General features: G+C 61.4%; 58 protein-coding genes and 1 pseudogene (1 of these 59 cut by a window edge). 42 read left to right on the top strand and 17 right to left on the bottom strand.

What is annotated here, in order from left to right; genetic code table 11:
- The 8 genes in view from fliL to flhB are tightly spaced (at most 56 nt apart) and all read left to right on the top strand, a layout consistent with a single transcriptional unit that may run on beyond the window.
- Positions 1–503, top strand: the 3' portion of a protein-coding gene (fliL, locus tag DXT77_RS19500; RefSeq protein ID WP_085733741.1) for a flagellar basal body-associated protein FliL. The gene continues 1 nt to the left of window position 1, outside the view; only the last 503 of its 504 coding nucleotides appear in the window; the start codon is cut by the window's left edge — 2 of its three bases fall inside, at positions 1–2; the stop codon is at positions 501–503.
- A gap of 9 nt (positions 504–512) precedes the next feature.
- On the top strand, positions 513–1,481 hold the full coding sequence (fliM, locus tag DXT77_RS19495; protein ID WP_003222890.1) for a flagellar motor switch protein FliM: 969 nt from the start codon (positions 513–515) through the stop codon (positions 1,479–1,481).
- Between the two features lie 56 nt (positions 1,482–1,537).
- Positions 1,538–1,996, top strand: coding sequence for a flagellar motor switch protein FliN (fliN, locus tag DXT77_RS19490; RefSeq protein ID WP_085710472.1), 459 nt, complete (start codon positions 1,538–1,540; stop codon positions 1,994–1,996).
- Positions 1,997–2,476: a flagellar biosynthetic protein FliO gene (gene fliO / locus DXT77_RS19485; RefSeq protein WP_225739953.1), complete on the top strand. Its 480-nt coding sequence runs from the start codon at positions 1,997–1,999 to the stop codon at positions 2,474–2,476. It begins immediately after the preceding gene.
- Entirely contained in the window at positions 2,476–3,234 is a 759-nt protein-coding gene (gene fliP, locus DXT77_RS19480; RefSeq protein WP_085710474.1) for a flagellar type III secretion system pore protein FliP, read from the top strand. The genes fliO and fliP overlap by 1 nt, the downstream gene beginning before the upstream one ends.
- Positions 3,231–3,500 carry a flagellar biosynthesis protein FliQ gene (gene fliQ, locus DXT77_RS19475; RefSeq protein ID WP_085710476.1) on the top strand — a complete coding sequence of 90 codons (270 nt, stop codon included), beginning with the start codon at positions 3,231–3,233 and terminating at the stop codon, positions 3,498–3,500. The genes fliP and fliQ overlap by 4 nt, the downstream gene beginning before the upstream one ends.
- 3 nt (positions 3,501–3,503) lie before the next feature.
- The gene (fliR, locus tag DXT77_RS19470; RefSeq protein ID WP_085733738.1) at positions 3,504–4,289 is read left to right on the top strand and encodes a flagellar biosynthetic protein FliR; all 786 of its coding nucleotides are present in this window, start codon (positions 3,504–3,506) and stop codon (positions 4,287–4,289) included.
- A 3-nt stretch (positions 4,290–4,292) separates the two neighbouring features.
- Complete coding sequence (gene flhB, locus DXT77_RS19465; protein ID WP_119428814.1) at positions 4,293–5,432, top strand: flagellar biosynthesis protein FlhB; 1,140 nt, start codon at positions 4,293–4,295, stop codon at positions 5,430–5,432.
- A 184-nt stretch (positions 5,433–5,616) separates the two neighbouring features.
- Here the strand turns inward: flhB and DXT77_RS19460 are convergent, their stop codons facing one another.
- On the bottom strand, positions 5,617–5,991 hold the full coding sequence (locus DXT77_RS19460; RefSeq protein ID WP_119428813.1) for a DUF6124 family protein: 375 nt from the start codon (positions 5,989–5,991) through the stop codon (positions 5,617–5,619).
- Between the two features lie 607 nt (positions 5,992–6,598).
- Between DXT77_RS19460 and flhA the strand changes: the two genes are divergently transcribed.
- The 14 genes from flhA (at position 6,599) to DXT77_RS19390 (ending at position 21,019) form a co-directional block, all read left to right on the top strand.
- On the top strand, positions 6,599–8,728 hold the full coding sequence (gene flhA / locus DXT77_RS19455; RefSeq protein WP_119428812.1) for a flagellar biosynthesis protein FlhA: 2,130 nt from the start codon (positions 6,599–6,601) through the stop codon (positions 8,726–8,728).
- 11 nt (positions 8,729–8,739) lie between these two features.
- Complete coding sequence (gene flhF / locus DXT77_RS19450) at positions 8,740–10,080, top strand: flagellar biosynthesis protein FlhF (RefSeq protein WP_119428811.1); 1,341 nt, start codon at positions 8,740–8,742, stop codon at positions 10,078–10,080.
- Positions 10,081–10,193: 113 nt separating this feature from the next.
- The gene (gene fleN, locus DXT77_RS19445) at positions 10,194–11,024 is read left to right on the top strand and encodes a flagellar synthesis regulator FleN (protein WP_003222917.1); all 831 of its coding nucleotides are present in this window, start codon (positions 10,194–10,196) and stop codon (positions 11,022–11,024) included.
- Positions 11,021–11,761, top strand: coding sequence for an RNA polymerase sigma factor FliA (gene fliA, locus DXT77_RS19440; protein ID WP_007951959.1), 741 nt, complete (start codon positions 11,021–11,023; stop codon positions 11,759–11,761). Before fleN ends, fliA begins: the two co-directional genes overlap by 4 nt.
- Before the next feature lie 167 nt (positions 11,762–11,928).
- On the top strand, positions 11,929–12,300 hold the full coding sequence (locus DXT77_RS19435) for a chemotaxis response regulator CheY (protein ID WP_003183998.1): 372 nt from the start codon (positions 11,929–11,931) through the stop codon (positions 12,298–12,300).
- Between the two features lie 17 nt (positions 12,301–12,317).
- The gene (locus tag DXT77_RS19430; RefSeq protein WP_007951961.1) at positions 12,318–13,106 is read left to right on the top strand and encodes a protein phosphatase CheZ; all 789 of its coding nucleotides are present in this window, start codon (positions 12,318–12,320) and stop codon (positions 13,104–13,106) included.
- A gap of 37 nt (positions 13,107–13,143) precedes the next feature.
- A complete protein-coding gene (locus DXT77_RS19425; protein WP_119428810.1) occupies positions 13,144–15,429 on the top strand; it encodes a chemotaxis protein CheA in 2,286 nt (761 codons plus the stop codon).
- A 49-nt stretch (positions 15,430–15,478) separates the two neighbouring features.
- On the top strand, positions 15,479–16,615 hold the full coding sequence (locus tag DXT77_RS19420) for a chemotaxis response regulator protein-glutamate methylesterase (protein ID WP_114881910.1): 1,137 nt from the start codon (positions 15,479–15,481) through the stop codon (positions 16,613–16,615).
- Positions 16,615–17,355, top strand: a complete 741-nt coding sequence (locus DXT77_RS19415; protein WP_085710490.1) for a flagellar motor protein — start codon at positions 16,615–16,617, stop codon at positions 17,353–17,355. The genes DXT77_RS19420 and DXT77_RS19415 overlap by 1 nt, the downstream gene beginning before the upstream one ends.
- Positions 17,356–17,367: 12 nt before the next feature.
- On the top strand, positions 17,368–18,258 hold the full coding sequence (gene motD / locus DXT77_RS19410) for a flagellar motor protein MotD (RefSeq protein ID WP_085710492.1): 891 nt from the start codon (positions 17,368–17,370) through the stop codon (positions 18,256–18,258).
- Between the two features lie 43 nt (positions 18,259–18,301).
- On the top strand, positions 18,302–19,090 hold the full coding sequence (locus tag DXT77_RS19405; RefSeq protein WP_007959220.1) for a ParA family protein: 789 nt from the start codon (positions 18,302–18,304) through the stop codon (positions 19,088–19,090).
- A 2-nt stretch (positions 19,091–19,092) separates the two neighbouring features.
- A complete protein-coding gene (locus DXT77_RS19400) occupies positions 19,093–20,055 on the top strand; it encodes a CheW domain-containing protein (protein WP_119428809.1) in 963 nt (320 codons plus the stop codon).
- Positions 20,056–20,140: 85 nt separating this feature from the next.
- Positions 20,141–20,626 carry a chemotaxis protein CheW gene (locus tag DXT77_RS19395; RefSeq protein WP_007959223.1) on the top strand — a complete coding sequence of 162 codons (486 nt, stop codon included), beginning with the start codon at positions 20,141–20,143 and terminating at the stop codon, positions 20,624–20,626.
- Positions 20,627–21,019 (top strand): DUF2802 domain-containing protein, encoded by a 393-nt coding sequence (locus tag DXT77_RS19390; RefSeq protein ID WP_085703350.1) that lies wholly within the window; start codon positions 20,627–20,629, stop codon positions 21,017–21,019.
- Between the two features lie 121 nt (positions 21,020–21,140).
- On the opposite strand, the gene DXT77_RS19385 is transcribed toward DXT77_RS19390, so the two are convergent.
- Positions 21,141–21,470: an EscU/YscU/HrcU family type III secretion system export apparatus switch protein gene (locus DXT77_RS19385; RefSeq protein ID WP_119428808.1), complete on the bottom strand. Its 330-nt coding sequence runs from the start codon at positions 21,468–21,470 to the stop codon at positions 21,141–21,143.
- Positions 21,467–23,041 (bottom strand): flagellar hook-length control protein FliK, encoded by a 1,575-nt coding sequence (locus tag DXT77_RS19380; RefSeq protein ID WP_119428807.1) that lies wholly within the window; start codon positions 23,039–23,041, stop codon positions 21,467–21,469. Before DXT77_RS19380 ends, DXT77_RS19385 begins: the two co-directional genes overlap by 4 nt.
- Positions 23,042–23,239: 198 nt before the next feature.
- On the opposite strand from DXT77_RS19380, the gene ccmA reads away from it, so the two are divergent.
- The 10 genes from ccmA to DXT77_RS19330 all read left to right on the top strand — a co-directional run bounded on the left by ccmA (position 23,240) and on the right by DXT77_RS19330 (position 30,620).
- On the top strand, positions 23,240–23,875 hold the full coding sequence (ccmA, locus tag DXT77_RS19375; protein ID WP_119428806.1) for a cytochrome c biogenesis heme-transporting ATPase CcmA: 636 nt from the start codon (positions 23,240–23,242) through the stop codon (positions 23,873–23,875).
- A complete protein-coding gene (ccmB, locus tag DXT77_RS19370; protein WP_085710502.1) occupies positions 23,872–24,540 on the top strand; it encodes a heme exporter protein CcmB in 669 nt (222 codons plus the stop codon). The genes ccmA and ccmB overlap by 4 nt, the downstream gene beginning before the upstream one ends.
- Positions 24,541–24,618: 78 nt before the next feature.
- Positions 24,619–25,374, top strand: a complete 756-nt coding sequence (locus DXT77_RS19365) for a heme ABC transporter permease (protein ID WP_085699421.1) — start codon at positions 24,619–24,621, stop codon at positions 25,372–25,374.
- Positions 25,371–25,547 carry a heme exporter protein CcmD gene (gene ccmD, locus DXT77_RS19360; RefSeq protein ID WP_119428805.1) on the top strand — a complete coding sequence of 59 codons (177 nt, stop codon included), beginning with the start codon at positions 25,371–25,373 and terminating at the stop codon, positions 25,545–25,547. The genes DXT77_RS19365 and ccmD overlap by 4 nt, the downstream gene beginning before the upstream one ends.
- On the top strand, positions 25,544–25,999 hold the full coding sequence (gene ccmE / locus DXT77_RS19355) for a cytochrome c maturation protein CcmE (RefSeq protein WP_065261104.1): 456 nt from the start codon (positions 25,544–25,546) through the stop codon (positions 25,997–25,999). The genes ccmD and ccmE overlap by 4 nt, the downstream gene beginning before the upstream one ends.
- 3 nt (positions 26,000–26,002) lie before the next feature.
- The gene (locus DXT77_RS19350) at positions 26,003–27,991 is read left to right on the top strand and encodes a heme lyase CcmF/NrfE family subunit (RefSeq protein ID WP_119428804.1); all 1,989 of its coding nucleotides are present in this window, start codon (positions 26,003–26,005) and stop codon (positions 27,989–27,991) included.
- Complete coding sequence (locus tag DXT77_RS19345) at positions 27,988–28,524, top strand: DsbE family thiol:disulfide interchange protein (RefSeq protein WP_011333088.1); 537 nt, start codon at positions 27,988–27,990, stop codon at positions 28,522–28,524. The genes DXT77_RS19350 and DXT77_RS19345 overlap by 4 nt, the downstream gene beginning before the upstream one ends.
- A complete protein-coding gene (locus tag DXT77_RS19340; RefSeq protein ID WP_119428803.1) occupies positions 28,521–28,991 on the top strand; it encodes a cytochrome c-type biogenesis protein in 471 nt (156 codons plus the stop codon). Before DXT77_RS19345 ends, DXT77_RS19340 begins: the two co-directional genes overlap by 4 nt.
- A complete protein-coding gene (gene ccmI / locus DXT77_RS19335) occupies positions 28,988–30,187 on the top strand; it encodes a c-type cytochrome biogenesis protein CcmI (RefSeq protein ID WP_119428802.1) in 1,200 nt (399 codons plus the stop codon). The genes DXT77_RS19340 and ccmI overlap by 4 nt, the downstream gene beginning before the upstream one ends.
- Positions 30,188–30,212: 25 nt before the next feature.
- On the top strand, positions 30,213–30,620 hold the full coding sequence (locus DXT77_RS19330) for a hypothetical protein (protein WP_085710507.1): 408 nt from the start codon (positions 30,213–30,215) through the stop codon (positions 30,618–30,620).
- A 44-nt stretch (positions 30,621–30,664) separates the two neighbouring features.
- Here DXT77_RS19330 and DXT77_RS19325 read toward each other — a convergent pair whose 3' ends face one another.
- A complete protein-coding gene (locus tag DXT77_RS19325) occupies positions 30,665–31,552 on the bottom strand; it encodes a LysR family transcriptional regulator (RefSeq protein WP_119428801.1) in 888 nt (295 codons plus the stop codon).
- Positions 31,553–31,722: 170 nt separating this feature from the next.
- On the opposite strand from DXT77_RS19325, the gene DXT77_RS19320 reads away from it, so the two are divergent.
- Entirely contained in the window at positions 31,723–31,932 is a 210-nt protein-coding gene (locus DXT77_RS19320; protein ID WP_119428800.1) for a type II toxin-antitoxin system HicA family toxin, read from the top strand.
- The gene (locus DXT77_RS19315; RefSeq protein WP_114881918.1) at positions 31,932–32,336 is read left to right on the top strand and encodes a type II toxin-antitoxin system HicB family antitoxin; all 405 of its coding nucleotides are present in this window, start codon (positions 31,932–31,934) and stop codon (positions 32,334–32,336) included. The genes DXT77_RS19320 and DXT77_RS19315 overlap by 1 nt, the downstream gene beginning before the upstream one ends.
- A gap of 37 nt (positions 32,337–32,373) precedes the next feature.
- Here the strand turns inward: DXT77_RS19315 and DXT77_RS19310 are convergent, their stop codons facing one another.
- Positions 32,374–33,561 (bottom strand): MFS transporter, encoded by a 1,188-nt coding sequence (locus tag DXT77_RS19310; protein WP_085710513.1) that lies wholly within the window; start codon positions 33,559–33,561, stop codon positions 32,374–32,376.
- Positions 33,562–33,804: 243 nt separating this feature from the next.
- Here DXT77_RS19310 and DXT77_RS19305 point away from each other — a divergent pair, with 243 nt between their 5' ends.
- Complete coding sequence (locus DXT77_RS19305; protein ID WP_119428799.1) at positions 33,805–34,425, top strand: DUF5666 domain-containing protein; 621 nt, start codon at positions 33,805–33,807, stop codon at positions 34,423–34,425.
- Positions 34,426–34,513: 88 nt separating this feature from the next.
- Here DXT77_RS19305 and DXT77_RS19300 read toward each other — a convergent pair whose 3' ends face one another.
- The 8 genes from DXT77_RS19300 to gcl form a co-directional block, all read right to left on the bottom strand.
- A complete protein-coding gene (locus tag DXT77_RS19300; RefSeq protein ID WP_119428798.1) occupies positions 34,514–35,512 on the bottom strand; it encodes a sulfate ABC transporter substrate-binding protein in 999 nt (332 codons plus the stop codon).
- A gap of 104 nt (positions 35,513–35,616) precedes the next feature.
- Positions 35,617–36,441 (bottom strand): ion transporter, encoded by an 825-nt coding sequence (locus DXT77_RS19295; RefSeq protein WP_119428797.1) that lies wholly within the window; start codon positions 36,439–36,441, stop codon positions 35,617–35,619.
- A gap of 21 nt (positions 36,442–36,462) precedes the next feature.
- Positions 36,463–37,377, bottom strand: a complete 915-nt coding sequence (locus DXT77_RS19290; RefSeq protein ID WP_119428796.1) for an urea transporter — start codon at positions 37,375–37,377, stop codon at positions 36,463–36,465.
- Positions 37,378–37,522: 145 nt separating this feature from the next.
- On the bottom strand, positions 37,523–38,938 hold the full coding sequence (gene pyk, locus DXT77_RS19285; RefSeq protein ID WP_119428795.1) for a pyruvate kinase: 1,416 nt from the start codon (positions 38,936–38,938) through the stop codon (positions 37,523–37,525).
- Positions 38,935–40,209 carry a glycerate kinase gene (locus tag DXT77_RS19280; protein WP_119428794.1) on the bottom strand — a complete coding sequence of 425 codons (1,275 nt, stop codon included), beginning with the start codon at positions 40,207–40,209 and terminating at the stop codon, positions 38,935–38,937. The genes pyk and DXT77_RS19280 overlap by 4 nt, the downstream gene beginning before the upstream one ends.
- A 159-nt stretch (positions 40,210–40,368) precedes the next feature.
- Positions 40,369–41,262, bottom strand: coding sequence for a 2-hydroxy-3-oxopropionate reductase (locus DXT77_RS19275; RefSeq protein WP_047292610.1), 894 nt, complete (start codon positions 41,260–41,262; stop codon positions 40,369–40,371).
- Positions 41,263–41,413: 151 nt separating this feature from the next.
- Complete coding sequence (gene hyi / locus DXT77_RS19270) at positions 41,414–42,196, bottom strand: hydroxypyruvate isomerase (RefSeq protein WP_096822135.1); 783 nt, start codon at positions 42,194–42,196, stop codon at positions 41,414–41,416.
- 137 nt (positions 42,197–42,333) lie between these two features.
- A complete protein-coding gene (gene gcl, locus DXT77_RS19265; RefSeq protein ID WP_119428793.1) occupies positions 42,334–44,109 on the bottom strand; it encodes a glyoxylate carboligase in 1,776 nt (591 codons plus the stop codon).
- Positions 44,110–44,377: 268 nt separating this feature from the next.
- Between gcl and DXT77_RS19260 the strand changes: the two genes are divergently transcribed.
- Positions 44,378–44,818 carry a heme-binding protein gene (locus DXT77_RS19260; RefSeq protein ID WP_085710524.1) on the top strand — a complete coding sequence of 147 codons (441 nt, stop codon included), beginning with the start codon at positions 44,378–44,380 and terminating at the stop codon, positions 44,816–44,818.
- A gap of 208 nt (positions 44,819–45,026) precedes the next feature.
- A pseudogene (locus DXT77_RS19255) lies at positions 45,027–45,523 on the top strand (transposase).
- Positions 45,524–45,593: 70 nt separating this feature from the next.
- Here the strand turns inward: DXT77_RS19255 and DXT77_RS19250 are convergent.
- Entirely contained in the window at positions 45,594–46,199 is a 606-nt protein-coding gene (locus DXT77_RS19250) for a TetR/AcrR family transcriptional regulator (RefSeq protein WP_085710525.1), read from the bottom strand.
- A gap of 134 nt (positions 46,200–46,333) precedes the next feature.
- Between DXT77_RS19250 and DXT77_RS19245 the strand changes: the two genes are divergently transcribed.
- Positions 46,334–47,248, top strand: coding sequence for a DUF808 domain-containing protein (locus tag DXT77_RS19245; protein ID WP_119428792.1), 915 nt, complete (start codon positions 46,334–46,336; stop codon positions 47,246–47,248).
- A 65-nt stretch (positions 47,249–47,313) separates the two neighbouring features.
- Here DXT77_RS19245 and DXT77_RS19240 read toward each other — a convergent pair whose 3' ends face one another.
- Both DXT77_RS19240 and DXT77_RS19235 read right to left on the bottom strand, forming a co-directional pair.
- Positions 47,314–48,102 (bottom strand): VacJ family lipoprotein, encoded by a 789-nt coding sequence (locus tag DXT77_RS19240; protein WP_085710534.1) that lies wholly within the window; start codon positions 48,100–48,102, stop codon positions 47,314–47,316.
- Entirely contained in the window at positions 48,095–49,393 is a 1,299-nt protein-coding gene (locus tag DXT77_RS19235) for a serine/threonine protein kinase (protein ID WP_085710535.1), read from the bottom strand. Before DXT77_RS19235 ends, DXT77_RS19240 begins: the two co-directional genes overlap by 8 nt.
- A 223-nt stretch (positions 49,394–49,616) precedes the next feature.
- On the opposite strand from DXT77_RS19235, the gene DXT77_RS19230 reads away from it, so the two are divergent.
- On the top strand, positions 49,617–49,991 hold the full coding sequence (locus tag DXT77_RS19230) for a hypothetical protein (RefSeq protein ID WP_085710537.1): 375 nt from the start codon (positions 49,617–49,619) through the stop codon (positions 49,989–49,991).
- 44 nt (positions 49,992–50,035) lie between these two features.
- On the opposite strand, the gene DXT77_RS19225 is transcribed toward DXT77_RS19230, so the two are convergent.
- Complete coding sequence (locus tag DXT77_RS19225; protein WP_119428791.1) at positions 50,036–51,631, bottom strand: beta (1-6) glucans synthase; 1,596 nt, start codon at positions 51,629–51,631, stop codon at positions 50,036–50,038.
- A gap of 287 nt (positions 51,632–51,918) precedes the next feature.
- Here DXT77_RS19225 and DXT77_RS19215 point away from each other — a divergent pair, with 287 nt between their 5' ends.
- From DXT77_RS19215 to DXT77_RS19205, 3 genes are all read left to right on the top strand, one after another.
- Positions 51,919–52,770 (top strand): glycine betaine ABC transporter substrate-binding protein, encoded by an 852-nt coding sequence (locus tag DXT77_RS19215; protein WP_119428790.1) that lies wholly within the window; start codon positions 51,919–51,921, stop codon positions 52,768–52,770.
- 241 nt (positions 52,771–53,011) lie between these two features.
- The gene (locus DXT77_RS19210) at positions 53,012–53,323 is read left to right on the top strand and encodes a DUF485 domain-containing protein (protein ID WP_085710541.1); all 312 of its coding nucleotides are present in this window, start codon (positions 53,012–53,014) and stop codon (positions 53,321–53,323) included.
- A complete protein-coding gene (locus tag DXT77_RS19205; RefSeq protein ID WP_119428789.1) occupies positions 53,320–54,978 on the top strand; it encodes a cation acetate symporter in 1,659 nt (552 codons plus the stop codon). Before DXT77_RS19210 ends, DXT77_RS19205 begins: the two co-directional genes overlap by 4 nt.
- The last annotated feature ends 301 nt before the right edge of the window (positions 54,979–55,279 follow it).

Below are 55,279 nucleotides of genomic sequence, written 5' to 3'. Positions count from 1 at the left end.
TGGCGAAGAGCGAAGCAGCAGCAGTAAAAGACCCCGCAACCAAAGGCAAACTCAAGATGATCATCGCGATCGTGCTCGGGTTGCTGCTGGCCATCGGCGCGTCTGTGGGGGCGACGTGGTTCTTCATGCACAGCGCCCAGAGCAAACCTGCGGCTGCCGTGGAAACCGCTCCGGTCGGCAAGCAGCCGGCGATTTTCGAGCCGATGGCGCCGGCCTTCGTGGCCAACTACAACCAGAACGGCCGTCAGCGCTACATGCAGGTGAGCATCACCATGCTGGCGCGCAACCAGGCCGATCTGGAAGCGCTCAAAGTGCACATGCCGGTGATCCGCAACAACCTGGTGATGCTCTTCTCCGGTCAGGATTTCGCCACTTTGGCGACCCCGGTCGGCCAGGAGATGTTGCGCCAGAAGGCCACGGCCAGCGTCCAGGAAGTGGCGCAGAAAGAGCTGGGCAAAGTGGTGATCGAACAGTTGCTTTTCACTAATTTCGTACTGCAGTAGGAACACGACATGGCCGTGCAGGATCTGCTGTCCCAGGATGAAATCGACGCGCTGTTGCATGGCGTCGACGATGGTCTGGTACAGACCGATAACGCTGCCGAACCCGGCAGTGTCAAAAGCTACGACCTGACCAGCCAGGATCGCATCGTCCGTGGACGCATGCCGACTCTGGAAATGATCAACGAGCGTTTTGCCCGCTACACCCGCATCAGCATGTTCAACATGCTGCGCCGCTCGGCGGACGTTGCCGTCGGTGGCGTGCAGGTGATGAAGTTCGGCGAATACGTGCACTCGCTGTACGTACCGACCAGTCTCAACCTGGTCAAGATCAAACCCCTGCGCGGCACCGCGCTGTTTATCCTCGACGCCAAACTGGTGTTCAAGCTGGTGGACAACTTCTTCGGCGGCGACGGCCGTCACGCGAAGATCGAAGGGCGTGAATTCACCCCGACCGAACTGCGTGTGGTGCGGATGGTGCTGGAACAGGCGTTCGTCGACCTGAAAGAAGCCTGGCAGGCGATCATGGAAGTCAACTTCGAGTACATCAACTCGGAAGTGAACCCGGCCATGGCCAACATCGTCGGCCCGAGCGAAGCGATCGTGGTCTCCACGTTCCACATCGAACTCGACGGCGGTGGCGGCGACCTGCACGTGACCATGCCGTACTCGATGATCGAGCCGGTGCGCGAAATGCTCGACGCCGGTTTCCAGTCGGACCTCGACGACCAGGACGAGCGCTGGGTCAACGCCCTGCGCCAGGACGTGCTCGATGTCGACGTGCCGATCGGTGCCACCGTGGCTCGCCGCCAGTTGAAACTGCGCGACATCCTGCACATGCAGCCGGGTGACGTGATCCCGGTCGAGATGCCGGAAGACATGATCATGCGCGCCAACGGCGTGCCGGCCTTCAAGGTCAAGATGGGCTCGCATAAAGGCAACCTCGCGTTGCAGGTGATCGAGCCGATCGAGCGCCGCTGAAGCGGCGCAACACCCCTTACGCCTTTAACTGAATTGTTGCCCGCCGAGGACAAATGATGAACGACGAAATGAACGCCCAGGACGATCAGGCACTGGCCGACGAATGGGCTGCCGCCCTGGAAGAAACCGGTGAAGCCGGGCAGGCCGACATCGACGCGCTGCTGGCCGCCGACGCTGGCGTTTCGAGCTCCAACCGTCTGCCGATGGAAGAGTTCGGCAGCGTGCCGAAAAGCAACGAGCCGGTCAGCCTGGACGGTCCGAACCTGGACGTGATCCTCGACATCCCGGTGTCGATCTCGATGGAAGTGGGCAGCACCGACATCAACATCCGCAACCTGCTGCAACTCAACCAGGGTTCGGTGATCGAGCTTGATCGTCTGGCCGGTGAGCCGCTGGACGTGCTGGTCAACGGCACCCTCATCGCTCACGGCGAAGTGGTCGTGGTCAACGAAAAGTTCGGCATCCGCCTGACCGACGTGATCAGCCCAAGCGAACGCATCAAGAAGCTGCGCTGAGTGAAAAAGGTTCTGGGTTCCTTGCTGGCCGCGGTGCTGGCGCTGCCATTGACGGTCATGGCCGCCGAGCCTGCGGCTGCGACTGCCGCTGCGGCGTCTCCTGCGGCGCCCGCGATTGCTCCGGCGGTCAGCAGTGGCGTCGCCGGGCAATTGACGCAACTGGTGTTCGGCCTGCTGCTGGTGCTGGGGTTGATCTTCTTCCTCGCCTGGCTGCTGCGCCGGGTGCAGAACGCAGGGCCGGCGGGCAAGGGGCAGGTGATCGAATTGATCGGTTCCCGCGCGCTCGGTCCGCGTGATCGCTTGATGCTGGTTCAGGTCGGCAACGAGCAGATCCTGCTGGGCCTGAGTCCCGGCACCATCACTGCGCTGCACGTACTCAAGGAGCCGGTGGACGTGCCGGCCACCTCCGAAAAAGCGACTCCGGAATTTGCCCAGCATCTGTTGAAGATCCTCGGCAAGGATCAGAAGGATAAGAAGTAATGGGTGCGTTGCGCATCGTCTTGACCCTGGCCTTGATGTTGGCCGCGCCACTGGCGTTCGCCGCCGATCCGTTGTCGATCCCGGCGGTTACCCTGGGCACCAACGCCAACGGGGCGCAGGAGTATTCGGTCAGCTTGCAGATCCTGCTGATCATGACGGCGCTGAGCTTCATCCCGGCCGCCGTCATCCTGATGACCAGCTTCACCCGGATCATCATTGTCTTCTCGATCCTGCGTCAGGCCCTCGGCCTGCAACAGACGCCGTCGAACCAGATCCTCACCGGCATGGCGCTGTTCCTGACCCTGTTCATCATGGCGCCGGTGTTCGACCGGGTGAACAACGATGCGCTGCAACCGTACCTGGCGGAGAAGCTCACCGCCCAGCAAGCGGTGGAAAAGGCCCAGGTGCCGATCAAGGACTTCATGCTCGCGCAGACCCGCTCCAGCGATCTTGAGCTGTTCATGCGCCTGTCCAAGCGCACCGATATCGCGACGCCGGATCAGGCGCCGCTGACCATTCTGGTGCCGGCGTTCGTTACGTCTGAACTGAAAACCGCGTTCCAGATCGGCTTCATGATCTTCATTCCGTTCCTGATCATCGACCTGGTCGTGGCCAGTGTGCTGATGGCGATGGGTATGATGATGCTGTCGCCGCTGATCATTTCCCTGCCGTTCAAGATCATGCTGTTCGTGCTGGTTGACGGATGGGCGCTGATCATCGGCACCCTGGCCAGCAGTTTCGGAGGTGTTTCGCCATGACCCCAGAAGTAGCGGTCGACATCTTTCGCGAAGCCTTGTGGCTGACCACGATGATGGTCGCGATCCTGGTGGTCCCGAGTCTGCTGGTGGGCCTGCTGGTGTCGATGTTCCAGGCGGCGACGCAGATCAACGAACAGACCCTGAGCTTTCTGCCGCGTCTGCTGGTGATGCTGGTGACCCTGATCGTCGGCGGTCCGTGGATCATCCAGACCTTCATGGAATACATCATCCAGCTGTACAAAAACATTCCGCTGGTCATCGGCTAGGCCATGCAGTCGCTGCTTCAGTTGACCGACACCCAGATCAGTACCTGGGTGGCGACGTTCATGCTGCCGCTGTTTCGCATCGGCTCGATGCTGATGGTGATGCCGGTCTTCGGCACCACGCTGGTTCCCAAGCGCATCCGCCTGTACCTCGCACTGGCGATCACCGTGGTGATCTCGCCCAACCTGCCGCCCATGCCGGCGGTCAGTCCTCTCGATCTCAGCGGGCTGCTGATGATTGCCGAGCAGATTCTGGTCGGGGCGGTGCTCGGGTTCTCCCTGCAACTGTTCTTCCAGGCGTTTGTCATCGCGGGGCAGATCGTTGCGATCCAGATGGGCATGGGCTTCGCTTCGATGATCGACCCCACCAACGGCGTGTCGGTGGCGGTGATCGGGCAATTCTTCACCATGCTGGTGACGTTGCTGTTCCTCGGCATGAACGGTCACCTCGTGGTCTTCGAGGTGCTGACTGAAAGCTTCACCACGCTGCCGGTCGGCGCCGGTCTGATGACCGCGCATTACTGGGAACTGGCCGGCAAGCTCGGCTGGGTGCTCGGTGCGGCATTGATGCTGGTGCTGCCGGCGGTCACCGCACTGCTGGTGGTCAACATTGCGTTCGGCGTGATGACCCGGGCGGCGCCGCAATTGAACATCTTCTCGATCGGTTTCCCGCTGACTCTCGTCCTTGGCCTGTTCATTGTCTGGGTCGGACTGGCGGACATTCTCAACCAGTATCAGCCGCTGGCCGTCGAAGCCTTGCAGCTGCTACGCGAACTGGCACAGGCGCGCTGAGTCATGGCAGAGAGCGAGAGCGGTCAGGACAAGACAGAAGACCCCACGGAGAAGCGCAAGAAGGACTCCCGGGAAAAGGGTGAGATTGCGCGCTCCAAGGAACTCAACACCCTGGCGATCATGCTCGCCGGTTCCGGCGCGCTGCTGGTGTTCGGCGGGATGCTGGCGCAGGACCTGATGGAACTGATGCGCATGAACTTCACGCTGTCGCGCGAAGTGATCATGGATCAGGGCTCCATGGGCAAGTTCCTGATGAGTTCCGGGCTGTCAGCGCTGCTGGCGATTCAGCCGATCATGATCACCTTGCTGCTGGCGGCGTTTCTCGGGCCGATTGCTCTCGGTGGCTGGCTGTTCGCCGCGGGCTCTCTGGCGCCCAAGTTCAGTCGGATGAACCCGTTGTCCGGTATCAAGCGCATGTTCTCCATGAAGTCGGTGGTCGAACTGCTCAAGGCGCTGGCTAAATTCCTGATCATTCTGGCTGTGGCGCTGGTGGTGTTGTCCGGTGATGTCGACGACCTGCTGCGCATCGCTCATGAACCGATGGACCGGGCCATCATTCACAGTCTGCAAGTGGTGGGCTGGAGCACGCTGTGGATGGCGTGCGGATTGATCATCATCGCGGCCGTCGATGTGCCCGTGCAGATCTGGGAGAGCATCAAGAAGCTCAAGATGACCAAGCAGGAAGTGCGCGACGAGCACAAGGACCAGGAAGGCCGGCCGGAGGTCAAGCAGCGGATTCGTCAGGTCCAGCGCGAGATGTCGCAGCGGCGGATGATGGCGGCGATCCCGGAGGCCGACGTGGTCATCACCAACCCGACCCACTATGCCGTGGCGCTCAAGTACGACTCGGAGAAGGGCGGGGCGCCGGTGCTGCTGGCCAAGGGCACCGACTTCCTGGCGCTGAAAATCCGCGAGATCGCCACCGCCAACGAGGTGATGCTTCTGGAGTCGCCGGCCCTGGCGCGTTCGATCTACTACTCCACCGAGCTGGAAGAAGAGATTCCCGGCGGCCTGTACCTGGCGGTCGCTCAGGTACTGGCTTACGTCTACCAGATCCGCCAGCACCGCGCGGGCAAGGGCAAGTTGCCGGAACCGCTCAAGGACGACCTGCCGATTCCGCCGGATTTGCGGCGCGATTCCTGATAGTGATGAAGCAAAAAAAACCGCCTCCGGTTGAACCCGGTGGCGGTTTTTTTATGCCCGATGACCTGTGTTGGTTGTGAGGCCGCTTTCGCGAGCAGGCTCGCTCCCACAGGTGACCGCGTTCCATTGTGGGAGCGAGCCTGCTCGCGATGACGTCAGCCGCCACGACACATCTCTCAAGCCTTTACGTGGAAGTCTGCGACGACGGTAGTTCCAGATTATTCAGCACCCGATTCGCTGCCAGTTCCCCAAGCATGATCAGTTGCCCGATACCCGTCAGCGTCCTGCGCTGCGAGGCGGGCATGAGGTGGGCGAAGTCATTGGCGATGGTTCTGGCGGAGGCGAGGGTTTCGCAGAGCTCGACCAGCAGCTCTTCGTTTTTGAAGTCCGCGGTGACGGCAAACATCCGGCGGGTTCTGCGCGGTGGTGGCGTGGAGCCGGGCGGGCAGAGGTAGTGATCGAGGGCGCGGTCGGCGGCTTCGTGAAGCTTTCTGGAATCGAGGGATTCGTAGGGCGAGGCGGGGTCGGTTTCGGGTGGATTGGGAGTTGGTTTGATCATGGTGAAGCTCCTATAAAGTGGAGCCGCCAGGAACTGTCGCTAAACAGTAAGGTGGCGGCTGTACGCAGGTTAGCGAACCGGTTATAGGCACCCGGCAGACCCGAAGGTCTCCCGCATACAGCCACCATAGCGGAGTCGCAGGCATTGAGTCTGCGACAAGGCATGGAGCGCTGGTGCACCTATTTATGATTCGAGTCGCTAAACCCGATCGCTGATTCGTCAGCGACCGACCCACAATAGAACCCGACCCCAAGGCGCACAAGCCGGCGGATTCTGGCGTAGCTGTAGGCAATGGCGCAAGAATTCGTAGCCTCGAAGGCGTGTCTGAAGGTGTCTTTTAAACACCCGAGTTTAAAAGGCATTTTGTGCTGGCTTCTCGGGCCTCTTCGCGAGCAGGCTCGCTCCCACATTTGGAATGGCATTTCCCTGTGGGAGCAACGGTGCGACGATTCGACCTGCTCGCGAAGGCGACACCCCGCTCAGCAGAAAAACCACGCTCAAACCCCTCTGTTTCAATCATCGGCAAAAGTTGGAAGGCTTCTTGCAGTAGCCGCCGTGCGCCCGCTCGGGGCGTCAAAAGTTTGCTTTAAAGGAACGGGGAAAACCGGTGGATCGCTCTCAGTTAATCAACAGTGCCCGCAGTAACCTGACGGAGCTCAGCCGGGGCAATCTGGGTGTGCCGCTGTTGCTGTTGGTCATGCTGGCGATGATGATGTTGCCGGTGCCGCCGTTCCTGCTCGACGTGTTCTTCACCTTCAACATTGCCCTGTCGATCGTCGTGCTGCTGGTCTGCGTGTACGCCTTGCGGCCACTGGATTTTGCGGTGTTCCCGACGATCCTGCTGGTGGCGACGCTGCTGCGACTGGCGCTGAACGTGGCGTCGACGCGGGTGGTGATGCTCCACGGTCAGGACGGCCACGCCGCTGCCGGTAAGGTGATCCAGGCTTTCGGTGAGGTGGTGATCGGCGGTAACTACGTGGTCGGTATCGTGGTCTTCGCGATCTTGATGATCATCAACTTCGTCGTGGTGACCAAGGGTGCGGGGCGGATTTCCGAGGTGAGCGCGCGCTTCACCCTCGATGCGATGCCCGGCAAACAAATGGCGATCGACGCCGACCTCAACGCCGGCCTGATCGACCAGGCCCAGGCCAAGGCCCGCCGTCAGGAAGTGGCCCAGGAAGCAGAGTTCTACGGTTCGATGGACGGTGCCAGCAAGTTCGTCCGCGGTGACGCCATCGCCGGCCTGCTGATTCTGTTCATCAACCTGATCGGCGGTATGGCGGTCGGTATCTTCCAGCACAACATGACATTCGCTGATGCGGGCAAGGTTTACGCCTTGCTGACCATCGGTGACGGTTTAGTGGCGCAATTGCCATCACTGTTGTTATCTACAGCTGCAGCGATCATGGTGACCCGTGCTTCCGGTTCGGAAGACATGGGCAAGCAGATCAATCGCCAGATGTTCGCCTCGCCGAAAGCGCTGGCGGTAGCGGCCGGTCTGATGGCGGTCATGGGCCTGGTGCCGGGCATGCCGCATTTCTCGTTCCTGACCATGGCCGCCCTGGCTGCCGGTGGCGCATACCTGTTCTGGAAGAAGCAGAACGTGGCCAAGGTGCAGGCGCTGGAAGAGGTCAAGCGTCAGCAGGAACTGCTGCCTTCGCCGGCCCGCGCCATGGAAACCAAGGAGCTGGGCTGGGACGACGTGACGCCCATCGACATGATCGGCCTGGAAGTCGGCTATCGCCTGATTCCGCTGGTGGATCGCAACCAGGGCGGCCAGTTGCTGGCGCGGATCAAGGGCGTGCGCAAGAAGCTCTCGCAGGATCTGGGCTTCCTGATGCCGACCGTGCACATCCGCGACAACCTCGACCTGGCACCGAGCGCCTACCGCCTGACCCTGATGGGCGTGATCCTGGCCGAAGCCGAGATCTACCCGGATCGCGAACTGGCGATCAACCCGGGGCAGGTCTACGGCACGCTCAACGGCATTACCGCCAAAGATCCGGCTTTCGGCCTGGAGGCTGTGTGGATCGAAGTCAGCCAGCGCGCCCAGGCGCAATCGCTCGGCTACACCGTGGTGGACGCCAGCACCGTGGTCGCCACCCACTTGAACCAGATTCTGTACAAGCACTCCAGCGAGCTGATCGGCCACGAAGAAGTGCAGCAACTCATGCAATTGCTGGCCAAGAGCTCGCCGAAACTGGCGGAAGAGCTGGTGCCGGGTGTGGTCACGTTGTCGCAGCTGCTGAAAGTGTTGCAGGCGCTGCTGGCCGAACACGTGCCGGTGCGCGACATCCGCAGCATTGCCGAAGCCATCGCCAACAATGCCGCCAAGAGTCAAGATACCGCCGCTTTGGTGGCCGCTGTGCGGGTTGGCGTATCCCGTGCAATCGTCCAAAGCATTGTAGGGACTGAGTCCGAGCTGCCAGTCATCACGCTGGAGCCAAGGTTGGAACAAATATTGCTCAATAGTCTGCAGAAGGCAGGACAAGGCTCGGAAGAGGGCGTTCTGCTTGAGCCAAGCATGGCCGAGAAGCTGCAACGTTCGCTCATCGAAGCGGCGCAGCGTCAGGAAATGCAAGGTCAGCCGGTGATCCTGTTGGTAGCAGGCCCGGTTCGCGCGATGCTCTCGCGCTTTGGTCGCCTGGCAGTTCCCGGACTGCATGTGCTGGCCTACCAGGAAATTCCGGACAACAAGCAAGTGACCATCGTTGCGACAGTAGGGCCCAACGGCTGAGGTAGTGGTTTATGCAAGTTAAGCGTTTTTTCGCCGCCGATATGCGTCAGGCCATGAAGCTGGTTCGTGATGAGCTGGGCGCTGATGCCGCCATCATTGGCAACCGCCGCATTGCCGGCGGCGTCGAGCTGACGGCGGCGCTGGATTACAAACTGTCGGCGCTGGCGCCACGGGTTCCGAACATGGAACTCGAAGACGAGCTGCGCAAGACTCAGTCGCGCATCGTCACTGCCCAGGCCGAGCTGAGCATGCGTGGTGAGGCCGACGGCAGCACCAATCGCCAGTTGTTCTCCGGTCTGCCATTGACCGCCGGCCTGCCGCTGACAGCAGCCGAGCCTCTGACAGAACCGACGTACGCCGCACCGGTCCGTCCAGCCCCGGCCCCTGCGCCGGTTGCCGCTGGCGTCGATCCGCGTGCGCTGGATTCGATGCGTTTCGAACTCAACAGCCTGCGCGAGCTGATGGAAGTGCAGCTCGGCACCCTGGCCTGGAATCAGCTGCAAGGCAGCCGTCCGGCCCAGGCGAACCTCTATCGTCGTCTGCAGCGCATCGGTCTGTCCGGCCCGTTGTCCCGCGACCTGCTGGCGCTGACCAGCGATATCGAAGAGCCTCGTCAGGCCTGGCGCATGCTGCTCGCGCACCTGGCGCGGATGATCGCCACACCGGAAGTCGAGCCGCTGGAAGAGGGCGGTGTGATTGCCATGGTCGGCCCGGCCGGCATGGGCAAGACCACCACCCTCGCCAAACTGGCTGCCCGTTACGTGCTCAAGTACGGCGCGCAGAACATTGCGCTGGTGAGCATGGACAGTTTCCGTATCGGTGCTCAGGAACAGTTGAAAACCCTGGGCCGGATCCTCAATGTGTCGGTGACCCACGTCGACCCGGGCCAGTCCCTGGTGCAGGCGCTGGATCCACTGCTGCGCAAACGCGTGGTGCTGATCGACACCGCCGGCCTGCAGGCCAGCGATCCGGCACTGCGCATGCAGCTGGAAAGTCTGGCCGGTCGTGGCATTCGGTCGAAAAATTATCTGGTGCTGGCAACCACCAGCCAGAAACAGGTTCTAACCGCCGCTTATCACAGTTACAAGCGTTGCGGGCTCGCCGGGTGCATCCTGACTAAACTGGATGAGACGGCCAGCCTTGGCGAAGTGCTGAGCCTGGCGATCAGTCATGAACTGCCGGTCGCCTACCTGACCGACGGCCCACGGATTCCGGATGATCTGCATCTGCCGCGCCGTCATCAATTGGTCAGCCGCGCCGTCAGCGTGCAAATGCAGGAAGAACCCAGCGAAGAAGCCATGGCTGACATGTTCGCTGATATCTACCACAGCCCGACCAAGCAGGTTGGCTGAGGTAATGAACAGTTTTTGTACCTACATCGATGGTCTGCCACGCATTGTTCCGGTTGTGAACGCGCAGCCAGTAATGTGGCCTCCGTCTATGCAAGACAAGGTAAAGAAATAACATGGGCAGCATGCATCCCGTACAGGTGATCGCGGTGACCGGCGGCAAAGGTGGCGTCGGCAAGACTAACGTGTCAGTGAACTTGTCCCTGGCGCTGGCAGAGCTTGGCCGTCGGGTCATGCTGCTGGATGCCGACCTGGGTCTGGCGAACGTCGACGTTCTGCTGGGCCTGACGCCCAAACGTACTTTGGCCGATGTGATCGAGGGCCGCTGCGAGCTGCGCGACGTGCTGTTGCAAGGTCCCGGCGGGATCCGCATCGTGCCGGCCGCTTCCGGCACGCAAAGCATGGTTCACCTGAGCCCGGCCCAGCATGCCGGCCTGATCCAGGCGTTCAGCGACATCGGTGACAATCTCGACGTGCTGGTGATCGACACCGCTGCGGGTATTGGTGACTCGGTAGTCAGTTTTGTTCGCGCTGCGCAAGAAGTGTTGCTGGTGGTCTGCGACGAGCCGACCTCGATCACCGACGCCTACGCGCTGATCAAGCTGCTCAACCGCGATTACGGCATGAACCGCTTCCGCGTCCTGGCCAACATGGCCCAGAGCCCGCAGGAAGGTCGCAACCTGTTCGCGAAGTTGACCAAGGTCACGGATCGCTTCCTCGACGTCGCCTTACAATACGTCGGTGCGGTGCCTTACGACGAAAGCGTGCGCAAGGCGGTGCAGAAGCAGCGTGCGGTCTATGAAGCCTTCCCGCGTTCCAAGTGCGCACTGGCATTCAAGGCGATCGCGCAAAAGGTCGACACCTGGCCGCTGCCCGCCAACCCGCGCGGCCATCTCGAATTTTTCGTCGAGCGCCTCGTGCAGCAAACGGCAGGACCTGTGCTATGACCGCCAGCGGTATGAACCTTTACAAAAAGTCGGCGCGTGATGCGCAGTACGAGCTGATCGAGCGTTACGCGCCACTGGTCAAACGCATCGCCTACCACTTGCTGGCGCGGCTGCCGGCCAGTGTGCAGGTCGAAGACCTGATCCAGGCCGGGATGATCGGCCTGCTCGAAGTCTCGACCAAATACGACGCCAGCAAGGGCGCCAGTTTCGAAACGTACGCGGGCATCCGGATCCGCGGCGCGATGCTCGATGAAGTACGCAAGGGGGACTGGGCACCGCGCTCGGTTCACCGCAATACCCGTATGGTCAGCGACGCGATTCGCTCGATTGAAGCTAAAACCGGCCGTGACGCTAAAGATCACGAGGTTGCGGCCGAACTCCAGTTGAGTCTCGACGATTACTACGGGATTTTGAACGACACCCTGGGCAGCCGACTGTTCAGTTTCGACGACCTGTTGCAGGACGGCGAACACGAAGGGCTGCACGAGGATGGCGCCAGTGCTCATCTTGAGCCGTCACGCGATCTGGAGGATGAACGCTTCCAGGCGGCGCTGGCGGACGCGATTGCCAATTTGCCGGAGCGTGAGCGACTGGTGTTGGCGCTGTACTACGACGAAGAACTGAACCTCAAGGAAATCGGTGAAGTCCTTGGCGTCAGTGAATCGCGGGTCAGCCAGTTACACAGCCAGTGCGCGGCCCGCTTGCGGGGGCGTTTGGGGGAGTGGCGAGCGCGCTGAAGGCAGTGTGGGGACACTGCGAACGAGGCTGGTGCGGTGGTGAACGGCACCGGTCTTGCTCTGTTGTGCTCCAGACAGTCGTCGAGTGCTTTGCCGGATTGATTGAAATGGCGCGTTCAGGTGCTGGACGCGTTTAAGACTGCTTGGAGGTCGAATTGAACAAAGACATGAAAATCCTCATCGTTGATGACTTCTCAACGATGCGGCGGATCATCAAGAACCTGTTGCGTGACCTCGGGTTCACCAACACCGTTGAAGCCGACGATGGCACCACCGCCATTCCGGTGCTCAACAGCGGCAGCATCGACTTTCTGGTGACCGACTGGAACATGCCCGGCATGACCGGTATCGACCTGCTGCGTCACGTGCGCGCCGATGAAAAACTCAAGCACCTGCCGGTGCTGATGGTGACCGCTGAAGCCAAGCGCGAGCAGATCATCGAAGCGGCCCAGGCCGGCGTTAACGGCTACGTGGTCAAACCTTTCACGGCTCAGGCGCTGAAAGAAAAAATCGAGAAGATTTTCGAACGCATCGGCTGATGACGCGCGGGGGAGCTATGGAGCATAAAGAATCTTCACAGGGCGACTTTGAGTCGACGCTGAAAAAACACGCGGTCGAACTGGTCGAAAGCCTTGAAAAAGGCAGGTTCGGCGACGCTGTGCAACTGATCCATGAGCTCAATCAGACCCGTGACCGTGGCCTGTACCAGGAAGTCGGCAAGCTCACGCGCGAACTGCACAGTGCAATCGTCAACTTCCAGATCGACCCGCACATGCCGCAGGCCGAGGAAGTGTCGCAGATCACTGATGCGACCGAGCGCCTGGGCTATGTGGTCAAGCTGACCGAAGCCGCGGCCAACCGCACCATGGATCTAGTGGAAAGCGCCACGCCGGTGGTCAATGGTCTGGCTGATGAAGCCCAAGCGTTGAGTGCCGACTGGGGACGTTTCATGCGCCGTGAAGTCGGGGCTGAAGAGTTCCGCGAGCTGGCGCGTCGGGTCGACGGTTTTCTGGCACGCAGCAGCGCGGACAATCGCGCGGTGTCGAGCAACCTCAACGACATTCTGCTGGCCCAGGATTACCAGGACCTCACCGGTCAGGTGATCAAGCGCGTGACCCAACTGGTCACCGAAGTCGAAAGCAATTTGCTCAAACTCGTCCTTATGGCCAGTCAGGTTGACCGCTTTGCGGGCATCGAACATGACCGTGCGGCGATGCTCGCTGAAAAAGATCCACAAAAACATCTCTCGCAGGGTGAAGGTCCGCAGATTCATGCCGATAAACGAGAAGACGTTGTGTCCGGTCAGGACGATGTGGACGATTTGCTATCCAGCCTTGGATTTTAGTTTTCTGGGTTTTTAGACCTGTAGGAGCACCCCATTAATGAGCTTCGGCGCCGATGAAGAGATCCTTCAGGATTTCCTGGTTGAGGCCGGCGAGATTCTTGAGCAACTGTCCGAACAACTGGTCGAGCTGGAAAGCCGCCCGGATGACGCAGATCTGCTCAACGCAATTTTTCGCGGTTTCCACACTGTAAAAGGGGGCGCCGGCTTCCTTCAGCTCAACGAGCTGGTGGAGTGCTGTCACATCGCCGAAAACGTGTTCGACATCCTGCGCAAGGGTGAGCGTCGCGTAGATGCAGAACTGATGGACGTGGTGCTCGAAGCGCTGGACTCGGTGAACAGCATGTTCGGCGAAGTCCGCGATCGCAGCCCGATTACCGCGGCAACCCCGGAACTGCTGGCCGCCCTGGCGCGTCTGGCCGAACCGCAATCGGCGGATGAAGCCCCGGCTTCGCCTGTGGCCGAGATGATCGAAGAGCTGGTCGTTGAAAACGAAACCGGCGACTCCGGCGACATCACCGATAACGAATTTGAACAGTTGCTGGACTCGCTGAACGCCGTCAAGGCCGAAGCCGAAGCCCCGGCGGCTGCCGCTGCGCCGGCTTCCGACGAAGCGGCCAGCGATGAAATCACCGACGCCGAGTTCGAGTCGCTGCTCGACCAGTTGCACGGCAAGGGCCAGTTCGCGGCCGATGCCGTGGCACCGGCTGCCGCGGCGCCTGCGGCTCCGGCGGCGGGCGACAGCTCGGACATCACCGACGACGAATTCGAAGCCTTGCTCGATCAATTGCACGGCAAGGGCAACTTCGCCGTCGATGCGCTGGAGTCGGCGATTGCGTCCGTCCCTGCGAATGCAAATGCTGCCCCGGCAGCGGCGGCGGCCGGTAGCGATCTGATCACCGACCACGAGTTCGAATCGCTGCTCGACGATCTGCATGGCAAAGGCAAGTTCACGGACGTCAACACCGGTGCCGTCGTGACGGCCGGCAATGCTTCGGCGGTTGCAGCGCCTGCCGCCAAGGCCCCGGCCGCTGCAGCTAAACCTGCTGCGAAAGCGCCTGAGCCCAAAGCCGAACCGGCCAAACCGGCTGCCGCTGCTGCACCGGCTCCGGCCCGTGCTCCGGCGACTCCACCACCGGAAAAACCGGCGAGCGAAGCCGAGACCACCGTGCGTGTGGACACCGCACGTCTCGACGAAATCATGAACATGGTCGGCGAGCTGGTACTGGTGCGTAACCGTCTGGTGCGCCTGGGCCTGAACAGCGGCGACGAGTCGATGCAGAAGGCCGTGTCGAACCTCGACGTGGTTACCGCCGACCTGCAGACCGCTGTCATGAAGACCCGGATGCAGCCGATCAAGAAAGTTTTCGGCCGCTTCCCGCGTCTGGTTCGCGACCTCGCGCGTCAGCTCAAGAAAGAAATCAACCTGGAACTGGTGGGCGAAGAGACCGACCTCGACAAGAACCTCGTCGAGGCACTGGCCGACCCGCTGGTCCACTTGGTGCGCAACGCGGTCGACCACGGCATCGAGTCGCCGGAAGAACGCGAAGCGTCGGGCAAGGCTCGTGGCGGCAAGGTAATCCTGGCCGCCGAGCAGGAAGGCGACCATATCCTGCTGTCGATCTCCGACGACGGCAAAGGCATGGACCCGAACGTCCTGCGCGCCATCGCCGTGAAACGCGGTGTGATGGACAAGGATGCCGCCGACCGCCTGAGCGACACCGAGTGCTACAACCTGATCTTCGCCCCGGGCTTCTCGACCAAGACCGAGATCTCCGACGTGTCCGGCCGTGGAGTCGGCATGGACGTGGTGAAGACCAAGATTTCCCAGCTCAACGGTTCGATCAACATCTACTCGACCAAGGGCGCCGGCTCGAAAATCGTCATCAAGGTGCCGCTGACGCTGGCGATCATGCCGACCCTGATGGTGATGCTCGGCAACCAGGCGTTCGCGTTCCCGCTGGTGAACGTCAACGAAATCTTCCACCTCGACCTGTCGACCACCAACGTGGTGGACGGCCAGGAAGTGGTGATCGTGCGGGACAAGGCGCTGCCATTGTTCTACCTCAAGCGCTGGCTGGTCAGCTCCGCCGCTCACGAAGAGCAGCGCGAAGGCCATGTGGTGATCCTTTCGGTGGGCACCCAGCGGATCGGCTTCGTCGTCGATCAACTGGTCGGCCAGGAAGAAGTGGTCATCAAGCCATTGGGCAAAATGCTGCAGGGAACCCCGGGCATGTCCGGCGCCACCATTACCGGTGACGGCCGCATTGCGCTGATTCTCGATGTTCCAAGCATGCTCAAGCGTTACGCCGCACGGCGTATTTGAATCCGGGGCAGCGGGGCGACAACGTCCCGCTGCACCTAATGGAGTGTTTATGGCAGTCAAAGTCCTGGTGGTGGACGATTCGGGTTTTTTCCGCCGCCGCGTCTCGGAAATTCTTTCAGCGGATCCGAGCATCCAGGTTGTCGGTACGGCAACCAACGGTAAAGAGGCGATCGATCAGGCCCTGGCCCTCAAGCCGGACGTGATCACCATGGACTACGAGATGCCGATGATGGATGGCATCACGGCGGTGCGGCACATCATGCAGCGCTGCCCGACCCCGGTGTTGATGTTCTCCTCGCTGACCCATGAAGGCGCCCGGGTGACCCTGGATGCGCTGGATGCCGGCGCGGTGGATTTCCTGCCGAAGAATTTCGAAGACATCTCGCGCAATCCGGAGAAGGTCAAGCAACTGCTGTGCGAGAAGGTGCACAGCATCTCGCGCAGCAACCGTCGTTTCAGTGCCTACAGTGCGCCGGCGCCAGCCGCCGCACCGGCACCTGCGCCGACTCCGGCAGCGGCGCCGTCGAGCTTTGGCAGCCACAGTGCACCGGCTCGTCCGGCACCGGCGCCTGCCCCGGCTCGCGCTCCAGCAGCCAGCGCTTCGTCGCCGGCGCCGAAACGCAAGGCCTACAAGCTGGTGGCAATCGGCACCTCGACCGGTGGCCCGGTTGCGCTGCAGCGGGTTCTGACCCAGTTGCCGGCCAACTTCCCGGCGCCGATCGTGCTGATCCAGCACATGCCGGCCGCCTTCACCAAGGCCTTCGCCGAGCGTCTGGACAAGCTGTGCCGCATCAGCGTCAAGGAAGCCGAGGATGGCGACATCCTGCGTCCGGGCCTGGCGCTGCTGGCGCCGGGTGGCAAGCAGATGATGATCGACGGCCGTGGCGCGGTGAAAATCCTGCCGGGCGACGAACGTCTGAACTACAAGCCTTGCGTGGACATCACTTTTGGTTCCGCAGCGAAATCCTACAGTGACAAAGTTCTGGCGGTCGTGCTGACCGGCATGGGCGCCGACGGTCGCGAAGGCGCGCGTCTGCTCAAACAGGGCGGCAGCACCGTCTGGGCCCAGGACGAAGCCAGCTGCGTGATCTACGGCATGCCGATGGCGATCGTCAAAGCTGACCTCGCGGATGCGGTGTACGGTCTGGACGATATCGGCAAGCACATCGTCGAGGCGTGTATCTGATGGATGTCCTAAGCCTTATCGGGATCATCATGGCGTTTGTCGCCATCATCGGCGGCAACTTCCTTGAAGGCGGTCACCTCGGCGCACTGGCCAACGGCCCGGCGGCGCTGATCGTGCTCGGCGGGACCATCGGTGCCGCCTTGCTGCAATCGCCGATGAGCGCGTTCAAGCGTGCCATGCAGATTCTCGCGTGGATCTTTTTCCCGCCGCGTGTGGATCTGGCCGGCGGCATCGACCGCGTCGTCAACTGGAGCCTCACCGCACGCAAGGAAGGCCTGCTGGGCCTGGAAGGCGTGGCGGATGCCGAACCTGACGCCTACTCGCGCAAAGGCCTGCAACTGCTGGTCGATGGCGCCGAGCCGGAAGCGATCCGCAGCATCCTCGAAGTGGATTTCTACACCCAGGAAGCCCGCGACATCGAAGCCGCCAAGGTCTTTGAAAGCATGGGCGGCTACGCGCCGACCATCGGTATCATCGGTGCGGTGATGGGCCTGATCCACGTGATGGGCAACCTGGCCGATCCGTCGCAACTGGGCAACGGCATCGCCGTGGCATTCGTCGCTACCATCTACGGTGTGGCCAGTGCCAACCTGGTGTTGCTGCCGGTCGCCGCCAAGCTCAAGTCAATTGCGTTGCGACAGTCGCGTTATCGCGAAATGTTGTTGGAAGGTATTTTGTCGATCGCTGAAGGTGAAAACCCACGCTCCATCGAGTTGAAGCTTCAGGGCTTCATGGATTAAGGGACTAACCTCATGGCACGTCGTCGCCAGCATGAAGAGCACGTAAACCATGAACGTTGGCTGGTTTCCTACGCCGACTTCATCACCTTGCTCTTTGCCTTTTTCGTGGTGATGTACTCCATCTCGTCGATCAACGAAGGCAAGTACAAGGTCATCTCCGAAGCGTTGATCGGAGTCTTCACCGACTCCGACCGCTCGCTCAAGCCGATCCCGATCGGTGAAGAACGCCCGAAAACCGTGACCCCGGCCAAGCCGCTGGTCAAGGACAGCGAGCAGGTCGATGCCGGCATCGCCGGGGCTAGCGATCCGCTGAAAAGCATCGCCGACGATATCAGCGCCGCGTTCGGCGACCTGATCGCGAGCAACCAGATGACCGTGCGCGGCAATGAGCTGTGGGTCGAGATCGAACTCAACTCCAGCCTGTTGTTCGGCAGCGGTGATGCGATGCCGAGCGACATCGCGTTCAACATCATCGACAAGGTCGCGGCGATCCTCAAACCGTTCGACAACCCGATCCACGTCGAAGGCTTCACTGACGACCAGCCAATCCGCACCGCGCAGTACCCGACCAACTGGGAACTGTCTTCGGCGCGTTCGGCGAGCATCGTGCGCATGCTGGCGATGCAGGGCGTCAACCCGGGCCGCATGGCCTCGGTGGGTTACGGCGAATTCCAGCCGGTAGCCAACAACGCCACCGCCGAAGGCCGGGCGAAGAACCGTCGCGTGGTGCTGGTGGTGTCGCGCAATCTTGATGTGCGCCGCAGCCTGACCGGCACCGGGACCGCCAATGCAACACCGGACGCGGCGTTGAAGCGTGCTGGCACACAAACTGCACCGACCCCGGTCAAGACGCCGGGACGCGAGAGTGCCGTCAATTCTCCGTCGCCCGCATTAATACGCTGAGCCATGTCTCGGCCGAGCATCTCGGCCGGGAGGAACAATCCGAATGAGAGTCTGGGCAGTCGCCAATCAAAAGGGTGGTGTTGGTAAAACCACTTCTTCCATCGCTTTAGCCGGTTTGCTGGCCGAGGCGGGCAAACGCGTGGTCGTGGTCGATCTCGACCCGCACGGCTCGATGACCAGCTATTTCGGTTACGACCCCGACAGCCTGGAACACAGCAACTACGACCTGTTCCTGCACAAGGGCAGTGTGCCGCAGGGCCTGCCGGGCCAGTTGCTGCTGTCCACCAGCGATGAACGCATTTCCCTGTTGCCGTCCAGCACCGCGCTGGCCACCCTCGAGCGTCAGTCGCCGGGGCAGAGTGGCCTGGGCCTGGTGATCGCCAAGAGTCTGGCGCAGCTGTGGCAGGACTTCGATTACGCGATCATCGACAGCCCGCCGTTGCTCGGTGTGCTGATGGTCAACGCCCTGGCCGCGAGCCAGCAACTGGTGATTCCGGTGCAGACCGAACACCTGGCCGTCAAAGGCCTGGAGCGCATGGTCAATACGCTTGCGATGATCAACCGTTCGCGCAAACAGGCGCTGCCGTTCAGCATCGTGCCGACCCTGTTCGACCGCCGCACCCAGGCGTCGATGGGCACCTTGCGCGTGCTGCGCGACAAATTCCCCGACGAGATCTGGCAGGGTTATATCCCGGTCGATACCCGTCTGCGCGACGCCAGCCGTGCCGGTGTCACGCCTTCGCAATTCGACGGCAAGAGCCGTGGCGTGCTGGCCTATCGCGCGCTGCTCAAGCATCTGCTGGCGCAACAACTCGTTCCGCAGGTGGCCTGAGCATGAATCGGCCGATCAAGCTGACATCGAAGCCGCAACTGGCGCTGCAGTCCTATCTGGACGGCTTGCTGCAGGAAGTGACGGACGAGGTCGAGCAGGAAATCGCAGCGCCGGTCGAGGTGGTCGAGGTGGTCGAGAACACCGCCGTACTCGATGAATTCCAGGCCGCCGTGCTTGAAGAGCAGGCCCGGGATGCACAGCAAGCCGCCCGGCCGGTCGCCCCGGTTGCAGCGCCTGCGGCTGTGGTAGCGAAGGCACCTGCGACTTTGATCAAAGAGCCTGAGCCGGTGCGCGTGGTCTCCACGCTGGCACCGCTGCTGCAAACCCAACTTCTGCAAACGCCTGCGGTTCCGGCGGCACCAGCGCCCGAGCCTGAAGCGCCTGCGCCAGCCCCGGTCGAGCCGACTCTGGTTGCGCCGCTGGTGGAAGTGCATCTGCCACCGAGCAATACGCCGCCACCGGTGGAAACCGACGGTCGCCCGGCCTGGGCGTCGGAAGCGTTTGAATGCCTGCTGTTCGACGTCGCTGGGCTGACCCTGGCCGTGCCGCTGGTGTGCCTCGGCTCGATCTATTCGCTGGCCGGGCATGAGCTGACGCCGCTGTTCGGTCAGCCGGAATGGTTCCTCGGCATCCTGCCAAGCCAGGCCGGCAACCTGAAGGTGCTGGACACCGCGCGCTGGGTCATGCCGGATCGCTATCGCGATGACTTCCGTCAGGGCCTGCAATACGTGATTTCGGTACAAGGTTACGAGTGGGGGCTGGCGGTGCATCAGGTCAGCCGCTCGTTGCGCCTGGACCCGAATGAAATCAAATGGAGAAGTCACCGGGGTCAGCGGCCATGGCTCGCGGGCACGGTGATTGAACACATGTGCGCCTTGCTCGATGTCTCCGCACTGGCCGAGCTGATCGCCAGCGGTGGGGCAAAGCACATGTCCGGCAGTAAGCCGAACCACAAACCGACATGACACTTACATAACAGACAGCACCGGCATACGCATGGCGGCGCACAGAACACACACCGCCAGGCGCGGTTTTTCGAGGGGCTAGGGTATGAACGACAAGGCTACTGCGGCAAAGGGTTCCGAAGATCCGATCCTGCAATGGGTGACCTTCAAGCTGGACAACGAAACCTACGGCATCAACGTGATGCGCGTTCAGGAAGTCCTGCGCTACACCGAGATCGCTCCGGTTCCGGGTGCTCCAAGTTACGTGCTGGGCATCATCAACCTGCGCGGCAACGTGGTGACCGTGATCGACACCCGTCAGCGCTTCGGCCTGATGAGCGGCGAGATCAGCGACAACACCCGTATCGTCATCATCGAAGCCGACAAGCAAGTGGTCGGCATCATGGTCGACAGCGTGGCTGAAGTGGTTTACCTGCGTCAGTCGGAAATCGAGACCGCACCGAACGTCGGTAACGAAGAGTCGGCCAAGTTCATCCAGGGCGTGTGCAACAAGAACAACGAGTTGCTCATCCTGGTCGAGCTGGACAAGATGATGAGCGAAGAAGAATGGTCGGAACTGGAGAATATCTGATTGATTCTCGAGGTAGCGGTCATTGTCCTGTTCCTGTTCTGGGCAGGCACGCTGGCGATGTTTCTGGCGTACATCAAGGCGCAGCGCGTGATCGCTGCGCAACAGGCCCAGGGCGATGCGCTGCGTGACCAGCGCATCAAGGACCTGGCCAAGCGTGTCGACGATTACCAGAACGGCAACGTGCGCATGGGCGAAGCCCTGCACGAGCTGCGCGCGGTCGTCAGTCCGATCCCGGACAAGATCACCCAGCTCGAACAGCGCGACCCGTCCAGCCTGTCGTTCGCCCAGGCGGCGAAACTGGTGGGGATGGGCGCGAGTGTCGATGAGCTGACTCAGTCCTGCGGGTTGACCCAGGCTGAGGCGGAGTTGATGCGCAAGCTGCACAAGAACTGATTTGCAGCGCGGCTGAAATCGCTATCGCGAGCAGGCTCGCTCCCACATTGAATCGCGGTCGTCATGACGAAACGCGGTCAGATGTGGGAGCGAGCCTGCTCGCGATGGGGCCTATGAAAATTCAGTAATCGTCGCCGCGGTCGGTGACGTCTTTCTCGACCATCGGCGCATCCGGGTTGTGTCCCGCCGGGAACTTGCCCTTGAGGTTCCAGGCAAACGCGATGATCTCGGCAATCGTCAGGTACAGCTCCTGCGGGATGCTGTCGCCCAGCTCCATGCGTGCCAGCAACTTGACCAGTTCGGCGTTCTCGTAGATCGGCACTTCACAGTCGCGGGCGATGCGCAGGATTTCCTCGGCCAGTTCGTCGTCGCCCTTGGCGGTGAGGGTCGGGGCGTGGCTGCCGTCGTACTTGAGGGCGATGGCCTGGCGTGGAGCAGTGGAATCGTTCATGCGGTTTCGTCGACCCAGCGGTGTTCGAGACGGGTTTGGATGCCTTGCGGCGGGGTGCCGAGGTGGCAGTCGAGATCGCCGACGTTGAGCCCGCGATCCAGCAGGCGCTGGCGCAGTGCGTCCAGATTGGTTTCGATCAGGTCGGCAGTGTACGGCCGTTCGGCCCATAGCTGGCTCGACAGGCTGCCGCTGATCAGTTGCGCCTGAACCTGCATCGGCCCCAGCGGTTCCATGTCGAAGGCCAGATCGACGCGCCACAGTTGCTGTTTGGTTTCGCGTTCACTGTCACGACGTTCGTTCTGTTTTTCTTCTTGTGGCGCTTCTTCGCGCTGGAATTTGACCTGCAACGGCACGATGTCCTGCAGGTTGCGCATCGGGATTTCCAGTTGCCAGGTGCTGAGCAGGCGCCCGTCGTCGGTCACGCCGGTCTGTTCCAGGCTCGACAGTTGATGACTTTGCAGGCGCGAAACAGCGGCGGCGGCCAGGCGCAGCAAATGTTCCAGATCGCCTTCACCTTCCAGGCTTTGCAGCAGCCGGTCCGGCAGCGGGAAACTGCCCGGCACCGGTTTGGCGCTGACCTGGCCGAGCATGCCGAGGGCATTGCGCACGAAGCTCGGCATCGCCTGAGCCAGAGTGTTGGCGGCGATGATTGCGTTCAGATTGGTATTGCCGGGCAGGCCGGGGGTGAGTTGCGCGATCAGCTTGAGCAGATCGCCTTTCATGTCCGGGGTCAGGGTCGGGTTTTGCCCGGCGAGCAATTTGGCTTCGAGAAAGGCGCCGCTGTTGAGCAGCGCCTGGGCCAGGCCTTTGGGGGTGGTCAGTTGCCCGACGTCCGGCAGGTTGGCCAGCAGCCGGTCCACGGCAGCGCGCAGATCACTGGAGGTCTGATCGTCGGAGGGCGGCAGGCTCTGAAGCATTTTCAGCAAGCCATCCAGCGAACCCTGGCGACTTTGCTGGCTGACCAGTTGCTGACTGACCGCCAGTTGTTCCTGACGACTGCTCAGCGGCAGGAACTTGAGGGTCTGGGAATCCTGCACCAGCGCCGACAACAGGGTGCCGATGCGTAATGGCTGCGGGCTGTCGAGGCTCAGGGTGCTGCCGCTCAGCACGGTGTTGAGCAGGCTGACCGTCGAACGGAACACCGTCGGCTGCCCCGGCACCTGCGGCAGCGCCTGATTGGTCAGCACCTTGCCTTGCAGCAGCGTACCGACCGGCAATTGCGCGGTATCAATGCGGGTGAGGGTAGCGACAGCGCTGGCGATGGCCTGTTGCACGGTGACCGCCAGATTGCCCGCCGACGGCTGGGTGACCGCCAGGTTGGTGCCTTGCGGCAGCGGCAGGGGACTGGTCGCCTGCACGGTGGTCTGGCGGCCGCCGTCGAGGGTGACCTTGAGCAGCACCTGAAAGGCCAGGTCCGCCGGTTTCAGCGACAACACCTCGGCCTTGGCGCTCTGGCCGGCGGCAATCAGCCCGTCCATCGGCGTCAGCAACTTGAGCAGCTCACCCACCTGCGGGCGAGCGGTCGCCGGGGTGGTGGGCGGGAGCGGGAGGATGTTCATTTCGCCTGTCATACGCGGACACAACCTGAGGAAAATGCACTCGGGAGAGCAGGGGACGCCATGTATAATGCCGCCCGTCCTTCCGTTCGTTCAAAAAAACATAGCAATTGTTTGACCCAGCTCTCTGGATTGAGCCGTCATTGCATTTATGCTGCAACTCTTTAACGGCCGCCCCAGAGCCGACTTGAACCGTATAAGGCCCGTGAACCCTTGACCAGCCCTGTCCTGCAAACCGTCGGCCTCGCCTGTGAGCGCGATCTCAGACTGCTCTTCGAGAATCTCGAATTGAGACTGGCCAGTGGCGATATGGTGCAGATCAGCGGTCCCAACGGCAGCGGCAAGACCAGTCTCTTGCGCCTGCTGGCCGGCCTGATGCAGCCGACCAACGGTCAGGTGCTGCTCAACGGCCAACCCCTGGCCGAGCAACGCAGCGAACTGGCGCGCAACCTGCTGTGGATCGGCCATGCCGCCGGAATCAAGGACCTGCTGACCCCGGAAGAAAACCTCGCCTGGCTCTGCGCCCTGCATCAACCTGCCGGACGCGACGCGATCTGGCAGGCACTGGCGGCGGTTGGATTGCGCGGCTTCGAGGATGTTCCCTGCCATAGCCTGTCCGCCGGTCAGCAGCGCCGCGTGGCGCTGGCACGCTTGTATCTGGACAGCCCGCCGCTGTGGATTCTCGATGAACCCTTCACTGCGCTGGACAAACAAGGCGTGGCGCAACTCGAAGAACACCTGGCCAATCACTGCGAGCAGGGCGGTCTGGTAGTGCTGACCACTCACCACACACTGAGCCGGATGCCGGCCGGTTATCGCGACATCGATCTGGGGAACTGGGCAGTATGAGTGTGTTCGGCCTGCTGGTTGCCCGTGAATCCCGACTGCTGTTCCGCCGCCCGGCGGAGCTGGCCAATCCGCTGATTTTCTTTGCCATCGTCATCGCGTTGTTCCCGCTGGCCGTCGGACCGGAAACTCAAGTATTGCAAAACTTGTCCCCGGGGTTAGTCTGGGTGGCGGCGCTTTTGTCGGTCCTGCTCTCGCTGGACGGGCTTTTCCGCAGTGATTTCGAAGACGGATCCCTTGAACAGTGGGTCCTTTCGCCGCACCCCCTGCCACTTCTGGTGTTGGCCAAGGTGCTGGCACACTGGCTTTTTTCCGGGCTGGCACTGGTTTTGCTCTCGCCGTTACTGGCGTTGATGCTCGGGTTGCCGGCTGCGTGTCTGCCGGTATTGCTGCTTTCGTTGCTGCTGGGAACGCCGGTGCTGAGCTTGCTCGGCGCGGTGGGCGCGGCGCTGACGGTCGGTCTGAAACGCGGTGGCCTGTTGCTGGCGCTGCTGATTCTGCCGTTGTACATCCCGGTGTTGATCCTCGGCAGTGGCGCCTTGCAGGCGGCACTGCAAGGCATGCCGGCGACGGGTTATCTGTTGTGGCTTGGCAGCCTGACCGCCCTGGCGATAACCCTGACACCTTTTGCAATAGCTGCTGGCCTGAAGATCAGCGTCGGCGAATAATGAGGTCTGGTTAAAATTTAACCAGCAAAGACCCTGAGACTGCTCACACCGATGAGCGGCACCCGTGATGGAAACAGTATGAACTGGACCTGGTTTCACAAGCTCGGCTCGCCCAAGTGGTTCTACGGCATCAGCAGCAAGTTCCTGCCGTGGCTGAGCATTGCAGCGTTGCTGCTGATCGCTGTCGGCGTCGTCTGGGGCCTGGCCTTCGCGCCGCCGGACTATCAGCAAGGCAACAGCTTTCGCATCATCTACATCCACGTTCCCGCCGCAATGCTCGCTCAGTCGATCTACGTGATGCTGGCGGTGTGCGGTGTGGTCGGGCTGGTGTGGAAGATGAAACTGGCCGACGTCGCCCTGCAATGCGCCGCACCGATCGGTGCGTGGATGACCGCCGTGGCGCTGGTCACCGGGGCGATCTGGGGCAAGCCGACGTGGGGTTCGTGGTGGGTCTGGGACGCGCGGCTGACCTCGATGCTGATTCTGCTGTTCCTGTACTTCGGCGTGATCGCCCTGGGCAACGCCATCAGCAACCGTGACAGCGCCGCCAAGGCCTGCGCGGTGCTGGCCATCGTCGGCGTGATCAACATCCCGATCATCAAATACTCGGTGGAGTGGTGGAACACCCTGCACCAGGGCGCGACTTTCACCCTGACCGAAAAACCGGCGATGCCCGTCGAAATGTGGCTGCCGCTGCTGCTGACGGTGCTGGGTTTCTACTGCTTCTTCGGCGCCGTGCTGTTGCTGCGCATGCGTCTTGAAGTGCTCAAGCGCGAAGCCCGCGCCAGTTGGGTGAAAGAAGAAGTGCAGAACAGCCTGGAGGCCGCTCGATGAGTTTTGCGTCATTCGGCGACTTCCTCGCCATGGGCCATCATGGCCTGTACGTCTGGTCGGCCTACGGCATCTGTCTGGCGGTACTGATCCTCAACGTGGCGGCGCCGATGGCGGCCCGCAAGCGTTATCTGCAACAAGAGGCGCGTCGTCTGCGCCGGGAGAACGGCAAGTGAATCCGCTGCGCAAAAAACGCTTGATCATCATTCTGGCGATTCTGGTCGGGGTCGGCGCTGCCGTCGGCCTGGCCTTGAGCGCCCTGCAGCAGAACATCAATCTGTTTTACACCCCGACCCAGATCGCCAACGGCGAAGCGCCGCAGGACACCCGCATCCGCGCCGGCGGCATGGTCGAGAAGGGCTCGCTGCAACGCTCCCCGGATTCCCTGGACGTCAAATTCGTGGTCACCGACTTCAACAAGTCCGTGACCATCACCTACCGCGGCATCCTGCCGGACCTGTTCCGCGAAGGGCAGGGCATCGTCGCACTGGGCAAGCTCAACGCCGACGGCGTCGTAGTGGCCGATGAAGTGCTGGCCAAGCACGACGAGAAATACATGCCGCCGGAAGTGACCAAGGCCCTGAAGGACAGCGGTCAATCCGCGCCGACCCAAGCGAAGGAGGGTTGATCGATGACGTCCACCATTTTCATTCCCGAGCTTGGCCATCTGGCCATGATCCTGGCGCTGTGTTTCGCGCTGGTGCAGGCCGTGGTGCCGTTGCTCGGTGCCTGGCGCGGCGACCGCCTGTGGATGGGCCTCGCCCAGCCAGCGGCCTGGGGGCAGTTCGCGTTCCTGCTGTTCGCCTTTGGCGTCCTTACCTACGCGTTCATGACCGATGACTTCTCCGTGGCTTACGTCGCGATGAACTCCAACAGCGCGCTGCCGTGGTACTACAAATTCAGCGCCGTGTGGGGTGCCCACGAAGGTTCTCTGCTGCTGTGGGCTTTGATCCTCGGTGGCTGGACTTTCGCGGTGTCGGTGTTCTCCCGGCAGTTGCCGCAAGTCATGCTCGCCCGCGTACTGGCGGTGATGGGCATGATCAGCACCGGTTTCCTGTTGTTCCTGATCCTCACGTCCAACCCGTTCTCGCGGATCCTGCCGCAGATCCCGGCGGACGGTCGTGACCTCAATCCGTTGCTGCAAGACATCGGCCTGATCGTGCATCCGCCGATGCTGTACATGGGCTACGTCGGTTTCTCCGTGGCCTTCGCGTTCGCCATCGCTGCACTGCTCGGCGGTCGTCTGGATGCGGCGTGGGCGCGCTGGTCGCGTCCGTGGACCATCGTCGCCTGGGCATTCCTCGGTATCGGTATCACCCTCGGTTCGTGGTGGGCTTACTACGAACTCGGCTGGGGCGGATGGTGGTTCTGGGACCCGGTGGAAAATGCCTCGTTCATGCCATGGCTGGTGGGCACGGCGCTGATTCACTCGCTGGCGGTCACCGAGAAACGTGGCGTGTTCAAGAGCTGGACGGTGTTGCTGGCGATTGCCGCATTCTCCCTGAGCCTGCTCGGGACGTTCCTCGTACGTTCCGGTGTGCTGACGTCAGTGCACGCGTTTGCCTCCGATCCTGAGCGCGGCGTGTTCATCCTGATTTTCCTGCTGTTCGTGGTCGGTGGTTCGCTGACGCTGTTTGCCTTGCGCGCCCCGGTGGTCAAGAGCCAGGTCGGTTTCAACCTGTGGTCGCGGGAAACCCTGCTGCTGGGCAACAACCTGGTGCTGGTGGTGGCCGCGTCGATGATCCTGCTCGGCACGCTGTATCCGCTGATTCTCGATGCGATCAGCGGCGCCAAGCTGTCGGTCGGTCCACCGTATTTCAACGCGTTGTTCATTCCGTTGATGGCCTTGCTGATGGTGGTGATGGCGGTCGGTGTGATCGTGCGCTGGAAAGATACGCCGGTGAAATGGCTGGCCAACATGCTGACCCCGGTGCTGCTGGGCAGCGTCGCCCTGGCAGTCGTTGCCGGTGTCGCCTACGGCGATTTCAACTGGGCGGTGATCGCAACCTTCCTGCTGGCGGCCTGGGTGTTGCTGGCCGGCGTGCGCGACATCTTCGACAAGACGCGCCACAAAGGCCTGATCAAAGGCCTGCCGACCCTGACCCGCAGCTACTGGGGCATGCAACTGGCCCACATCGGCATCGCCGTGTGCGCGCTGGGCGTGGTGTTGTCGAGTCAGAACAGTGCCGAGCGCGACCTGCGTCTGGCGCCGGGCGAGTCGATGGAACTGGCCGGTTATCAGTTCGTGTTCGAAGGTGCCAAACACTTCGAAGGCCCAAACTTTACCTCTGACAAAGGCACCATCCGGGTGATCCGCGATGGCCGCGAAGTCAGCGTGCTGCACCCGGAAAAACGCCTGTACACCGTGCAGAGTTCGATGATGACCGAAGCCGGAATCGACGCCGGTTTCACCCGCGACCTCTACGTTGCTCTGGGTGAACCACTGGGCGACGGCGCCTGGGCGGTGCGGGTGCATGTGAAACCGTTTGTGCGCTGGATCTGGTTCGGCGGTCTGCTGACCGGTCTGGGCGGGATGCTGGCGGCGCTGGACCGGCGTTACCGGGTCAAGGTCAAAGCCAGGGTGCGTGAAGCGCTGGGCATGGAAGGAGCCGCTGCATGAGACGTTGGTTGATGTTGGTGCCGCTGGCGATTTTCCTGCTGGTGGCGGTATTTCTTTATCGCGGTCTGTACCTGGATCCGGCGGAGCTGCCGTCGGCGATGATCGGCAAGCCGTTCCCGGAGTTTTCCCTGCCGGCGGTGCAGGGCGACAAGACCCTGACCAAGGCTGACATCCTCGGAAAACCGGCGCTGGTCAACGTCTGGGGCACCTGGTGCATTTCCTGTCGGGTCGAGCATCCGGTGCTGAACAAACTCGCCGAGCGCGGCGTGGTGATCTACGGCATCAACTACAAGGACACCAACGCCGATGCGTTGAAGTGGCTGGCCGAATTCCACAACCCGTATCAACTGGACATCCGTGACGACGAAGGCTCCCTGGGCCTGAATCTGGGTGTCTACGGCGCGCCGGAAACCTTCTTCATCGACGCCAAGGGCATCATTCGCGACAAGTACGTCGGGGTGATCGACGAGCAGGTCTGGCGCGAAAAACTGGCGGCCAAGTATCAGGCGCTGGTCGATGAGGCCAAGCCATGAAGCGTTTTATTGCTGCCGTGGTGCTGGGGTTGAGCCTGACGGGCGTGGCGCATGCCGCCATCGACACCTACGAGTTCGCCAAAGAGGGCGATCGCGAGCGTTTCCGCGAGCTGACCAAGGAACTGCGCTGCCCCAAGTGCCAGAACCAGGACATCGCCGACTCCAACGCGCCGATTGCCGCCGATCTGCGCAAAGAGATTTTCCGCATGCTCGGCGAGGGCAAGGACAATCAGCAGATCATCGACTTCATGGTCGACCGCTACGGTGATTTCGTGCGCTACAAACCGGCGCTGAATGCCAAGACCGCGCTGTTGTGGTTCGGCCCGGCGGGATTGCTGCTCGGCGGTTTTGTCGTGATCGCCGTGATCGTCCGCCGCCGTCGCGGGCAACGCACCGAGACTCCGCAATCGCTGTCCCCCGAAGAGCGTCAGCGCCTCGACCAACTGTTGGATAAAAACCAAGAATGATTGATTTCTGGCTTGCCGCAGGGCTGTTGCTTCTGGTCGCCCTGAGTTTTCTGCTGATTCCTGTTTTGCGCGAACGTCGCGCCCAGCGTGAAGAGGATCGGACTGCCCTGAACGTCGTGTTGTATCAGGAGCGCGTCGCCGAGCTGCAAGCGCAGCAGGCTGAAGGTGTTCTCGATGCTGCGCAAATGGACAGCGGCCGTGCTGAAGCGGCCCGTGAGTTGCTGGCCGACACCGAAGGTGTGGCGCCGACCCGGGTTTCTAAGCTGGGCAAGCCGTTGCCGCTGCTGGCAGCTTTGCTGGTGCCGGTATTGGGCCTCGCTCTGTACCTGCATTTCGGTGCTGCCGACAAAGTCGAGCTGACCCGCGAGTTCGCCCAGGCACCGCAGTCGATGGAAGAGATGACCCGGCGGCTGGAGCGCGCCGTGGCCGCGCAACCGGATTCCGCCGAAGGCCTGTATTTCCTCGGTCGTACCTATATGGCTCAGGATCGTCCGGCGGACGCGGCGAAGATGTTCGAGCGCGCCGCCAACCTGGCCGGTCGTCAACCGGAGCTGCTCGGCCAGTGGGCGCAGGCGCAGTACTTCGCCGATGGCAAGAAGTGGTCGGACAAGATCCAGGCCCTGACCGACGAAGCGCTGAAGGCTGATCCGAAAGAAGTCACCAGCCTCGGTCTGCTCGGTATCGCCGCGTTCGAAGGTGAGCGCTATCAGCAAGCTATCGACTACTGGAACCGCCTGCTGGAGCAACTGCCGGCGAATGACAAATCCCGCGAAGCCCTGCAGGGCGGTATCGCGCGAGCGACCGAGAAACTTGAAGCCAGCGGCGGCAAGGTGGCTCAGGCGTCGGTGGCGAAAACCGCGCTGCTCAAAGTCAGCGTGGATCTGGCCAGCGAGCTCAAAGGCAAAGTGCAGCCGGGCGACAGCGTGTTCATCTTCGCCCGCGCCGTTTCCGGCCCTCCAGCGCCGTTGGCCGCCAAGCGTCTGACCGTCGCTGACCTGCCGGTAACCGTCGAGCTGGGTGATGCCGATGCAATGATGCCGCAGTTGAAACTGTCGAACTTTCCTGAAGTCCAACTGGTTGCGCGCGTCTCCCGTGCCGGTCAGCCGACCGCCGGTGAGTGGGTAGGCCGCAGCGGGCCTCTGGCCAGCAGCACCACCGCGCCGCAAAAACTGACCATCGACAGCCCGGACAAATAGCCGGAAACATCAGGAACGCACCGCCATGAACGCCATCGCCCGAATCACAGTCCTCACACTGGCCCTGGGCTTGAGCGCATGTGCGGTGCAACGGCCGGAGCCGACGACACGGCTGCCGCCGATCCCGCCGTCACAACCCAGCCCGACCCCGTCGACCAGTCCGACGCCGGGCAAACCGGGCATCCCGGCCAAACCCTCGAAACCCGCCCCGCGCACCTCGGCAAGCTTCGCCCCGCCACCGGGCGGCAACAGCCACTGGGACCAGAAACTGGGCGTGTACGTGCTGGATGACCAGCCCAACACCTTCTACCGCCAGCGCACCTACTACCGCTGGAACAACGGCTGGAGCCGCTCGATCAGCCCGAACGGACCGTGGGAGGACACCAACATCCACGGCGTACCGGCGGGGTTGGGCAAGCAGTTCGGGGAGTAATGAAAAACGGCGATCTTTGGATCGCCGTTTTGCTGTGTGGGGTTTTACAACGCTCGCGCCAACAACCCCTGCACATACTCAACAAACGCCCGCGCCTTGGCGCTGGCCATCCTGCCCGTCGGAAACACCGCCCACAGCTCCTGCTTCGGCAAAATCCAATCGCTCAAGACAGCCTTCACAGCGCCACTGGAGAGTTCCGGTGCAAACATCCACTCCGAGCCCATCCCCAGCCCCTGATGGGTCAGCACCGCCTCACGCAACCCTTCGGCCGCGCTGACCCGCAGGCGGCCGTTGACGGTCACGGACTGTTCTTCGCCATCCCTGTTGAAGTGCCAGGTCGCGCCGCCGCCACGATGGTAGATGACGGCGCGGTGCCGACTCAGATCGGCAGGGCAGGCAGGTTCACCGTGACTGGCGAAGTAGGCCGGGGTGCCAACAATGACGCGCCGGCATTCGGCGATCTTGCGCACGGTCAGGCCTGAGTCGCTGAGCGGGCCCAGGCGCAGGGCGACGTCGATGCCTTCTTCCACGAGGTTGATGTTCTGGTCGTCGAGCAACAGATCGACATTGAGTTGCGGGTGCTGATCGAGAAACGGTCCCAGGTGTGGCACCACGTGCATCCGGCCGAAGGTCACGGCAGTGCTGACCCGCAGGTTGCCGCTCAGGCCGCCCGCCACGCCTCGGGCAGCGTTGTCAGCCTCGTCGGCTTCTTCGAGCGCACGCCTGGCCCGCTCGAAAAACGCCAGGCCCGCTTCGGTCGGCATCAGGCCTCGGGTCGAACGCAACAGCAGGCGCACGCCGAGGCGGGTTTCGAGTTGGGCGATGGTTTTCGACACGGCCGGCTGACCGATATTCAACCGCCGGGCGGCGGCGGAAAACGAGCCGGTTTCCACGACGTAGACGAAGGTTTCCATGGCGGCGAGGCGGTCCATCGGGGGTCCTTGAGAATAGAGAGGAGCATGACAGCCGAGTTTAATCGGGTCCGAGGACAGTGCATCAATCACATGCTGCAAAACAACCGAACGTCGTCCTGCGGATTTCTGTGCTTGAGTAAAGATAACTCTAGAGTTACTTTTATTGAGCCGAAGCAAGGAGGCGGTTGGTGCAGAGCAGGTTATTGATCAAGGAGCTGGAGGAAGCAGGCTGGACGCTGGATCGGATTACCGGCAGTCACATCTTCACGCACCGTTACAACCCTTACACGATTCCCGTTCCTCACCCGAAGAAGGATTTGCCGGTCGGGACGGTCAAGAGCATCAGGAGGCGCGCCGGGTTGTACAACCCGCCAGCCAGTGACACAGGAGATTCGTAATGCAATACCCAATCTGCATCGAGTGGGGCGACGAGAACACCGCCATCGGTATTCAGATCCCCGATATTCCCGGCGCGGTAACGGCCGGTGATACGTTTGAGGATGCCTACAACGCAGCCGTCGAGATTGCCCACATCATGCTGCAGGAGATTGCGGCGGATGGTGATCCGATTCCGATGCCGACCTCGGCAGCCACCCATCGCAACAACCCGGAATTTGCCGACATGGGCTGGGGCATGCTGGAGCTGGATATCTCGCCGTACATGGGCAAGACCGAAAAGGTCAATGTGACGTTGCCCGGTTACGTCATCCAGCGGATCGACCGCTATGTGCGGGAGCACAACGTCAAAAGTCGTTCATCCTTTCTGGCTGACGCTGCCATGGAAAAACTGGTCCGGCATTGAGCGTCGGGCGCTGCCGGTTGGCAGCGCCTCGCACCTTTCAAGCAGTCGCCATCACTGCTTTCTGGGAAACACTCAAAAACCGCACCAGCGCCAGCAGCGGAAATGCACTGCCGACAATCACGATCCATAGCCACCCGCCATGTTCGTACACCGCACTGGCCACCGACGAGCCGAAGGCGCCGCCGATGAAGATGCTGGTCATGTACAGCGCGTTGAGGCGGCCGCGGCTTTTGGCATCGAGGGAGTAGACCGCGCGCTGGCCGAGCACCATGTTCATCTGCACGCAGAAGTCGAGCACCACGCCGGTCACCGCCAGGCCGATCACGCTGTAGGCCGGGTGGATAAAGGCCGGCAGGAAGCTCAGGCTGGCGAACAGCATGGCCAGCAGCGAGGCGACGCGGGTGTGGCCGGCATCCGCCAGGCGTCCACTGATCGGCGCGGCGATGGCACCGATGGCGCCGACCAGGGCGAAGATCGCGATTTCACTCTGGGACAGGCCATGGTTACGCGCCAGTTCCAGCGGCACGGCGGTCCAGAACAGGCTGAAGGTGGCAAACATGCAGGCCTGGTAGAACGCCCGCTGACGCAGCACCGGTTGCTGGCGCAGCAGCGTCCACAGCGAGCCGATCAACTGGCCGTAGGAAGCACTGTGATCCGGCTGGCGCTTGGGCACGGTCAGGGCCAGCACGATGCTGATCGCCGCCATCAACGCTGCAGCGATCATGAACATGGCCCGCCAGCCGAGATGGTCGGCAACGACGCTCGACACTGGACGCGCCAGCAGAATCCCCAGCAGCAGACCGCCCATGATCCCGCCGACCACCCGGCCACGGGATTCCTCCGGCGCCAGATGCGCCGCCAGCGGAATCAGGATCTGCACCGACACCGAACTGAAACCCACCAGCAGCGAAATCAACAGGAACACATTGGGCTGATCGGTAAACGCCGCCCCCAGCAGACTGGCAATCGCCACCACGGTGGTGATGATCATCAGGCGACGGTTTTCCAGCAGATCCGCCAGCGGCACCAGGAAGAACAGTCCCAGCGCATAACCGATCTGGGTCAGCGACACGATGAAACTGGCCATGGTGTCGGTCAGGCCGATGTCCGGCGCGATCAGGCCGATGATCGGCTGGGCGTAGTAGATGTTGGCAACGATGGCGCCGCAGCAGAAAGCGAACAGCAGCACCATGCCTCGGGTCATTGCGTGAGTTGTGGCGGTCATAGGGTTTCTCGATCCAGCGAAAAGGAATGCGGTGAGGCTAAGGGACGAAACGGGCGGGCGGTAGAAGCCCTGGATCGATATCAGTTATTCCGTTGCGGAATAGATCCCGTCGAACAATCCGTCGTCCATCGGCGAACCTTGCGTCCGACCGAAGAGGGACGATGATACATTCACTTACATCTTGTTCGATAGCGTGCTTATGTTGCGCCTGGATTTCCATGTGCACTCAACGGGAGGATTGCGATGTTTCGTCAGTTGCTTCGCCACACCACGACTCTTTTGATGATCGGCGTACTCAGTGTCGGCAGCGTCTACGCCGGCGACGCCCCAGGCATGCGCATCGGCGTACGTGGCGAAATCACCGGGGTCAGCCCGGAATCCCTCAAGGTTCACGTCAACAGCGGTGAAAACGTGGTGATCCAGCTGACCCCGGACACCAAGGTCCGCGCCGTCACCCTGGCCAATATCGAAGACATCAAGCCCGGCAGTTACATTGGCTCGGCAGCCATTCCCCAGGAGGATGGCACGCTCAAGGCGCTGGAGGTTCACGTCTTCCCGCCGGAGCTGGCCGGCAGCGGCGATGGTCATCGGCCGTTCGATCTCGCCAAGGGCAGCAGCATGACCAATGGCAGCGTCGGCGATCTGGTGGTGAGCAACGGCCGGGTGCTGACCGTCAATTACAAGGGCGGCCAGCAGAAGATCCTGGTGCCGGAGGACGTGCCGATCGTCAACCTGACGCCGGGCGATCGCAGCCTGCTCAAGGTTGGCGTGAAGATTGTCACCTTCGTGACCCAGAGCGCGGATGGCACGTTGACCGCGCAATCGATATCGGCCGGCAAGGATGGCGTGAAACCACCGATGTAATAGCCCTCACCCTCTCCTAAGGGAGAGGGGATTTTGCCCACAAAAAAGGCGACCTCTTCAGGTCGCCTTTTTCATTTCAGCTCACGCCTTACTGGCCGTTGTAGATCTGGTCGAAGGTTCCGCCGTCGTTGAAGTGGGTCTTCTGCACGGTGCGCCAGTCACCGAAAGTTTTCTCGACCGACAGGAAGTCGACTTTCGGGAAACGGTCGGTGTACTTGGCCAGGACCGCCGGGTCACGCGGACGCAGGTAGTTGGCGGCAGCGATTTCCTGGCCTTCCGGCGACCACAGGTACTTCAGGTATTCCTCGGCGGCGGCGCGGGAGCCTTTCTTCTCGACGACTTTGTCGACCACCGACACCGGCGGCTCGGCTTCGGCGGAGACGCTCGGGTAGATGACTTCGAACTGGTCGCGGCCGAATTCGCGGGCGATCATTTCGGCTTCGTTCTCGAAGGTCACCAGCACGTCGCCGATCTGGTTGGTCATGAACGTGGTGGTGGCGGCACGGCCACCGGTGTCCAGCACTGGTGCTTGCTTGAACAGTTTGCCGACGAAGTCCTTGGCCTTGTTCTCGTCACCGCCGTTTTTCAGCACATAGCCCCAGGCCGACAGGTAGGTGTAGCGGCCGTTGCCCGAAGTTTTCGGGTTCGGCACGATTACTTGCACGCCGTCCTTGAGCAGGTCCGGCCAGTCTTTCAGGGCTTTCGGGTTGCCCTTGCGCACGATGAACACGGTGGCGGAGGTGAATGGCGCGCTGTTGTTCGGCAGGCGGGTGACCCAGTCCTTTGGAACCAGTTGACCGTTGTCGGCCAGGGCATTGATGTCGGTCGCCATGTTCATGGTGATCACGTCAGCCGGCAGGCCGTCGATCACCGAGCGGGCTTGCTTGCTCGAACCGCCGAAAGACATCTGCACCGTGATGTTTTCGTTGTGTTCGGCCTGCCAGTGTTTCTGGAACGCAGTGTTGTAGTCCTTGTAGAAATCGCGCATCACGTCGTAGGAAACGTTAAGCAGGGTCGGTGCGGCTTGAGCCACGCTGCCGAAGGCCAGACCAGCGGCGAGAAGTGAGGCGCCAAAGAGTTTTTTCACTGCGCATTCCTTGTTCTGTGGGGGTGTTTTTACAAAGGTGAGGCCATTTGCCAGCGACTATAGCGGGGCGCGCATAGTCGCTTAAAGATTAAAAAGAACTTTGCTTATTCCATTTTCTTGAACAGCGCATTGCCACAACGGGAGCAGAACGAGGCTTCGTGTTCATGGCTGTTTTTCTTGCACACCGGGCAGTCGTGCTGCAACTGACCACCACGCATGGCGGTGGCCAGTTCGGCGGTGAAAATCCCCGTGGGTACGGCGATGATCGAATAACCGGTAATCATCACCAGCGACGAAATCACCTGGCCCAGAATGGTCCTCGGCACGATGTCGCCGTAACCCACGGTGGTCAGTGTCACGATAGCCCAATAGATGCCTTTGGGAATGCTGGTGAAGCCATGTTCCGGGCCTTCGACCACGTACATCAGGGTGCCGAAGACTGTGACCAGAGTGCAGACGCTGAGCAGGAACACGAGGATCTTCTGCTTGCTGCCGCGCAGGGCGTCGAGCAGGTAGTGCGCCTGTTTCAGGTAGGGGCCGAGCTTGAGTACGCGGAAGATCCGCAGCATCCGGATCACTCGGATGATCAGCAGGTATTGGGCGTCGCTGTAATACAGCGCGAGGATGCCGGGCACGATCGCCAGCAGATCCACCAGCCCGTAGAAACTGAAGGCGTAGCGCAGCGGTTTGGGTGAGCAGTACAGGCGCAGCAAATACTCGCCGAGGAAGATGACCGTGAAGCCCCATTCGATGTACGCCAGCACATTGGCGTAGTTCTGGTGGATGTCATCGATGCTGTCGAGGATCACCGTCACCAGACTGGCGAGGATGATCAGCAGCAGGGTCTTGTCGAAACGACGTCCCGCTACTGTGTCAGTCTGGAAAATGATCACGTACAGGCGATCACGCCACGTGTTGTTGCCGTTCATGCGAATCGCTCTGGCGGTAAATCAGCGCAGCCTAGGTTGATTCTCCCCGTTAGCGCAAGGCGCGACGTTGATCTCCGGTTGGCGCATCAGGCGAATGCCGGTGCGCAGCAGCCAGCAGGCGAGAATGAACGGTGCCGTGAGGGTCGCCAGACCCAAGGCACTGAACAGCGGCGTCAGAAGCAGCGCCAGGCCGATGCCGAACAGCGGCAACCACGGTTGCTGGCGCTGGGCGCTGAAGGCGAGGGCGGCGAGCACCGCGTTGTAGCCCCCCAGACCGAGCAGCGCGACCTGGCTGTCGTGATGCAACAGGCTGGAACCCAGACCAATTACCGAAGCCAGCAGCGCCCAGGCAAAGGCCCGGCGATCGGCGATCAGCAAACCGGCCGCGATCAATCCACCGGCCAACGGATGGTCGAGGAACATCACCTGACCGAAGCCTTTCAGGGCGGCACCGAGCAGGTTCACGGTATTCAGTTCAAGCGCCGGAGCCGGCGTCGAAGGCTCGGCGAAACACAGGAACACCCAGCTCAACAATACGAACGGCGCAGTGTAAGCGGGCAGGTACTCGGTGAGGCGTGCGCGCTTGAGCCATTGCTGCGTGATCATCGCGCTTAGACCGCCGGCCGCTAGAATCAGCGGCGGCAGCATCGGCGACCAAGGGAAATACAGGCTCAGCAACAGGCCGACCAGCACGCCGTTGTAGCTGAACAGTCCGGCCTGGCGATCAGCCTTGGCGTAGTTGCGCCGTTGCGCGGTGAGCAACCCGGCGACCGCGCCGAGCAGCGCGCCGGCGAACAGCACCGGCGCGGTGAATAAAATGGCCAAAAGGCACAGCAGGCCACACAACGGGTGGCGCTGGAGGAAGATCTGACTGAAGCCGTTGAGCAACGCTTCGGCCCAGTCGGGGCAGTGGGTGTTGAAATGGTTGGCAGGCATGTCGGGACAATCTGGGCAGTAGGACAATCAAAAGGTCTTGCTTGAAGCCGTGGTGAGGGAGCTCATGCCCGGTGAATGCGGTGTCTCTTTTGGAAACCGTCATGCCGAGCGACGGGAGCATGCTCCCTCGCCACACAGGTGTTGCTTAAATCAATGTTTCGATCCGCAGCGAGTTAGTCGACCCCGGCTGGCCAAACGGCACACCCGCGGTGATCAGCAACGTATCGCCACGCTCGGCCATTCCTTGAGCCTGAGCGATTTCCAGCGCGGTCGAGCACACTTCATCCACCTGACGCAGGCGATCATTGACCACCGAATGAATGCCCCACGCCACGCTCAAGCGGCGGGCGGTCTGCAGGTTCGGCGTCAGGTTGAGGATCGGCGCCTTCGGCCGCTCCCGCGCCGCACGCAGACTCGATGCGCCGGACTCGCTGTAGTTGACCAGCACCGCCACCGGCAGCACGTTGCTGATCCGGCGAATCGCACAACTGATGGCATCGGACACGGTCGCTTCGGCTTTCGGCCGGCTGACGTCGAGCTGGGTCTGGTAATCCGGACCGTTCTCCACCTGGCGGATGATCTTGCTCATCATCTGCACGGCTTCCAGCGGGTATTCGCCGGACGCGGTTTCTGCCGACAGCATTACCGCATCGGCGCCTTCGGCCACGGCGTTGGCCACGTCGGTGACTTCGGCGCGGGTCGGGGCAGGCGAGAAGCGCATCGACTCGAGCATCTGCGTCGCCACCACCACCGGTTTGCCGAGCTGGCGGCAGGTGGTGATGATGTTTTTCTGGATCTGCGGCACGCTTTCGGCCGGCACTTCCACGCCCAGGTCGCCGCGGGCAACCATGATCGCGTCGCTCAGCTCGGCGATTTCGCACAGTTGTTCGACAGCCGACGGCTTCTCGATTTTCGCCATCAGGAACGCCTTGTCGCCGATCAGCTCGCGGGCCTCGATGATGTCTTGCGGACGCTGCACGAACGACAGCGCGACCCAGTCCACACCCAGCTCCAGGCCGAAGCTCAGGTCGCGGCGATCCTTGGTGGTCAGCGGGCTCAGATCGAGTACCGCTTGCGGCACGTTCACGCCTTTGCGGTCCGACAGCTCGCCGCCGTTGAGCACTGTGGTGTCGATCGCATCGCTGTATTTGGTGATGACCCGCAGACGCAGTTTGCCGTCATCGAGCAGCAGATCCATCCCGGCTTCCAGCGCGGCGATGATCTCCGGATGCGGCAGGTTCACCCGGCGCTCGTCGCCCGGCGTTGCGTCCAGATCGAGGCGGAACGCCTGACCGCGATGCAGTTGAACCTTGCCGTCAGCGAACTTGCCGACCCGCAGTTTCGGCCCTTGCAGGTCCATCAGGATGCCGAGCGGATAGTTGAGCTGGCGCTCGACTTCGCGGATCCACTGATAGCGCTTGGCGTGGTCGGCGTGATCGCCGTGGCTGAAGTTGAGGCGGAAGATATTGACCCCGGCCTCGACCAGCTCGCGGATGTCTTCGATGCCGTCGACGGCAGGTCCGAGGGTGGCGAGGATTTTGACCTTTTTATCAGGCGTCATGATTTAGAGCTCTCAAGGATCAGGATGGCGCGGAAGTCGTTGACGTTGGTGCGGGTCGGCTCGGTGACGATCAGCGCATCGAGCGCCGCGAAGTAGCCGTAGCCGTTGTTGTTATCCAGCTCGTCGCTGGCGCTCAGGCCGAGGGCGGCGGCGCGGGCGTAGCTGTCCGGGGTCATGATCGCGCCGGCGTTGTCTTCCGAGCCGTCGATGCCGTCGGTGTCACCGGCCAGCGCATAGACGCCGGGCTGGCCCTTGAGGCTGTCGGTGAGGCTGAGGAGGAATTCGGCGTTGCGTCCGCCACGGCCATTGCCGCGCACGGTCACGGTGGTTTCACCGCCGGAAAGAATCACGCACGGTGCCGCCAGCGGCTGGCCGTGATGAATGATCTGGCGCGCAATGCCGGCGTGGACTTTCGCCACTTCCCGGGATTCGCCTTCCAGGTCGCCGAGGATCAGCGTGCTGAAACCGGCCTGACGGCATTTCACCGCTGCCGCATCCAGCGATTGCTGAGGACGGGCGATCAGTTGGAAATGGCTGCGGGCCAGGCTCGGATCTCCGGGTTTGACGGTCTCCGATTCCGGGCTTTGCAGCCAGGTGCGAACGGAGTCCGGGATTTCGATGCCGTAGCGCTTGATGATCGCCAGTGCTTCGGCGCTGGTGCTCGGGTCGGCCACGGTCGGGCCGGAGGCGATGACCGTGGCGAGGTCGCCCGGTACATCGGAAATCGCGTAGGTATAAACAGTCGCCGGCCAGCAGGCCTTGCCCAGGCGTCCGCCCTTGATCGCCGAGAGGTGCTTGCGCACGCAGTTCATCTCGCCGATGGTCGCGCCGGATTTGAGCAGGGCTTTGTTGATCGACTGTTTGTCGGCCAGGGTGATGCCTTCGGCCGGCAGCGCCAGCAGGGCAGAACCGCCGCCGGACAGCAGGAAGATCACGCGGTCGTCTTCAGTCAGATTGCTGACCAGTTCCAGCACGCGTTTGGCCACGGCCAGACCGGCAGCGTCCGGCACCGGGTGCGCGGCTTCGACCACTTCGATTTTTTCGCACGGGGCGCCGTGACCGTAGCGGGTCACCACAAGGCCCGAGACTTCGCCTTCCCAGCAGCGCTCGACCACTTGCGCCATGGCAGCGGCAGCCTTGCCGGCACCGATGACGATCACGCGACCTGTGCGATCGGCAGGCAAATGGGCTTCGAGGACCTGGTTCGGATGGGCCGCGTCGATGGCTGTGGCAAACAGCTCGCGCAGCAATTGTTGCGGATCGACCGACATGGCGGGCTCCCGGAATTCTTGTTATTCGAAAGGGCAACTCAGAACCCTGTGGGAGCTAGCCCGCTAGCGATTCAGGCGCTGAGGTCTGGCAGACACTCCGCGTCGATTCCATCGCCAGCAGGCTGGCTCCCACAGGTTTGATGCAGGTTGGGACAGGGCTTACTTCTTGTCGCGAATCGAGAAGTTGGCCATGTGTTCCAGGCCCTTGATCAGCGCCGAGTGGTCCCAGTTGCTGCCACCGATGGCCGCGCAGGTGCTGAACACTTGCTGGGCGTTGGCGGTGTTCGGCAGGTTGATGTTCAGCTCCTTGGCGCCTTGCAGGGCCAGGTTCAGGTCCTTCTGGTGCAGGCTGATGCGGAAGCCCGGATCGAAGGTGCCCTTGATCATGCGCTCACCGTGCACTTCGAGGATCTTCGAGGAGGCGAAACCGCCCATCAGCGCTTCACGCACCTTGGCCGGATCGGCACCGTTTTTCGATGCGAAAAGCAGGGCTTCGGCGACGGCCTGAATGTTCAGGGCAACGATGATCTGGTTCGCCACCTTGGCGGTCTGACCGTCGCCATTGCCGCCGACCAGGGTGATGTTCTTGCCCATGGCCTGGAACAACGGCAGTGCGCGTTCGAAGGCATCGGCGTCGCCACCGACCATGATGCTCAGGGTCGCGGCCTTGGCGCCGACTTCACCACCGGACACCGGAGCGTCGAGGTATTGCGCGCCTTTTTCGTTGATCTTCGCGGCGAACGCCTTGGTGGCGGTCGGCGAGATCGAGCTCATGTCGATCACGACTTTGCCTTTGCCGATGCCGGCCGCGACGCCGTCGGCGCGGAACAGCACGTCGTCGACCTGCGGGGTATCCGGCACCATGACGATGATGAATTCAGCTTCCTGGGCCACTTCGCGCGGGTTGGCCAGTGCGACGGCGCCAGCGGCGACCAGGTCGGCAGGGGCGGCGTCGTGGTGCGCCGACAGGAACAGGCTGTGACCGGCTTTCTGCAGGTTCGAAGCCATTGGGTGGCCCATGATGCCGGTGCCGATAAATCCGATTTTAGCCATGAGAAATTCCTCTTGTTTTTGTCTTGCTCAAGCAAATAGTGGGCTGTTGTGGGAGCGAGCCTGCTCGCGATTCAGGCGCTGCGGTACATCAGTTGTACCGAGGTGATCTCATCGCGAGCAGGCTCGCTCCCACAGGTTTTTTGCATTGTTCTTAAATTGCGTTATGGCTCTTCAGCCAGCCGAGGCCCGCTTCAGTGGTGGTCAGCGGTTTGTATTCGCAGCCGACCCAGCCCTGATAACCGATGCGATCGAGGTGTTCGAACAGGAAGCGGTAGTTGATCTCGCCAGTGCCCGGCTCGTTGCGGCCCGGGTTGTCGGCCAACTGCACATGGTTGATCTCGGCCAGGTGCGATTGCAGGGTACGGGCCAGATCGCCTTCCATGATTTGCATGTGATAGATGTCGTATTGCAGGAACAGATTGGCGCTGCCGACCTGCTCGCGAATCGACAGGGCCTGCGCCGTGTTGTTCAGGTAGAAGCCCGGAATGTCGCGGGTGTTGATCGCTTCCATCACCAGTTTGATGCCAACGGCTTGCAGCTTGTCGGCGGCGTACTTGAGGTTGGCGACGAAGGTCTTTTCAACGGTGGCATCGTCCACGCCCTGCGGACGGATACCGGCCAGGCAGTTGACCTGGGTATTGCCCAGGACCTGTGCGTAAGCGATGGCCAGATCGACACCGGCGCGGAACTCTTCGACCCGGTCCGGCAGGCACGCGATACCGCGCTCGCCCTTGGCCCAGTCACCGGCCGGGAGGTTGAACAGCACTTGGGTCAGACCGTTGGCGTCGAGTTTGGCCTTGATTTCGGCAGAGCTGAAATCGTACGGGAACAGGTACTCGACACCGCTGAAGCCCGCCTTGGCGGCGGCGTCGAAACGGGCAAGGAAATCCTGTTCGGTGAACAGCATGGACAGGTTGGCTGCGAAACGCGGCATGGTGGTCTCCCGTAAATTTGTGCAGGCCCTTGTGGGAGCTAGCCTGCTAGCGATGACGGTGTGTCAGGCAACATCAATGTTGAATGTACCGGCCTCATCGCGAGCAGGCTCGCTCCCACAGGGGTGACGATCAGCAGTTAATCGAGCAACGAAATCGCCGTTGGCGCATCGTTGCCGACCAGCGCCAGGTCTTCGAATTCGTTGACGGCGTTGATCTCGGTACCCATGGAGATGTTGGTCACACGCTCCAGAATGATCTCGACGATCACCGGTACCTTGAACTCTTCGATCAGCTCTTCGGCCTTGCGCAGGGCAGGGGCGATGTCAGCCGGTTCGAACACACGCAGGGCCTTGCAGCCCAGGCCTTCGGCGACTGCGACGTGGTCGACACCGTAACCGTTGAGTTCCGGCGCGTTCAGGTTATCGAAGGACAGCTGCACGCAGTAGTCCATTTCGAACCCGCGCTGTGCCTGACGGATCAGACCCAGGTACGAGTTGTTCACCACAACGTGGATGTACGGCAGATTGAACTGGGCGCCGACCGCCAGTTCTTCGATCATGAACTGGAAGTCATAGTCCCCCGACAGGGCCACGACTTTACGGTTCGGATCGGCCTTCACCACGCCCATCGCTGCCGGAATGGTCCAGCCCAACGGACCGGCCTGGCCGCAGTTGATCCAGTGACGCGGCTTGTAGACGTGCAGGAACTGCGCGCCGGCAATCTGCGACAGACCGATGGTGCTGACGTAGCAGGTGTCCTTGCCGAACACCTGGTTCATTTCTTCGTAGACGCGCTGCGGCTTGACCGGCACGTTGTCGAAGTGGGTCTTGCGTTGCAGGCTGGACTTGCGCTGCTGGCAATCCTGCAGCCAGGCGCTGCGGTTTTTCAGCTTGCCGGCGGCTTGCCATTCACGGGCGACTTCGATGAACACGGTCAGCGCGGCAGCAGCGTCGGAAACGATGCCCAGGTCCGGGGTGAACACGCGGCCGATCTGGGTGCCTTCGATGTCGACGTGAATGAACTTGCGACCTTCGGTGTACACGTCGACCGAACCGGTATGACGGTTGGCCCAACGGTTACCGATGCCCAGTACCACGTCGGACTTCAACAGCGTGGCGTTGCCGTAGCGGTGCGAAGTCTGCAGACCGACCATGCCGACCATCAGCGGGTGATCATCAGGAATGGTGCCCCAGCCCATCAGGGTCGGGATCACTGGAATGCCGGTCAGCTCGGCGAATTCCACCAGCAGATCGCTGGCGTCGGCGTTGATGATGCCACCACCGGCGACCAGCAATGGACGTTCAGCCTGATCGAGCAGCGCCAGAGCCTTTTCTACCTGCACGCGAGTTGCGCTCGGCTTGGCCAGCGGCAGTGGCTGGTAGGCGTCGATGTCGAATTCGATTTCGGCCATCTGCACGTCGAACGGCAGGTCGATCAGCACCGGGCCCGGGCGGCCGGAACGCATTTCGTAGAAGGCTTTCTGGAACGCGTAAGGCACCTGGCCCGGCTCCAGAACGGTGGTCGCCCACTTGGTCACCGGCTTGACGATGCTGGTGATGTCGACGGCCTGGAAGTCTTCCTTGTGCATACGGGCACGTGGCGCCTGGCCGGTGATGCAGAGGATCGGGATGGAGTCCGCGGAGGCGCTGTACAGACCGGTGACCATGTCGGTGCCGGCCGGGCCGGAAGTGCCGATGCACACGCCGATGTTGCCGGCCTTGGTGCGGGTGTAGCCCTCGGCCATGTGCGAGGCGCCTTCAACGTGGCGAGCGAGGACGTGATCGATGCCACCGACTTTCTTCAGGGCGGAATACAGCGGGTTGATCGCAGCACCTGGAATGCCAAAAGCGGTATCAACCCCTTCACGGCGCATCACCAGAACGGCGGCTTCGATTGCTCTCATTTTGCTCATGGTTTTGTGCCTCTTTACGTTTTGTAATTGTATACAAGTGGCTTTGCGCAGAGTGTATTCACGGCGGACGGCGCAGGTCAATCCATTTTCTCAAGCGCCTGTTTCATTCGTCGGAAGCCGTTTCTGCTGTGGCTTTTCGTCGCATGGGGCGCTTTTCGAGAATTATTGTATACAAAAAAATAATTCATTGTGTTCTATTTGCTGCATCGGGCTGCGGCACAAACGCGCAGCCCAACGGCTTTCCCAATAACAAAATGAGGACGGCACCATGAGCGCTTTAACGTTGAAAGTCGCAGTTAACCTGGTCAACGAAGCCATCAGCGCAGGGCGGGCGATCTCCGCTGCGCCGCTGACCATTGCAGTACTGGATACCGGCGGCCATCTGGTCACCTTGCAACGCGAAGACGGCGCCAGCCTGCTGCGCCCGAACATCGCCATCGGCAAAGCCTGGGGCGCCATCGCCCTGGGTAAGGGCTCACGCCTGCTGGCGCTGGACGCACAACAACGCCCGGCGTTCATCGCCGCGCTCAACAGCATGGGGCAGGGCAGCGTCGTGCCGGCACCGGGCGGCGTGTTGATCCGTGATCAGGCGGGCAACGTGCTGGGAGCGATCGGCATCAGCGGCGATCTGTCGGATGTCGATGAGCAGGTGGCGATCAAGGCTGTGGAGGCTTTGGACCTGCGGGCGGATGCGGGGGTGGCGGCTTGATTTGCGGCGTTTGAACTGACGTCGTCGCGAGCAGGGTTACAAGTTGTCACAGGTATACATATTTCTGTGGCCACCTTAAAACCCCTGTGGGAGCGAGCCTGCTCGCGATGGCTGCCTGGCAGACACAACCTGATAAGGATCTGAACCGCATCCCAGCATTTTCAGGGCTAGCTTGTTTCATGACTGCAATCATGGAGGAGGCTCATCAATGTCCAATTCACCCGCTTCACACCGCCTGAGGATCGGTCGCTATGCCGAGCCTGATCGTATTTACTTACTCACTTCCAATACTTACCAGAGAAAACCGTTTTTCAGGGATTTGGCCTTGGGCAGGTTAGTGGCTAATCAGTTTGTTTTGGCGCAAAAACAGGGTCATGCGAACTCTCTGGCTTGGGTAGTTATGCCTGATCACTTCCACTGGCTCATTGAACTGAAGAGCGGATCGCTCGGTGAGTTGATGCAACGAACCAAATCACTCAGCACCAAAGCCGTAAACCAGTTCACTGGTGGAAAAAAAACAATCTTTGGCAGAAGGGGTTCTATGACCAGGCTCTTCGCCAGGAAGAGGAGCTGGTGAAGTTGGCACGGTATGTCGTGGCTAACCCATTGCGGGCTGGATTGGTGGAAAAACTGTCTGACTATCCGTTGTGGGATGCAATTTGGGCTCAAGCCAAAATCGGGTCGTCTTCATCGCTAGCAGGCTAGCTCCCACGGGAGGGTTTGCGGATGCAGGAGGGTGAGAGCTCGCCTGCTCGCGATGAAGTCACCGGAGGCGTCAGTCCGGCTCGCAGCCCTTGAGCACCAACCGGATGATGGTTTGCGCTGCCGACTCATAATCGGCTTCGTCGAGCTTTTCCTTGCCGGTCACGGCGGAGATCTGCCAGTCGAAGTCGGCGTAGGTCTGGGTCGCGGCCCAGATGCTGAACATCAGGTGGTTGGGGTCGATCGGGGCGATCTGGCCGCGGTCGATCCAGCTCTGGATGCAGTCGATGTTGTGCTTGGCCTGGCTGTTCAGTTGCTCGACCAGGTCGGCGCTCAGGTGCGGGGCGCCGTGCATGATTTCGCTGGCGAACACCTTGGAGGCAAACGGCAGGTCGCGGGAGATGCGGATCTTCGAGCGGATGTAGCCGCTCAGCACTTCGCTCGGCACGCCGTCCGGGTTGAACGGGGTCGAGGCCTGCAGGATCGGCACGATGATGCTTTCCAGAACCTCGCGGTAGAGGTTTTCCTTGGACTTGAAGTAGTAGTAGACGTTGGGCTTGGGCAATCCCGCCTTGGCGGCGATGTCGCTGGTTTTGGTCGCAGCGAAGCCCTTGTCGGCAAACTCTTCACTGGCGGCACGCAGGATCAGTTCTTTGTTGCGCTCGCGGATTGTGCTCATAAACCCGGTGGTTCCTTGCCTGTTCTGGCGGTTGCGCATGGTAGCACCGGCCTCGCGCGCCGCTCAACAATGCCCCGTGTGGCCTGCAGTCGCGGTATGCTGCGCGGCATTATTTACATAAGGAAACAAGATTCATGGCAGGAAGCAGTTTGCTGGTGCTGATCGACGACATCGCCACCGTTCTGGACGATGTGGCGTTGATGAGCAAAATGGCCGCCAAGAAGACCGCCGGGGTGCTGGGCGATGACCTGGCGCTCAATGCCCAGCAAGTCTCCGGCGTGCGCGCCGAACGGGAAATTCCCGTGGTGTGGGCGGTGGCCAAGGGCTCGTTCGTCAACAAACTGATTCTGGTGCCGTCGGCGCTGGCGATCAGTGCGTTTGTGCCGTGGCTGGTGACGCCGCTGCTGATGGTCGGCGGCGCCTATCTTTGCTTCGAGGGTTTCGAGAAACTCGCCCATCCGCTGCTGCATGGCAAGGACGAAGATCAGGCCGGGCATGCGCAACTGACCGAGGCCGTAGCCGATCCTGCGACCGATCTGGTGGCCTACGAGAAGGACAAGATCAAAGGTGCAATCCGCACCGACTTCATCCTCTCGGCGGAAATCATCGCCATCACCCTTGGCACCGTGGCCGAGGCGTCGCTGACCCAGCAAGTGATCGTGATGTCGGGTATCGCCGTCGTCATGACCGTGGGCGTCTACGGCCTGGTGGCCGGCATCGTCAAACTCGATGACCTAGGCCTGTGGCTGACCCAGAAGCCCGGTGCTGCGGTGCAACGCATCGGCAACGCCATCCTGCGCGCCGCACCGTACATGATGAAAGGCCTGTCGGTGATCGGCACGGCGGCGATGTTCCTGGTCGGCGGTGGCATCCTGACTCACGGCGTGCCGGTGGCACATGACTGGATCGCAAGCGTTGCCGCAGCAGCAGGCAGCGCAGGTTTTGCAGTGCCGGTATTGCTCAATGGCGTGGCAGGGATTGTGGCGGGGGCGGTAGTGCTTGCCGTTGTGTCGGTCGTCGGCAAGCTCTGGAAAGCGCTGAAGGGCTGATTGCCTGCTCAATGAAAAAGGCCATTGGATTCCCATCCAATGGCCTTTTTTTGTGGCTGCCGGTGTTACTCGGCGATCTGCAGCTTGCGCGATTCGGTGTACACGTAGCGCACTTTCTCGTACTCGAACGGCGAGTTCATCTGGCCGTAGCGGAAGCGGGTCTGGTAGCGCTTGTCGACCGCACGCAGCGCCCAGATTTCCGGGTGGTTTTCGCTGACTTTCGACACGTTCAGGTAGTTGATCGCCGATTCGGCGGTGTAGTCCACGGCCAGGCCGGCGGTGTCGCGGATGTTCGACGGGCCGAGGATCGGCAGCACGAAGTAGGCACCGCCCGGTACGCCGTAGAAGCCCAGGGTCTGGCCGAAGTCTTCGTTCTGGCGCGGCAGTCCCATGGCGGTGGCCGGGTCCCACAGGCCGGCGATGCCGATGGTGGTGTTGAGCAGCAGGCGCGCGGTGGTTTCCATCGAGCGCTTGCCCTTGAACTGCAGCAGGCTGTTGACCAGGTTCGGCACGTCGCCAAGGTTGTTGAAGAAGTTGCTCACACCGGAGCGCACGAAGCCGGGCGTGACATAGCGATAGCCATCGACCACCGGCAGGAACACCCATTGGTCGAAGCGGTAGTTGAAGTGGTAGACCCGGCGGTTCCACGACTCCAGTGGGTCATACACGTTCAGTGCGTTGAGGGTCGAGCGCTCGAATTCGCGCTGGTCCAGACCCGGGTTGAACTTGAGTTTGGACAGCGGCTCCTTGAAGCCGTCACTGTCGACCACCACCGGTGCGTTGGCTTTGCTGTTGTCGGCCTGGGCCACGCCTGCACAGAGTAACGCTGCAAACAGCAGGAGATATTTAGCCACGGAAGAACTCCAGCATGGCGTCGCTGTTGACGCGGTAGTTAAGGTTGCCGCAATGGCCGCCCAGTGGGTAAACCGTCAGGCGATCGCCGAAGGTCTTGCGCAGGAAGCCGAGGTCGCCCGGGCCGAGGATCACGTCGTCGGCGTTGTGCATGACGGCGATTTTCGGGCTGTCGTGCAGGTAATCCTTGAGGGCGTACAGGCTGACCTGATCGATCAGTTGCAGCAGGCTGCCGCCGTCGGTGCGGGCGCGCCACATCGGGATCACCTGCTCGGTCAGGTAGCAGTCGAAGTCGCATTGCAGCGCACGCTTGAGGAACGGCGTGAGGCTGGTGCCTTCGGTGATCGGGAATTTCGGTGGGGTGATCAGGCCGCGACGGTTGATCAGGTCCGAAGTAAAGGCGATGTCCGCCGCCGAGAAGCGGAACGAGGTGCCGATCAGCATCGCCATCTGTTCGTTGCTCAGGTGCTGCTTGGACTGCTGGAAGTCGTAGAGCAGCGCGTCGTTGAGGTCGATGTAGCCTTTCTGCTGGAAGTAACGGGTCAGCTTGGCCAGTACCAGTTCATAGAACGTTGTGCTGTTGTTGATGCCCTTGACCTCGGTCTGCACCAGCTTGTCGAGGTTGGTGATCGAGGTGTACAGGTTGACCGGCGGATTCAGCAGCAGGACTTTCTTGAAGTTGAAGCTGCGGCGGGTTTCGTCCAGATGAGCGACGAACGCTGCGTCCAGCGCACCGAGGCTGTAACCGCTGAGGTAATAGTCGGTGACCGGCACTTTCGGGTTTTGCGCGCGCACGGCCTGCATCACCCGGTACATGTCTTCGGCGTCTTCCTTGGTCACGCCGGGGGTGGCGAAACGCGAGGCGGCGCTCATGAAGTCGAAACTGGTGGGGGAGGACAGCTGCACCACGTGGTAGCCGGCCTTGTAGTAGAGCTTTTTCAGGTATTCGTTGAGGCTGCTGTCATAACGCGCGCCGGTGCCGGCAATCAGGAAGATCAGCGGGGCTGCCTTGTCCTGGGTGGCGATGCGATAGGTGAGTTTTTTCACTGCCCAGAAATTGTCCGGCAGGATGAATTCGCGTTCCGGGCGCAGGGTGACGCTGCGGTCGGTCTGGTTGATGTCGTCGTCCGACGGCAACTCCGGACGCAGGTCCGGCGGCGTGGTGGCGATGGTCGCTTCGAACGGGTTGGTCAGGGGATAGCCATAACTGGCGGCGTCGATATCCACCGCCAGTGCGGACGCACTCAGAATAAGGCCGCCAAACAGGGCGGCGAAGCGCAAGGATCGGAGCATGACTGAAGCCCTTAAAGGAAGGTGCCGAATGAGGTTCGCAGGCTATGACCACTGGGTTTGCGCCAAAGTGCCATGCCTCGGCACCAAACTGACGGAATTCGGGGTAATAGTAGCCGGACGATACACTTTGCGCGGATCGAATGACCAGTTAAGAGTTGTTAGTTCTTGCACACGGCTGGCAGGCGATTAAGCTGGCCGCCGATTTCCTCGTTTGGAGTGTTCCATGTCCCGCCGCTTGCCCGTGATTCTGCTGCTCGTTCTGTTGCCGTTATGGCTGGCCGCCAGTTATGGCGCGCGTTATGGCTTCATGGAGGACGCGCAATGGGTGGGCATTTGCGTTGACGAGGCGAGCCGCTGGGAATGCTCGGTGCGTTCGAACCTGGGCCTGATGATTCATTTCCAGATGCTCGGCTGGGCGGCGGTCGCGGCTGCCGTGATCGGCTTTGTCGTGCCGGGACGGGCAGGGTGGTGGCTGGCGGTGCTGGCGCTGGTGTTCGGGTTTCCGGCGCTGGCGTTGTACAACACCACGCTGGCGGTGTTTGCGGTGGTGATTGCGGGGTTGCGGCTGGTGCGGGAATCGCGCTCCGCCAACGAATAGTCATGCATCGCGGGCGAGCCCGCGATGCTTTCAGATACTGAAGGTCAGCCTTTGCGAACCCGCAGGCAGCGCCACAACGCGACCACCATCAATCCGCTGACCAGCGCCCAGCCCCAGGCCTGCTGATTCTGCAAGCCTTCACGGAACAGCTGCGGCGCAATGCAGGCACCGATGATGAAGGTCAGCAAGGCAATTTCCCGGCGGGCCACCGGCACCGGGCGGCACAGGTAAACCAGTGCCGGCAGAATGAACGCTGCACTCGCGAAGCTGCGATAGCGCGGATCGAACACCATCTCCAGCACCATTATCGCTGCCGCAAAACCGGCCGCGGCAACCAGCCAGCCGGCTTGTCGTTCGAACATATTGAAGGCGCGTTCACGCCAGCCGCTGCGGGCGCTCAAGGTCAGCGCGGCGTGCGCCAGCACCAGCAGATTCAATACGGTCAGCAGGCCGACCCATACCCATTCGCTGGCGAAGCGCGTGGTCAGCCATGCCAGGTTGGCCCAGGCTCCGATCGAACAAGCGGCGAGGGCGCCGAGCAATGGCAGCACCAGCGCTGAAGCCGTGGTGCGAACCCGACCGCCAAGCACCAGCGTGCCGAGGAAAATCAAACCGCCGATTGCCAGCCAGCGCGACCAGTCAGGTACGTTGGATACCGGCCCGGCCAGCACGCCTTTGTCCTGGCGATCCGCATCGAACAGCCCCCAGTAACCGCCAACCGCGCCTTCACTGCCGCGTTTCCACGGCTGGTCGAACGCTTCGATCAGGTTGTAATGCCAGCCCTGCTGTTCGGCCAAAGTGACAAAACCGCGAATGAACCTGGCTTCGTTGACCCGGCTCGGCAATGCGGTCTCCCGTTGACGGCCTTCGCTCGGCCAGCCGGTTTCGCCAATCATCACGTCCTTGGGGGCGAATTTGTTGCCGAACACCTGGCGCACATCGGCCACGTGTTGCAGGGCAGCATCGATGTTCGAAGGATCATCTTCCCAGTACGGCAGCAAATGAATGGTCAGGAAGTCCACCGCCGGCGCGACTTCCGGGTGCTTGAGCCAGAACTCCCAGACATCGGCGTAGGTCACCGGCTGCTTGATATGGCTTTTGACTTTGTTGATCAGCTTCGCCAGTTGCGCTCCGGTGACTTCTTTGCGCAGCAAGGCTTCGTTGCCGACGATCACCGCACTGACCACGTCCGGGTTGGCGTTGGCCGAGGCGATCAGCAGATCGACTTCTTTCTCGGTGTCCACCGGGTTGCTGTTGACCCAGGCGCCGATCATCAGCTTCAAACCATGCTTGCGCGCCAGTTCCGGCAGGGCTTCGAGGCCGGTCATGGAATAGGTGCGGATGCATTCGAAGCGGGTGGCGAGCAGGGCGAGGTCGGCGTCCATGCGCTCCGGGCGCAGTTTGAACGGCACGTCGAACGGCGACTGATCCTTGTCGAACGGCGTGTAGGAGGCGCATTGCAACTTGTGGGTCGGGGTGGCGACATCCGGCAGGATCACCGGTTTGCCGAGGCCGTACCAGAAGCCGCAAAGCGCAAACAGGCCGAGCAGGCAGGCGAACAGATAAGGAAGAAAAGGGAAGCGGGAGGATGCGGACATGGTCAGGCCGAGTGGCTGCAAAGCGACGCATGTTACCTGCATTTATAGAGGGGTTGGTGGCCTGCATGTTTTTGACATGCAAAGTTCGGGCGGATTGTCTGGCGTCAAATATTCAGACGCAGTTAATGGCTTTCTGATGTCGTTTCTCGTTGCTTCGAGGTCGCTGGCAGAGCAGGTCGCTGTGTGCGTCAGGTTGATGATCAAAGCCATCAGTACTCCGCTGATGTTCGAACGAGTTTGCGGTCAGGCGTGATGGGGGCGCTGTGCACCATAACAATACGTTGACGATGCCCGGCATCCGTCGGGCGCAGCATTTCGGGGAAGTAACGATGAAGATGCGACGACTTTTAGGCGCAGGTGCCGCTCTGGTGCTTGCGATGAGCTCCACTTTCGCCAGCGCTGAAAAACAGACCCTGAACATCGGTTACGTTGACGGCTGGTCCGACAGCGTCGCGACCACCCACGTGGCGGCCGAAGTGATCAAACAGAAACTCGGCTACGACGTGAAGCTCCAGGCCGTCGCCACCGGGATCATGTGGCAGGGCGTTGCCACCGGCAAACTCGACGCCATGCTGTCGGCCTGGCTGCCGGTGACCCACGGCGAGTACTGGGCGAAGAACAAGGATCTGGTCGTCGATTACGGCCCGAACTTCAAGGACGCAAAAATTGGCCTGATCGTGCCCGAGTACGTCAAAGCCAAATCCATCGAAGACCTGAAAACCGACGACAGCTTCAAGAAGCGTATCGTCGGCATCGACGCCGGCTCGGGCGTGATGCTCAAGACCGACCAGGCGATCAAGGACTATGACCTGACCGGCTATCAACTCAAGGCCAGTTCCGGCGCCGGCATGATCGCCGAGTTGACCCGCGCCGAGAAAAAGAACGAATCCATTGCTGTGACCGGCTGGGTGCCGCACTGGATGTTCGCCAAGTGGAAACTGCGTTTCCTCGACGACCCGAAAGGCGTGTATGGCGCGGCTGAAACCGTGAACAGCATCGGCAGCAAGGAGCTGGATACCAAGGCGCCGGAAGTGGCGAAGTTCCTGAAGAACTTCCAGTGGGCCTCCAAAGACGAAATCGGTCAGGTCATGCTGGCGATCCAGGACGGTGCCAAACCTGAAGCCGCTGCCAAGGACTGGGTTGCCAAACACCCGGACCGCGTGGCTGAATGGACTAAATAAACGCTGCACCGCTTTACCCTGTGGGAGCGAGCCTGCTCGCGATGCGATCTGCCAGTCGACTCAAGAGGTGACTGACAAGACGCCTTCGCGAGCAGGCCCGCTCCCACATTTATTTGTACAGTCCTGAAATTGGCATAACGGTCATGGCGTTCTACTACTAAGGTCGTCTGGAAGCCGGCTCGCAGCCGCATACAGTGGATACGTTCCAAAAATAAAAATCTGTGCTGCGAGGATAAAAACAATGAACGACAGCATTTACCTCTCTATTCAGAACAGCCCGCGCTTCAAGGAGCTGGTGAAAAAAAGGGAAAGGTTCGCCTGGATACTCTCGGCGATCATGCTAGGGCTCTACTCCGGATTCATCCTGCTGATCGCGTACGGGCCGCAAGTGCTCGGGACCAAGATCAGCGCCGGCTCATCGATCACCTGGGGCATTCCCATCGGTGTCGGGCTGATTGTCTCGGCCTTCATCCTGACCGGTATCTACGTACGCCGCGCCAATGGCGAGTTCGACGACCTGAACAATGCGATTCTCAAGGAGGCTCAGCAATGATCCGGCGTCTACTGGCTCTTTTGAGCATCGCAGCGTTCGCTCCAGCCGCCTGGGCCGCTGACGCCCTGACCGGCGAAGTCCACAAGCAACCGCTCAACGTTTCCGCGATCGTCATGTTCGTGGTGTTCGTCGGCGCGACCCTGTGCATCACCTACTGGGCCTCCAAGCGCAACAAGTCGGCTGCCGACTACTATGCGGCGGGCGGCAAGATCACCGGTTTCCAGAACGGTCTGGCAATTGCCGGTGACTACATGTCGGCGGCGTCCTTCCTGGGGATTTCCGCGCTGGTGTTCACCTCCGGCTACGATGGCCTGATCTACTCGATCGGCTTCCTGGTGGGCTGGCCGATCATTCTGTTCCTGATCGCCGAGCGCCTGCGCAACCTGGGCAAATACACCTTTGCCGACGTGGCATCCTACCGCCTCGGGCAAACCCAGATCCGCACGCTGTCGGCCTGCGGTTCGCTGGTGGTGGTGGCGTTCTACCTGATCGCGCAAATGGTCGGTGCCGGCAAGCTGATCCAGCTGCTGTTCGGCCTCGACTACCACGTCGCGGTGATTCTGGTCGGTATCCTGATGTGCCTGTACGTGCTGTTCGGCGGCATGCTGGCGACCACCTGGGTGCAGATCATCAAGGCGGTTCTGTTGCTGTCCGGTGCCTCGTTCATGGCGCTGATGGTGATGAAGCACGTCAACTTCGACTTCAACACCCTGTTCTCCGAATCCATCAAGGTTCACGCCAAGGGCGAAGCGATCATGAGCCCCGGCGGTCTGGTGAAAGACCCGATCTCGGCGTTCTCCCTCGGCCTGGCACTGATGTTCGGTACCGCCGGCCTGCCGCACATCCTGATGCGCTTCTTCACCGTGAGCGACGCGAAAGAAGCCCGCAAGAGCGTGCTGTATGCGACCGGTTTCATCGGCTACTTCTACATCCTGACCTTCATCATCGGCTTCGGCGCGATCCTGCTGGTCAGCACCAACCCGGCCTTTAAAGATGCAGCGGGCGCTCTGCTCGGCGGCAACAACATGGCGGCGGTGCACCTGGCCAATGCCGTGGGCGGCAGCGTGTTCCTTGGCTTCATTTCGGCGGTGGCGTTCGCGACCATCCTGGCGGTAGTGGCGGGCCTGACCCTGGCCGGTGCTTCGGCGGTGTCCCACGACCTCTATGCCAGCGTGATCAAGAAGGGCAAGGCCAACGAGAAGGATGAGATCCGCGTTTCGAAGATCACCACCGTCGCACTGGGCGTGCTCGCCATCGGCCTGGGCATCCTGTTCGAAAGCCAGAACATCGCGTTCATGGTTGGCCTGGCGTTCTCCATTGCGGCCAGCTGCAACTTCCCGGTGCTGCTGCTTTCGATGTACTGGAAGAAACTGACCACCCGTGGCGCCATGATTGGCGGCTGGCTGGGTCTGGTGAGTGCGGTGGGTTTGATGATTCTTGGCCCGACCATCTGGGTGCAGATTCTGCATCACGAGAAGGCGATCTTCCCTTATGAGTATCCGGCGTTGTTCTCGATGATCATTGCGTTTATCGGGATCTGGTTCTTCTCGATCACCGACAAGTCGGCGGCGGCAGAGAACGAGCGGGCGCTGTTCTTCCCGCAGTTTGTGCGTTCGCAGACGGGGTTGGGGGCTAGTGGGGCGGTTTCGCACTGAGGCTTTTTGTGTAGGTTGAGTTGAATGGAAAATGCCCTGGTCGAGAGATTGGGGCGTTTTTTTGTGGGCTTTTTGATTGAGTACATATCCGTTGCTGCGGTAACGGCTTCCTAGGGTTCCGCCCTTACGGCGGGTCACTTTTGGCAAACGCCCCAAAAGTAACCAAAAGGTCTCTACCCTGACGTACGGCCCCTCGCTGAGGCTCGGGGTTCCTTCGCTCCGGGATCGATCCGGGGGCATCGCCTACGGTTTGCTTCGCTGCACCTCCTCTCGATGTGTTTGGCTTCGCCAAACGGTCGCT

Origin of the sequence: Pseudomonas sp. 91RF (assembly GCF_003576265.1) — a bacterium.
GTDB classification, from domain to species: domain Bacteria; phylum Pseudomonadota; class Gammaproteobacteria; order Pseudomonadales; family Pseudomonadaceae; genus Aquipseudomonas; species Aquipseudomonas kribbensis.
The sequence above is the reverse complement of the archived record's forward strand: the minus strand, read 5'-3'. Positions and strand labels throughout refer to the sequence as shown.

Excerpts from the sequence above, each read along its gene's own strand:
- DXT77_RS19420 (WP_114881910.1), top strand. The coding sequence starts at position 15,479 with ATGGCAGTCAAAGTCCTGGTGGTGGACGATTCGGGTTTTTTCCGCCGC.
- DXT77_RS19350 (WP_119428804.1), top strand. The coding sequence starts at position 26,003 with ATGACGTCCACCATTTTCATTCCCGAGCTTGGCCATCTGGCCATGATC.
- DXT77_RS19415 (WP_085710490.1), top strand. The coding sequence starts at position 16,615 with ATGGATGTCCTAAGCCTTATCGGGATCATCATGGCGTTTGTCGCCATC.
- DXT77_RS19380 (WP_119428807.1), bottom strand. The coding sequence starts at position 23,041 with ATGACAGGCGAAATGAACATCCTCCCGCTCCCGCCCACCACCCCGGCG.
- DXT77_RS19205 (WP_119428789.1), top strand. The coding sequence starts at position 53,320 with ATGATCCGGCGTCTACTGGCTCTTTTGAGCATCGCAGCGTTCGCTCCA.
- ccmB (WP_085710502.1), top strand. The coding sequence starts at position 23,872 with ATGAGTGTGTTCGGCCTGCTGGTTGCCCGTGAATCCCGACTGCTGTTC.
- fleN (WP_003222917.1), top strand. The coding sequence starts at position 10,194 with ATGGGCAGCATGCATCCCGTACAGGTGATCGCGGTGACCGGCGGCAAA.
- hyi (WP_096822135.1), bottom strand. The coding sequence starts at position 42,196 with ATGCCGCGTTTCGCAGCCAACCTGTCCATGCTGTTCACCGAACAGGAT.
- DXT77_RS19245 (WP_119428792.1), top strand. The coding sequence starts at position 46,334 with ATGGCAGGAAGCAGTTTGCTGGTGCTGATCGACGACATCGCCACCGTT.
- motD (WP_085710492.1), top strand. The coding sequence starts at position 17,368 with ATGGCACGTCGTCGCCAGCATGAAGAGCACGTAAACCATGAACGTTGG.
- ccmD (WP_119428805.1), top strand. The coding sequence starts at position 25,371 with ATGAGTTTTGCGTCATTCGGCGACTTCCTCGCCATGGGCCATCATGGC.
- DXT77_RS19460 (WP_119428813.1), bottom strand. The coding sequence starts at position 5,991 with ATGATCAAACCAACTCCCAATCCACCCGAAACCGACCCCGCCTCGCCC.
- flhB (WP_119428814.1), top strand. The coding sequence starts at position 4,293 with ATGGCAGAGAGCGAGAGCGGTCAGGACAAGACAGAAGACCCCACGGAG.
- fliR (WP_085733738.1), top strand. The coding sequence starts at position 3,504 with ATGCAGTCGCTGCTTCAGTTGACCGACACCCAGATCAGTACCTGGGTG.
- fliP (WP_085710474.1), top strand. The coding sequence starts at position 2,476 with ATGGGTGCGTTGCGCATCGTCTTGACCCTGGCCTTGATGTTGGCCGCG.
- DXT77_RS19250 (WP_085710525.1), bottom strand. The coding sequence starts at position 46,199 with ATGAGCACAATCCGCGAGCGCAACAAAGAACTGATCCTGCGTGCCGCC.
- DXT77_RS19210 (WP_085710541.1), top strand. The coding sequence starts at position 53,012 with ATGAACGACAGCATTTACCTCTCTATTCAGAACAGCCCGCGCTTCAAG.
- DXT77_RS19365 (WP_085699421.1), top strand. The coding sequence starts at position 24,619 with ATGAACTGGACCTGGTTTCACAAGCTCGGCTCGCCCAAGTGGTTCTAC.
- DXT77_RS19340 (WP_119428803.1), top strand. The coding sequence starts at position 28,521 with ATGAAGCGTTTTATTGCTGCCGTGGTGCTGGGGTTGAGCCTGACGGGC.
- DXT77_RS19405 (WP_007959220.1), top strand. The coding sequence starts at position 18,302 with ATGAGAGTCTGGGCAGTCGCCAATCAAAAGGGTGGTGTTGGTAAAACC.
- DXT77_RS19425 (WP_119428810.1), top strand. The coding sequence starts at position 13,144 with ATGAGCTTCGGCGCCGATGAAGAGATCCTTCAGGATTTCCTGGTTGAG.
- DXT77_RS19400 (WP_119428809.1), top strand. The coding sequence starts at position 19,093 with ATGAATCGGCCGATCAAGCTGACATCGAAGCCGCAACTGGCGCTGCAG.
- DXT77_RS19315 (WP_114881918.1), top strand. The coding sequence starts at position 31,932 with ATGCAATACCCAATCTGCATCGAGTGGGGCGACGAGAACACCGCCATC.
- DXT77_RS19215 (WP_119428790.1), top strand. The coding sequence starts at position 51,919 with ATGAAGATGCGACGACTTTTAGGCGCAGGTGCCGCTCTGGTGCTTGCG.
- DXT77_RS19295 (WP_119428797.1), bottom strand. The coding sequence starts at position 36,441 with ATGAACGGCAACAACACGTGGCGTGATCGCCTGTACGTGATCATTTTC.
- DXT77_RS19275 (WP_047292610.1), bottom strand. The coding sequence starts at position 41,262 with ATGGCTAAAATCGGATTTATCGGCACCGGCATCATGGGCCACCCAATG.
- DXT77_RS19345 (WP_011333088.1), top strand. The coding sequence starts at position 27,988 with ATGAGACGTTGGTTGATGTTGGTGCCGCTGGCGATTTTCCTGCTGGTG.
- fliA (WP_007951959.1), top strand. The coding sequence starts at position 11,021 with ATGACCGCCAGCGGTATGAACCTTTACAAAAAGTCGGCGCGTGATGCG.
- gcl (WP_119428793.1), bottom strand. The coding sequence starts at position 44,109 with ATGAGCAAAATGAGAGCAATCGAAGCCGCCGTTCTGGTGATGCGCCGT.
- pyk (WP_119428795.1), bottom strand. The coding sequence starts at position 38,938 with ATGACGCCTGATAAAAAGGTCAAAATCCTCGCCACCCTCGGACCTGCC.
- fliQ (WP_085710476.1), top strand. The coding sequence starts at position 3,231 with ATGACCCCAGAAGTAGCGGTCGACATCTTTCGCGAAGCCTTGTGGCTG.
- fliM (WP_003222890.1), top strand. The coding sequence starts at position 513 with ATGGCCGTGCAGGATCTGCTGTCCCAGGATGAAATCGACGCGCTGTTG.
- DXT77_RS19260 (WP_085710524.1), top strand. The coding sequence starts at position 44,378 with ATGAGCGCTTTAACGTTGAAAGTCGCAGTTAACCTGGTCAACGAAGCC.
- flhF (WP_119428811.1), top strand. The coding sequence starts at position 8,740 with ATGCAAGTTAAGCGTTTTTTCGCCGCCGATATGCGTCAGGCCATGAAG.
- DXT77_RS19225 (WP_119428791.1), bottom strand. The coding sequence starts at position 51,631 with ATGCAGGTAACATGCGTCGCTTTGCAGCCACTCGGCCTGACCATGTCC.
- DXT77_RS19290 (WP_119428796.1), bottom strand. The coding sequence starts at position 37,377 with ATGCCTGCCAACCATTTCAACACCCACTGCCCCGACTGGGCCGAAGCG.
- DXT77_RS19310 (WP_085710513.1), bottom strand. The coding sequence starts at position 33,561 with ATGACCGCCACAACTCACGCAATGACCCGAGGCATGGTGCTGCTGTTC.
- DXT77_RS19395 (WP_007959223.1), top strand. The coding sequence starts at position 20,141 with ATGAACGACAAGGCTACTGCGGCAAAGGGTTCCGAAGATCCGATCCTG.
- DXT77_RS19280 (WP_119428794.1), bottom strand. The coding sequence starts at position 40,209 with ATGTCGGTCGATCCGCAACAATTGCTGCGCGAGCTGTTTGCCACAGCC.
- DXT77_RS19430 (WP_007951961.1), top strand. The coding sequence starts at position 12,318 with ATGGAGCATAAAGAATCTTCACAGGGCGACTTTGAGTCGACGCTGAAA.
- DXT77_RS19230 (WP_085710537.1), top strand. The coding sequence starts at position 49,617 with ATGTCCCGCCGCTTGCCCGTGATTCTGCTGCTCGTTCTGTTGCCGTTA.
- ccmI (WP_119428802.1), top strand. The coding sequence starts at position 28,988 with ATGATTGATTTCTGGCTTGCCGCAGGGCTGTTGCTTCTGGTCGCCCTG.
- DXT77_RS19325 (WP_119428801.1), bottom strand. The coding sequence starts at position 31,552 with ATGGACCGCCTCGCCGCCATGGAAACCTTCGTCTACGTCGTGGAAACC.
- DXT77_RS19330 (WP_085710507.1), top strand. The coding sequence starts at position 30,213 with ATGAACGCCATCGCCCGAATCACAGTCCTCACACTGGCCCTGGGCTTG.
- fliN (WP_085710472.1), top strand. The coding sequence starts at position 1,538 with ATGAACGACGAAATGAACGCCCAGGACGATCAGGCACTGGCCGACGAA.
- DXT77_RS19435 (WP_003183998.1), top strand. The coding sequence starts at position 11,929 with ATGAAAATCCTCATCGTTGATGACTTCTCAACGATGCGGCGGATCATC.
- DXT77_RS19235 (WP_085710535.1), bottom strand. The coding sequence starts at position 49,393 with ATGCTCCGATCCTTGCGCTTCGCCGCCCTGTTTGGCGGCCTTATTCTG.
- DXT77_RS19385 (WP_119428808.1), bottom strand. The coding sequence starts at position 21,470 with ATGAACGATTCCACTGCTCCACGCCAGGCCATCGCCCTCAAGTACGAC.
- DXT77_RS19305 (WP_119428799.1), top strand. The coding sequence starts at position 33,805 with ATGTTTCGTCAGTTGCTTCGCCACACCACGACTCTTTTGATGATCGGC.